Origin of the sequence: Streptomyces sp. ACA25, assembly GCF_028200735.1 — a bacterium.
Lineage (GTDB): Bacteria > Actinomycetota > Actinomycetes > Streptomycetales > Streptomycetaceae > Streptomyces.
This window is the reverse complement of the sequence record NZ_JAQKPV010000002.1, coordinates 403,700-459,663: the sequence shown is the minus strand read 5'-3', so window position 1 is coordinate 459,663 and position 55,964 is coordinate 403,700. Positions and strand designations below refer to the sequence as shown.

At 71.9% G+C, this 55,964-nt stretch carries 54 protein-coding genes (2 of these 54 running past the window's edge); 24 read left to right on the top strand and 30 right to left on the bottom strand.

Annotation, left to right across the window (positions count from 1 at the left end; translation table 11 throughout):
- The 5 genes from PJ985_RS05645 to PJ985_RS05625 all read right to left on the bottom strand — a co-directional run.
- A protein-coding gene (locus tag PJ985_RS05645; RefSeq protein ID WP_271682415.1) for a PspC domain-containing protein crosses the window boundary here: on the bottom strand, positions 1–104 show its 5' portion. The gene continues 94 nt to the left of window position 1, outside the view; the window shows 104 of its 198 coding nt (coding positions 1–104); the start codon lies at positions 102–104; the stop codon falls past the left edge of the window.
- Positions 105–205: 101 nt separating this feature from the next.
- A complete protein-coding gene (locus tag PJ985_RS05640; protein ID WP_271682414.1) occupies positions 206–766 on the bottom strand; it encodes a VanZ family protein in 561 nt (186 codons plus the stop codon).
- 152 nt (positions 767–918) lie between these two features.
- Positions 919–1,521 (bottom strand): hypothetical protein, encoded by a 603-nt coding sequence (locus PJ985_RS05635; RefSeq protein ID WP_271682413.1) that lies wholly within the window; start codon positions 1,519–1,521, stop codon positions 919–921.
- 146 nt (positions 1,522–1,667) lie between these two features.
- A complete protein-coding gene (locus tag PJ985_RS05630; RefSeq protein ID WP_271682412.1) occupies positions 1,668–3,266 on the bottom strand; it encodes a sensor histidine kinase in 1,599 nt (532 codons plus the stop codon).
- A gap of 52 nt (positions 3,267–3,318) precedes the next feature.
- The gene (locus PJ985_RS05625; protein WP_271682411.1) at positions 3,319–3,996 is read right to left on the bottom strand and encodes a response regulator transcription factor; all 678 of its coding nucleotides are present in this window, start codon (positions 3,994–3,996) and stop codon (positions 3,319–3,321) included.
- 177 nt (positions 3,997–4,173) lie between these two features.
- Between PJ985_RS05625 and PJ985_RS05620 the strand changes: the two genes are divergently transcribed.
- Complete coding sequence (locus tag PJ985_RS05620) at positions 4,174–4,908, top strand: SigE family RNA polymerase sigma factor (protein WP_271682410.1); 735 nt, start codon at positions 4,174–4,176, stop codon at positions 4,906–4,908.
- 177 nt (positions 4,909–5,085) lie between these two features.
- On the opposite strand, the gene PJ985_RS05615 is transcribed toward PJ985_RS05620, so the two are convergent.
- From PJ985_RS05615 to deoC, 4 genes are all read right to left on the bottom strand, one after another.
- Positions 5,086–5,688: a uridine kinase family protein gene (locus tag PJ985_RS05615; protein ID WP_271682409.1), complete on the bottom strand. Its 603-nt coding sequence runs from the start codon at positions 5,686–5,688 to the stop codon at positions 5,086–5,088.
- Between the two features lie 98 nt (positions 5,689–5,786).
- Complete coding sequence (locus PJ985_RS05610; RefSeq protein WP_271682408.1) at positions 5,787–6,743, bottom strand: aldehyde dehydrogenase family protein; 957 nt, start codon at positions 6,741–6,743, stop codon at positions 5,787–5,789.
- Positions 6,733–8,166: an aldehyde dehydrogenase family protein gene (locus PJ985_RS05605; protein ID WP_271682407.1), complete on the bottom strand. Its 1,434-nt coding sequence runs from the start codon at positions 8,164–8,166 to the stop codon at positions 6,733–6,735. Before PJ985_RS05605 ends, PJ985_RS05610 begins: the two co-directional genes overlap by 11 nt.
- 4 nt (positions 8,167–8,170) lie before the next feature.
- Positions 8,171–9,133 carry a deoxyribose-phosphate aldolase gene (gene deoC / locus PJ985_RS05600; protein ID WP_271682539.1) on the bottom strand — a complete coding sequence of 321 codons (963 nt, stop codon included), beginning with the start codon at positions 9,131–9,133 and terminating at the stop codon, positions 8,171–8,173.
- 97 nt (positions 9,134–9,230) lie between these two features.
- Here deoC and PJ985_RS05595 point away from each other — a divergent pair, with 97 nt between their 5' ends.
- The gene (locus PJ985_RS05595; protein WP_271682406.1) at positions 9,231–9,860 is read left to right on the top strand and encodes a PH domain-containing protein; all 630 of its coding nucleotides are present in this window, start codon (positions 9,231–9,233) and stop codon (positions 9,858–9,860) included.
- Positions 9,861–9,939: 79 nt separating this feature from the next.
- Here the strand turns inward: PJ985_RS05595 and PJ985_RS05590 are convergent, their stop codons facing one another.
- From PJ985_RS05590 to PJ985_RS05580, 3 genes are all read right to left on the bottom strand, one after another.
- Positions 9,940–11,619 carry a phospho-sugar mutase gene (locus PJ985_RS05590; RefSeq protein ID WP_271682405.1) on the bottom strand — a complete coding sequence of 560 codons (1,680 nt, stop codon included), beginning with the start codon at positions 11,617–11,619 and terminating at the stop codon, positions 9,940–9,942.
- Positions 11,619–12,422: a purine-nucleoside phosphorylase gene (locus PJ985_RS05585; RefSeq protein ID WP_271682404.1), complete on the bottom strand. Its 804-nt coding sequence runs from the start codon at positions 12,420–12,422 to the stop codon at positions 11,619–11,621. The genes PJ985_RS05590 and PJ985_RS05585 overlap by 1 nt, the downstream gene beginning before the upstream one ends.
- A gap of 121 nt (positions 12,423–12,543) precedes the next feature.
- The gene (locus PJ985_RS05580) at positions 12,544–12,981 is read right to left on the bottom strand and encodes a gamma-glutamylcyclotransferase (RefSeq protein WP_271682403.1); all 438 of its coding nucleotides are present in this window, start codon (positions 12,979–12,981) and stop codon (positions 12,544–12,546) included.
- Positions 12,982–13,079: 98 nt separating this feature from the next.
- Between PJ985_RS05580 and PJ985_RS05575 the strand changes: the two genes are divergently transcribed.
- Positions 13,080–14,531, top strand: a complete 1,452-nt coding sequence (locus tag PJ985_RS05575) for an NAD(P)H-quinone dehydrogenase (protein WP_271682538.1) — start codon at positions 13,080–13,082, stop codon at positions 14,529–14,531.
- A 166-nt stretch (positions 14,532–14,697) separates the two neighbouring features.
- Positions 14,698–15,537, top strand: a complete 840-nt coding sequence (locus PJ985_RS05570; RefSeq protein WP_443033421.1) for a DeoR/GlpR family DNA-binding transcription regulator — start codon at positions 14,698–14,700, stop codon at positions 15,535–15,537.
- Between the two features lie 91 nt (positions 15,538–15,628).
- Here the strand turns inward: PJ985_RS05570 and PJ985_RS05565 are convergent, their stop codons facing one another.
- The 6 genes from PJ985_RS05565 to PJ985_RS05540 form a co-directional block, all read right to left on the bottom strand.
- Positions 15,629–17,413: an acetyl/propionyl/methylcrotonyl-CoA carboxylase subunit alpha gene (locus tag PJ985_RS05565; protein WP_271682401.1), complete on the bottom strand. Its 1,785-nt coding sequence runs from the start codon at positions 17,411–17,413 to the stop codon at positions 15,629–15,631.
- Between the two features lie 298 nt (positions 17,414–17,711).
- Complete coding sequence (locus tag PJ985_RS05560) at positions 17,712–18,332, bottom strand: Maf family protein (protein ID WP_271682400.1); 621 nt, start codon at positions 18,330–18,332, stop codon at positions 17,712–17,714.
- A 154-nt stretch (positions 18,333–18,486) separates the two neighbouring features.
- Positions 18,487–21,777: a S8 family serine peptidase gene (locus tag PJ985_RS05555; RefSeq protein ID WP_271682399.1), complete on the bottom strand. Its 3,291-nt coding sequence runs from the start codon at positions 21,775–21,777 to the stop codon at positions 18,487–18,489.
- A 192-nt stretch (positions 21,778–21,969) separates the two neighbouring features.
- Positions 21,970–22,101, bottom strand: coding sequence for a morphogenic membrane protein MmpB (gene mmpB, locus PJ985_RS05550; protein ID WP_271682398.1), 132 nt, complete (start codon positions 22,099–22,101; stop codon positions 21,970–21,972).
- 223 nt (positions 22,102–22,324) lie between these two features.
- Complete coding sequence (locus tag PJ985_RS05545) at positions 22,325–22,534, bottom strand: acyl-CoA carboxylase subunit epsilon (protein ID WP_271682397.1); 210 nt, start codon at positions 22,532–22,534, stop codon at positions 22,325–22,327.
- A 16-nt stretch (positions 22,535–22,550) separates the two neighbouring features.
- Positions 22,551–24,119, bottom strand: coding sequence for an acyl-CoA carboxylase subunit beta (locus tag PJ985_RS05540; protein WP_271682537.1), 1,569 nt, complete (start codon positions 24,117–24,119; stop codon positions 22,551–22,553).
- 145 nt (positions 24,120–24,264) lie between these two features.
- Here PJ985_RS05540 and PJ985_RS05535 point away from each other — a divergent pair, with 145 nt between their 5' ends.
- The 10 genes from PJ985_RS05535 (at position 24,265) to PJ985_RS05490 (ending at position 33,485) form a co-directional block, all read left to right on the top strand.
- Positions 24,265–25,140, top strand: a complete 876-nt coding sequence (locus PJ985_RS05535) for a biotin--[acetyl-CoA-carboxylase] ligase (RefSeq protein WP_271682396.1) — start codon at positions 24,265–24,267, stop codon at positions 25,138–25,140.
- Between the two features lie 111 nt (positions 25,141–25,251).
- On the top strand, positions 25,252–26,337 hold the full coding sequence (locus PJ985_RS05530; RefSeq protein WP_443033413.1) for an adenylate/guanylate cyclase domain-containing protein: 1,086 nt from the start codon (positions 25,252–25,254) through the stop codon (positions 26,335–26,337).
- Between the two features lie 96 nt (positions 26,338–26,433).
- Positions 26,434–27,243 carry an enoyl-CoA hydratase/isomerase family protein gene (locus PJ985_RS05525; protein WP_271682394.1) on the top strand — a complete coding sequence of 270 codons (810 nt, stop codon included), beginning with the start codon at positions 26,434–26,436 and terminating at the stop codon, positions 27,241–27,243.
- Between the two features lie 90 nt (positions 27,244–27,333).
- On the top strand, positions 27,334–28,548 hold the full coding sequence (locus PJ985_RS05520; RefSeq protein ID WP_271682393.1) for a GGDEF domain-containing protein: 1,215 nt from the start codon (positions 27,334–27,336) through the stop codon (positions 28,546–28,548).
- Positions 28,549–28,570: 22 nt separating this feature from the next.
- Positions 28,571–30,142: a histidine ammonia-lyase gene (gene hutH, locus PJ985_RS05515; protein ID WP_271682392.1), complete on the top strand. Its 1,572-nt coding sequence runs from the start codon at positions 28,571–28,573 to the stop codon at positions 30,140–30,142.
- A gap of 382 nt (positions 30,143–30,524) precedes the next feature.
- The gene (locus PJ985_RS05510; RefSeq protein ID WP_271682391.1) at positions 30,525–30,962 is read left to right on the top strand and encodes a hypothetical protein; all 438 of its coding nucleotides are present in this window, start codon (positions 30,525–30,527) and stop codon (positions 30,960–30,962) included.
- 134 nt (positions 30,963–31,096) lie between these two features.
- Positions 31,097–31,438: an ArsR/SmtB family transcription factor gene (locus tag PJ985_RS05505; protein WP_271682390.1), complete on the top strand. Its 342-nt coding sequence runs from the start codon at positions 31,097–31,099 to the stop codon at positions 31,436–31,438.
- Positions 31,431–31,934, top strand: a complete 504-nt coding sequence (locus PJ985_RS05500) for an SRPBCC family protein (RefSeq protein WP_271682389.1) — start codon at positions 31,431–31,433, stop codon at positions 31,932–31,934. Before PJ985_RS05505 ends, PJ985_RS05500 begins: the two co-directional genes overlap by 8 nt.
- Complete coding sequence (locus PJ985_RS05495; protein WP_333909832.1) at positions 31,931–32,743, top strand: alpha/beta fold hydrolase; 813 nt, start codon at positions 31,931–31,933, stop codon at positions 32,741–32,743. The genes PJ985_RS05500 and PJ985_RS05495 overlap by 4 nt, the downstream gene beginning before the upstream one ends.
- 199 nt (positions 32,744–32,942) lie before the next feature.
- Positions 32,943–33,485, top strand: a complete 543-nt coding sequence (locus PJ985_RS05490; protein ID WP_271682388.1) for a GntR family transcriptional regulator — start codon at positions 32,943–32,945, stop codon at positions 33,483–33,485.
- Between the two features lie 260 nt (positions 33,486–33,745).
- Here the strand turns inward: PJ985_RS05490 and msrA are convergent, their stop codons facing one another.
- Both msrA and PJ985_RS05480 read right to left on the bottom strand, forming a co-directional pair.
- On the bottom strand, positions 33,746–34,408 hold the full coding sequence (gene msrA / locus PJ985_RS05485) for a peptide-methionine (S)-S-oxide reductase MsrA (RefSeq protein WP_271682387.1): 663 nt from the start codon (positions 34,406–34,408) through the stop codon (positions 33,746–33,748).
- A 15-nt stretch (positions 34,409–34,423) separates the two neighbouring features.
- Positions 34,424–35,656 (bottom strand): hypothetical protein, encoded by a 1,233-nt coding sequence (locus PJ985_RS05480; protein WP_271682386.1) that lies wholly within the window; start codon positions 35,654–35,656, stop codon positions 34,424–34,426.
- A gap of 110 nt (positions 35,657–35,766) precedes the next feature.
- On the opposite strand from PJ985_RS05480, the gene PJ985_RS05475 reads away from it, so the two are divergent.
- Positions 35,767–36,909: a cystathionine gamma-synthase gene (locus tag PJ985_RS05475; RefSeq protein ID WP_271682385.1), complete on the top strand. Its 1,143-nt coding sequence runs from the start codon at positions 35,767–35,769 to the stop codon at positions 36,907–36,909.
- Positions 36,910–36,937: 28 nt separating this feature from the next.
- On the opposite strand, the gene PJ985_RS05470 is transcribed toward PJ985_RS05475, so the two are convergent.
- The gene (locus PJ985_RS05470; protein ID WP_271682384.1) at positions 36,938–37,420 is read right to left on the bottom strand and encodes a MarR family winged helix-turn-helix transcriptional regulator; all 483 of its coding nucleotides are present in this window, start codon (positions 37,418–37,420) and stop codon (positions 36,938–36,940) included.
- 255 nt (positions 37,421–37,675) lie between these two features.
- Here PJ985_RS05470 and ilvA point away from each other — a divergent pair, with 255 nt between their 5' ends.
- From ilvA to PJ985_RS05450, 4 genes are all read left to right on the top strand, one after another.
- The gene (gene ilvA, locus PJ985_RS05465) at positions 37,676–38,920 is read left to right on the top strand and encodes a threonine ammonia-lyase (protein WP_271682383.1); all 1,245 of its coding nucleotides are present in this window, start codon (positions 37,676–37,678) and stop codon (positions 38,918–38,920) included.
- Positions 38,921–39,106: 186 nt separating this feature from the next.
- Complete coding sequence (locus tag PJ985_RS05460) at positions 39,107–40,126, top strand: ATP-binding cassette domain-containing protein (protein ID WP_271682382.1); 1,020 nt, start codon at positions 39,107–39,109, stop codon at positions 40,124–40,126.
- A gap of 8 nt (positions 40,127–40,134) precedes the next feature.
- The gene (locus PJ985_RS05455) at positions 40,135–40,989 is read left to right on the top strand and encodes an ABC transporter permease (protein ID WP_271682535.1); all 855 of its coding nucleotides are present in this window, start codon (positions 40,135–40,137) and stop codon (positions 40,987–40,989) included.
- 156 nt (positions 40,990–41,145) lie between these two features.
- Positions 41,146–44,424 (top strand): tetratricopeptide repeat protein, encoded by a 3,279-nt coding sequence (locus PJ985_RS05450; protein ID WP_271682381.1) that lies wholly within the window; start codon positions 41,146–41,148, stop codon positions 44,422–44,424.
- A 110-nt stretch (positions 44,425–44,534) separates the two neighbouring features.
- On the opposite strand, the gene PJ985_RS05445 is transcribed toward PJ985_RS05450, so the two are convergent.
- Together PJ985_RS05445 and mca are read right to left on the bottom strand one after the other, a co-directional pair.
- Complete coding sequence (locus tag PJ985_RS05445; protein ID WP_271682380.1) at positions 44,535–44,738, bottom strand: hypothetical protein; 204 nt, start codon at positions 44,736–44,738, stop codon at positions 44,535–44,537.
- Positions 44,739–44,742: 4 nt separating this feature from the next.
- Positions 44,743–45,615 carry a mycothiol conjugate amidase Mca gene (mca, locus tag PJ985_RS05440; RefSeq protein ID WP_271682379.1) on the bottom strand — a complete coding sequence of 291 codons (873 nt, stop codon included), beginning with the start codon at positions 45,613–45,615 and terminating at the stop codon, positions 44,743–44,745.
- 121 nt (positions 45,616–45,736) lie between these two features.
- Here mca and PJ985_RS05435 point away from each other — a divergent pair, with 121 nt between their 5' ends.
- From PJ985_RS05435 to PJ985_RS05425, 3 genes are all read left to right on the top strand, one after another.
- Positions 45,737–46,162 carry a DUF4307 domain-containing protein gene (locus tag PJ985_RS05435; protein ID WP_271682378.1) on the top strand — a complete coding sequence of 142 codons (426 nt, stop codon included), beginning with the start codon at positions 45,737–45,739 and terminating at the stop codon, positions 46,160–46,162.
- A 157-nt stretch (positions 46,163–46,319) separates the two neighbouring features.
- Positions 46,320–46,817, top strand: coding sequence for a transcription elongation factor GreA (gene greA, locus PJ985_RS05430; RefSeq protein ID WP_271682377.1), 498 nt, complete (start codon positions 46,320–46,322; stop codon positions 46,815–46,817).
- A gap of 303 nt (positions 46,818–47,120) precedes the next feature.
- Positions 47,121–48,623: an FAD-dependent monooxygenase gene (locus PJ985_RS05425; protein ID WP_271682376.1), complete on the top strand. Its 1,503-nt coding sequence runs from the start codon at positions 47,121–47,123 to the stop codon at positions 48,621–48,623.
- A 120-nt stretch (positions 48,624–48,743) separates the two neighbouring features.
- Here the strand turns inward: PJ985_RS05425 and PJ985_RS05420 are convergent, their stop codons facing one another.
- The 7 genes from PJ985_RS05420 to PJ985_RS05390 all read right to left on the bottom strand — a co-directional run bounded on the left by PJ985_RS05420 (position 48,744) and on the right by PJ985_RS05390 (position 54,681).
- A complete protein-coding gene (locus tag PJ985_RS05420) occupies positions 48,744–49,904 on the bottom strand; it encodes an acyl-CoA dehydrogenase family protein (RefSeq protein ID WP_271682375.1) in 1,161 nt (386 codons plus the stop codon).
- Positions 49,905–50,099: 195 nt separating this feature from the next.
- Positions 50,100–51,146: a zinc-binding dehydrogenase gene (locus PJ985_RS05415; protein WP_271682374.1), complete on the bottom strand. Its 1,047-nt coding sequence runs from the start codon at positions 51,144–51,146 to the stop codon at positions 50,100–50,102.
- A 167-nt stretch (positions 51,147–51,313) separates the two neighbouring features.
- On the bottom strand, positions 51,314–52,252 hold the full coding sequence (locus PJ985_RS05410; protein WP_271682373.1) for a ketoacyl-ACP synthase III: 939 nt from the start codon (positions 52,250–52,252) through the stop codon (positions 51,314–51,316).
- On the bottom strand, positions 52,249–52,497 hold the full coding sequence (locus PJ985_RS05405; protein WP_271682372.1) for a phosphopantetheine-binding protein: 249 nt from the start codon (positions 52,495–52,497) through the stop codon (positions 52,249–52,251). The genes PJ985_RS05410 and PJ985_RS05405 overlap by 4 nt, the downstream gene beginning before the upstream one ends.
- A complete protein-coding gene (locus PJ985_RS05400) occupies positions 52,494–52,799 on the bottom strand; it encodes a lipoyl domain-containing protein (RefSeq protein WP_271682371.1) in 306 nt (101 codons plus the stop codon). The genes PJ985_RS05405 and PJ985_RS05400 overlap by 4 nt, the downstream gene beginning before the upstream one ends.
- Positions 52,796–53,779 (bottom strand): alpha-ketoacid dehydrogenase subunit beta, encoded by a 984-nt coding sequence (locus PJ985_RS05395; protein WP_271682370.1) that lies wholly within the window; start codon positions 53,777–53,779, stop codon positions 52,796–52,798. The genes PJ985_RS05400 and PJ985_RS05395 overlap by 4 nt, the downstream gene beginning before the upstream one ends.
- On the bottom strand, positions 53,776–54,681 hold the full coding sequence (locus PJ985_RS05390) for a thiamine pyrophosphate-dependent dehydrogenase E1 component subunit alpha (RefSeq protein ID WP_271682369.1): 906 nt from the start codon (positions 54,679–54,681) through the stop codon (positions 53,776–53,778). Before PJ985_RS05390 ends, PJ985_RS05395 begins: the two co-directional genes overlap by 4 nt.
- Positions 54,682–55,396: 715 nt before the next feature.
- On the opposite strand from PJ985_RS05390, the gene PJ985_RS05385 reads away from it, so the two are divergent.
- Both PJ985_RS05385 and PJ985_RS05380 read left to right on the top strand, forming a co-directional pair.
- Positions 55,397–55,612, top strand: a complete 216-nt coding sequence (locus PJ985_RS05385) for an MbtH family protein (RefSeq protein ID WP_271682368.1) — start codon at positions 55,397–55,399, stop codon at positions 55,610–55,612.
- Between the two features lie 35 nt (positions 55,613–55,647).
- A protein-coding gene (locus PJ985_RS05380) for an FMN-binding negative transcriptional regulator (protein ID WP_271682367.1) crosses the window boundary here: on the top strand, positions 55,648–55,964 show its 5' end (the start). The gene runs 343 nt beyond the window's last position; only the first 317 of its 660 coding nucleotides appear in the window; it begins with the start codon at positions 55,648–55,650; its stop codon lies off the right edge, out of view.

Sequence of the window (55,964 nt, the reverse complement as noted above, 5' to 3'; positions counted from 1 at the left end):
GCGATCACTCGCACGGTGCCTGCCGAGACGCCGAAGCGGCGGCCCAGACCGGCGCACACTCCGCCGATCCAGCGGCCCTCACGGGGACGGGACAAGGTGGCCATCGTGGGGCTCTCCTCAGGTCGTCGGCTCGGCCGTCGGCCGGATGCCGTGGTGCGGCAAGGGCGGCCGGGCGTGATCTGCACCTGTGTGCCTGGCCGTCCTCTCACCGTACGGAAAGTCTGCCGGCCCGCGCATCGGCCCGAGGTGCGAGGCTCACCCCGGAAGCTCTCGGGGTCGGACCCGGAGAGATGGCTTGCGGACGGGGGACCGGGCGGGGCACGGACGGCCGCCGCGGCCGCAGGAGCAGGGACCGCAACGGCGCATAGGCGAGCAGGTGCACCAGCCCGACCCCGAGAGTGCTGAGCAGAAGCGCGTCGATGTTCGCGACCCGGCCCGGTACCGAGGACTGCAGCAGTTCGATGACCAGTGAGATCATCGCGCCGGCGAAGACCGTCCGGGCGGCGGAGGCGAACCGGGAGCCGCCCAGGCGCTTGCCCAGCACCGGCAGCAGCACCCCGAGCGGCGCGAGCAGCGCGAGGCCGGCTCCGAGGGAGCGGGCGGCCTCTCCCGGTCCGCGGGCGAGATCCGACCGGATGGTGGCGAACAGTTCGACATTGGGAGGGGACACCCACACGGCGGTCACCGGACGCAGGGTCAGCCAGGCGACGAATCCCAGATAGACGGTAACGGTGACGAAGGCCGCCAGCCGCACGCGCGGTGCCACCCCACCGCCGCGGGATCCGTCCCGGGAAGTCTTCTCATGACCGTGCACGGACTTCAGGACGCCTGCCGCTGCCGTTGCGGTTCCCCGCAGTGGGTGCCCGTGCGCTGGACGAGCTCTCCGGAACCGGGAGCGCGCAGGAGCTCGGGGCCCTTCTAAGGGGACTCGGCTGCTGTGCGGGCGGTGTCGGGTCGATTGCGCAGGGTCGCTCCGCAGGTGTAGCCGCGCGCGTCCTGGTCGGCGGCGGTCTCGGCCGGTCCCGCGAGCAGCACCGAATGGCCGTCCCCGACGGGCTGGGTGTGCGCGAAGGTGCAGATGATCTGGACGAGCGCGAACGCCGGGAGATCATCCGGCCGGCTGCTCAGCCGCAGCAGCCGGTCGGGATCGTCCCCGGCCGGCCCGCTGACCCGCAGGTCGGCGGGCACCGTGCTGGTGAACCCGGCCGCCTGCTCCTCGTGCTCCGGATCGGACTGCAGCTCGGAGAGCAGTGCTGCTGCGAGAGCGACCCGGTCCCGGGCGCCCTCCCGCTCCGCCCTCGGGGTGTCCTCGGGCTCCTCCTGCCCGGAACCTGCGGCGCTGCTCTGCATACCGGGCAGTTCGATGGAGCGGGCCACGGGTTCCACCCGTGAGCCGCACACCAGGTACACCTCGGTGCCGTCCTCGGCTGCCGGCGGGGTGCAGGAGGCACGGGACGGCGCGGGCCCGGCGTCGACCGGCACCTCCACCGACCGGACCCCGCACGCCGCGCTCGCCGCCACGAGAAGCACCGCCACGGCCGGCCGGGCGGTCCGCCGCAGCACCCGTCGTGCGGCCCCGGATATCCGGGACGGGCGGCGCCGGCCCGGCGTGACGGAGGAACGGCCTCTGCTTCGCGGTCCTCCCCGCCGGCCGGTCATACGCATACTCACCCGTTCCTCCCCTCGTCCTGGTCCTGGTCCTGGTCCTGGTCCGTGTCCGGGCCGGTTCCCGCGGCCCGGTCCCGGTCCCGGTCCCGGTCCCCGTCCGCTCCGCCGTCCCGGGGCAGTCTCAGGGTGAAGACCGCACCCCCCTCCGGCGCGTTCCGGGCACTGATCTCACCGCCGTGCAGGTGCGCGTTCTCCAGCGCGATCGAGAGGCCGAGCCCACTCCCCTCCGAACGCGGCCGGGAAGCGCTCGCCTTGTAGAACCGGTCGAAGACGTGCGGCAGGACCTCCTCCGGAATGCCGGGCCCCCGGTCGGCGACCTCGATGACCAGGGCCCCGGGGCCGTCGGCCGCCGGTCTCGCGGGGACACGCTCCTGACGCACCGACACCCGCACCGGTGAGCCGCCGTGTTTGAGGGCGTTGCCGATGAGGTTCGCCAGGATGACGTCGAGCCGCCGGGGGTCGAGCCGGACCATGATGCCCCGGTCGGCGTCCAGCTCCACGGCGTCCAGCCAGGCCCGCGCGTCGATGCAGGCGGTGACCTGGTCGGCGACGTCCACATCGTCGAGCACCATCCGGGCGGTTCCGGCGTCGAAGCGGGTGACCTCCATCAGGTTCTCCACCAGGTCGTTCAGCCGTCTGGTCTCGCTGACCACGAGGGACACGGCCGGCGCTATCATCGGGTCCAGATTGTCGACCTCCTCCTCCAGCACCTCGGTGACCGCGGTGATCGCGGTCATCGGGGTCCGGAGCTCGTGCGACATGTCGGCGACGAACCGGCGGCTGGACTCCTCCCTTGCCCGCAGATCCGCGACCCGTTCCTCCAGAGCCTCGGCCGTGCGGTTGAACGTCCGTGACAGCTCCGCGAGTTCGTCGGCACCCTGCACCTCGAGCCGGGTGCTCAGCTTCCCCTCGCCCAGCCGCTGGGCCGCGTCACTGAGCCGCTGCACCGGGCGCAGCACCGTGCTCGCGGCGGCCTGGGCCAGGAGCACCGAGCCGACGAGCGCCAGTGCGGTGGCGATGCCGAGGGACCAGGTAAGCGACTGCAGGTCGTCCCGCTCCGGCGCGAGGGACGCCAGCATGTACCCGGTCGGGCCGCCGTCCCCCATGACCCGCGCGCCGCCGATCAGGTACGGGTCGTCGTCCCGCACGATCCGCTGCCAGTACAGGTGGTATGGCGCCGCGTCGTCCTCGCCCGTGCGGACGGTGTGCACCGCTTCCACCAGCGAGGGCGGGATCATTTCTGCGGTGAAGACACCGGGGTCGGACTCCGCGGTGCACTCGCCGTCCTCGGAGACCAGCACGACCTGATAGTTCTGGGTGCTGCCGGTCATCTCGCCCGCGGCGCCGCGCAGCAGGGCGCAGGTCGGTGCGGCGGGCAGGGCGCCGGTGCTGTCCCCCAGCGATTTGTGGAAGTCGTCGAGGGCGGCGTTCTGCGCCCGGGTGAGGACGGCGTCCCGGTTGAGCCAGTAGGCGATCCCGGAGACCGAGACCGCGGCGGTGAGCGCGACCAGCGCGAACACGGTGACCAGCCGCAGCCGCAGGCTGGTCACGCGCAGCGCGCCCCGCACCCGGCCGATCAGGCGTCTTCCGCCGCTCACCGCGGACTTTCCGGCCGACGGCTCCGGCCCGCGGCAGTTCCGCAGCGACCGGTCACGAGGGGGCGTCCAGGCGGTAGCCCACCCCGCGGACCGTCCGGATCAGCTTCGGGGAGGACGGCACGTCCTCGACCTTCGCGCGCAACCGCTGCACACAGGCGTCCACCAGCCGGGAGTCCCCCAGGTAGTCGTGCTCCCACACCAGCCGGAGCAGCTGCTGACGGGAGAGCGCCTGCCCGGGGCGGCGGCTCAGCTCGAGCAGCAGCCGCAGTTCGGTCGGCGTGAGCTGAAGGTCCTCGCCGTTCCGGGTGACGGTCATCGCGGCCCGGTCGATGACGATCGAGCCGAATGTGGCCGCGTCGTGGGACTCCCGCTCACCGCGCCGCATCACCGCACGGATCCGCGCGTCCAGCACGCGGCCCTGCACGGGCTTGACCACGTAGTCGTCGGCCCCCGACTCCAGACCCACCACCACGTCGATGTCGTCGCTGCGGGCGGTGAGCAGGATGATCGGCAGCTGGTCGGTGCGCCGGATACGGCGGCACACCTCGAAGCCGTCGATGCCGGGCAGCATGACGTCCAGAACGATGAGGTCGGGCCGCTGCTCACGCAGCAGCTTGAGTCCGTCCTCACCGGTCGCGGCGGTGACCACACGGTGCCCCTGGCGGGTCAGTCCCATCTCCAGGGCCGTGCGGACTGCCTCGTCGTCCTCGATCAGCAACAGGAAAGCCACGGGGTCATTCTGGCCCATGGGCCCGCCTGCTTCGCCAGTGCGTTCCGGGAAGGATGCCGGATCCGGGCCCGGGGCCCTGTGACACCGCTGTGACAGTCGGCGGACCGGGTCATGAAACTGGCCGTGCAGTGTGTTGCCCGTCGGACAGGAACGACTGACTCCATGAGGGGGAGCGGGATGAGCGCACTGCAGAGCATCAGCACCACGGCAGTCGGCACGACGCTCCCGCACGCCTCCGTGGTTCCCGTCCGGCGCGAGGAAAGGTCCGGTGCCGTGAACCGGTGTGGGGGCCATCGCGCCACCGGGCGTGCGCGTCCGCCGCGGCTCACCGCGGTGGACCCGAAGGGGGGACCGTACAGAGAGGCCGGGGGACCCCGGCGCGAGGGGGCCACGGAGGCGGAGTTCACCGCCTACGTGCGGGAGCGCCGGGCCTCTCTGTACGCCACCGCCTACCACCTGACCGGCGACCGGCACGAGGCGGAGGACCTGCTGCAGAGCGCGCTGCTGTCCACCTACCGGTCCTGGGACCGGATAGCCGACAAGGCCGCGGTCGGCGGTTACCTCCGCCGCACGATGACGAACCTGCACATCAGTGCCTGGCGGCGCCGGAAGCTCAGCGAGTACCCCACGGAGGACCTGCCCGAGGCGCCCGCCGAGCAGGACACGATGCGGGGCACCGAGCTGCGGGCCGTGCTGTGGCAGGCACTGGCCCGGCTGCCCGAGCAGCAGCGCACCATGCTGGTGCTCCGCTACTACGAGGGTCGTACCGACCCGGAGATAGCCGACACTCTGAACATCAGTGTCGGCACGGTGAAGAGCAGTATCTGGCGCACTCTGCGCCGGCTGCGTGAGGACCGGGTACTCAGTTTCGGCGGGGACCGGGGGGAGTCCTTCGGCGAGCTGGTGGCCTGACGGGGGAGGAGCGCGGGACCCGGGGGAGGGGGACCGGGGACCGGCGGGGGAACGGGGGGAACGGGGGCGGTATCCGGCCGGTGGGGGGGGCGGCCGGATACCGCAAGCCGTGGTGCGCGCCCGCGGGGGAGGCGCGCACCACGGCTTGCGCGTTGTGCAGGCCACACGACCGCTAAGTCAGGCCGGCAGGCCGTCGATCCGGCGCAGGGCCTCCGCGCCGCCGCACGGATGAGCCCCGAGAGCCACATGCCGTTCGACCAGAGCGCGCTCGGTGCGCAGCAGCGTCCAGCCGCGCCGGAGCAGGACGGGCAGTGGTTTCCGGGCCTCCCGCACGTCCCGGATCAGTCTCCGGCGGAAGGTCGTGAGGGGGCGGCCCCGCAGGCACAGGGTGTCGGCCATCAGCCCGGACGCCGTGCAGCGTCCGGCGATCTCCGCGGCGAAAATTCCCTCCGCGACGAACAGCCGCCCCCCGTCGAGGTCGAGCTTCCGCTCCCCGGTGCGGGCGCTGGCGGAGATGTCGTAGAGCGGTGTCACCGCCCGCCCTTCCGTGCACAGCGTCCGTACGACTGCCAGCGCGGCCTCCGCGTCCCAGGACTCCGGGGCGTCCCAGTCGACGCCGCTGCCGTCCGGGAGCGGGGGCAGCGTCGGGTCCCCGGCCTCCTTGTAGAAGTCGTCCAGGTGCAGTACGGGCAGCCCGGTGCGGGCGGCCAGGGACGACTTGCCGGAGCCGGAGGGCCCGGTCAGCAGGATCACCCGGGCGGCGGGGGAGGCGTCGGTCATGGGACACCATCCTTGCGTATCCCGCTCCGCGGCCCGATGGAGGGACACCGCCGGGCCCGCCCGGGCGCGCGCGACGGGCGGGACCGGGGGACGGGGCGTCAGGTGCCGACGGGGTGCCAGACGGTCTTGAGCTCCAGGAAGGCCAGCATCCGGCCGGTGCCGGGGTCGGCGGTCCAGTCCTCGGATGCGGGGCGCCGGACCCGCTTGAGGTTCTCCGCCGCGGCCGTCTCCAGCTCCTTCGCGAGTTCGCTGCCGGCTCCGGTGAGGTCGATGGCGTTGACGTCGCTGTGGTCGGCGAGCGGCTTCCCCAGCTCGTCCGTCCGGCCGGACAGGATGTTGACGACTCCGCCGGGCACATCGGAGGTGGCCAGCACCTCGGCCAGGGTCAGCGCGGGAAGCGGTGAGCGCTGGGAGGTCACCACCACCGTGGTGTTGCCGGTCACCAGGGCAGGGGCAAGCACCGACACCAGCCCGAGCAGCGAGGAGTCCTGCGGGGCGAGCAGCGCCACCACGCCGGTCGGCTCCGGGCTGGAGAGGTTGAGGAAGGGGCCGGCGACCGGGTTGGTCGAGCCGGCGATCTGGCTCACCTTGTCGGACCAGCCCGCGTACCAGACCCACCGGTCGATCGCCGCGTCCACGGTGGCCGCCGCCTTCGTCCGCGACAGCCCTTCGGCGGCCGCGACCTCGGTGAGGAACTGCTCGCGGCGGCCCTCCAGCAGCTCCGCGACCCGGTAGAGGACCTGACCGCGGTTGTAGGCGGTCGCCCCCGACCAGCCGCCGAACGCCTTGCGGGCGGCGGCCACCGCGTCCCGTGCGTCCTTGCGCGAGGCCAGCGGTGCGTTGGCCGCCCACCGCCCCTGCGTGTCGGTCACCTCGTGCACCCGCCCGCTCTCGGACCGGGGGAACTTGCCCCCGATGAACAGCTTGTACGTCTTGAGCACATTGAGCCGGGCGCCGGCCCGCCCGGACGCCGCGTCCGGTGCACCGCCCGCCGCGCCGGCGGAGTTCTTGCCGCTCTTGCGCGCCGCGCCGGACGTGGATGACTTATCGGACATCGAGGTACGCCTCCAGACCCTGCCGGCCGCCCTCGCGGCCGAAGCCCGACTCCTTGTAGCCGCCGAACGGCGAGGCCGGGTCGAACTTGTTGAACGTGTTCGCCCAGACGACTCCGGCCCGGAGCCGGTCGGCCATCCACAGGATGCGCGACCCCTTCTCCGTCCAGATGCCTGCCGAGAGCCCGTAGGGCGTGTTGTTGGCCTTGGCCACGGCCTCGTCCGGGGTGCGGAAGGTCAGCACCGACAGCACCGGGCCGAAGACCTCCTGCTGGGCGATCCGGTGTGCCTGGGTGACCCCGGTGAACAGGGTCGGCGCGAACCAGTAGCCCTGGGACGGCAGCTCGCAGGGCGGGGACCAGCGCTGCGCGCCCTCCGTGTCGCCCTCGTCGGCCAGGGCACGGATCCGGGCCAGCTGTTCGGCGGAGTTGATCGCCCCGATATCGGTGTTCTTGTCCAGCGGGTCGCCGACCCGCAGGGACCGCATCCGGCGCTTGAGCGCGTCGATCACCTCGTCCTGCACCGACTCCTGCACCAGCAGCCGGGAGCCCGCGCAGCAGACGTGCCCCTGGTTGAAGAAGATGCCGTTGACGATGCCCTCGACGGCCTGGTCCACGGGGGCGTCGTCGAAGACGATGTTCGCCGCCTTGCCGCCCAGCTCCAGGGTGAGTCGCTTGTCCGTTCCGGCGACGCTGCGGGCGATGGCCTTGCCGACGCCCGTGGAGCCGGTGAACGCCACCTTGTCCACGCCGGGGTGCGCCACCAGCTCGGCACCGGTCGTGCCGTCCCCGGTGACAATGTTCACGACGCCGCGCGGCAGCCCGGCCCGGTGGCAGATGTCGGCGAAGAACAGCGCGCTCAGCGGGGTCGTCTCCGCGGGCTTCAGCACCACGGTGTTGCCGGTGGCCAGCGCCGGCGCGATCTTCCACGCCAGCATCATCAGCGGGAAGTTCCACGGGATGACCTGGCCCGCCACCCCCAGCGGCTTCGGTGCCGGTCCGAAGCCGGCGTGGCCGAGCTTGTCCGCCCAGCCCGCGTAGTAGAAGAAGTGCGCGGCGACCAGCGGCAGGTCGGCGTCGCGCGACTCCCGGATGGGCTTGCCGTTGTCCAGCGATTCCAGGACGGCCAGTTCGCGTGCGCGCTCCTGGATGATCCGGGCGATCCGGAAGAGGTACTTGGCGCGCTCCGCGCCGGGCAGTGCCGCCCAGCCGGGGAACGCCGTGCGGGCGGCCCGCACCGCCCGGTCGACGTCGGTGGCGTCGGCCTGCGTGTACTCGGCCAGCACCTCCTCGGTGGCCGGGGAGACGGTCTTGCGGAGCTCCCCGGCCGCCCCCTCGGTGAACTCGCCGTCGATGAACAGGCCGTAGCTGGGGGCAAGATCGACGACGGCCCGGGACTCCGGCGCCGGGGCGTACTCGAATGTCATCAGGTCAGTCCACCGTTACGTAGTCGGGTCCGGAGTAGCGCCCGCTGCTCAGCTTCTGGCGCTGCATCAGCAGGTCGTTGAGCAGGCTGGAGGCGCCGAACCGGAACCACGTGGGGCTCAGCCAGTCGTCCCCGAGTGTCTCGTTGACCATGACGAGGTACTTGATGGCGTCCTTGGAGGTACGGATGCCGCCCGCGGGCTTGACCCCGACCTGCCGGCCGGTGGCCGCCCGGAAGTCCCGCACCGCCTCCAGCATCAGCAGGGTGTTCGGGAGCGTGGCGTTCACCGCGACCTTGCCGGTGGAGGTCTTGATGAAGTCGGCGCCGGCCAGCATCGCCAGCCAGGAGGCCCGGCGGATGTTGTCGTAGGTGGCCAGCTCGCCGTTCTCGAAGATCACCTTCAGGTGGGCCGAGGAACCGTCGGGGCGGGCACATGCCTCCCGCACGGCGCGGATCTCCTCGAAGACGTCCGCGTAGCGCCCGCAGAGGAACGCCCCGCGGTCGATCACCATGTCGATCTCGTCCGCGCCGGCGGCGACCGCGTCCCGGGTGTCCGTCAGCTTCACCTGGCGGGAGGACCGGCCCGACGGGAAGGCGGTGGCGACCGAGGCGACGGCGATGCCGCTGCCCGTCAGGGCCTCCTTGGCGGTGGACACCATGTCCGGATAGACGCAGATCGCGGCGACCTGCGGAACGTCCCGGTCGCCGGGGTCCGGGGCCCTGCCCTTGGCGCACAGCGCCCGGACCTTGCCCGGGGTGTCGGCACCCTCCAGGGTCGTCAGGTCGATCATCGACAGGGCCAGGTCGATCGCGTACCGCTTGGCCGTGGTCTTGACCGAACGGGTACCGAGGACCGCCGCGCGGGCTTCGAGCCCCACCGCGTCGACCCCGGGCAGACCGTGCAGGAAGCGGCGCAGCGCCGCGGGGGAGGCGGTCACGTCCGGCAGCGCGGAGGCAGAGGGTGGCATGGTCACCAGGGGAGCATATCTACGCGCGTAGCCACTTGTCATCCCCACCGTGGCCCCGCCCGCACCGGGGCCGGGAGCGGTCCGGCACAATCAGGCCATGACCAGTGACCCGCAGGAGTTCGCCGACCGCAGTTACCGATCCGGCTCCGCCGTGGCGGGAGGGGTGCTGATCCTCGGGATCGCGGCCTGGCTGGGCGGCGACGCGATGCTGCGCGGTGAGGGGCGCACGCCGCTCGTCGCCGTGGCCGCGCTGCTCTTCGCGGTGCCCCTCATCGTGGCGTTCTCCGTTCGTCCCGCGGTCTTCGCGGGGGGCGGGCGGATGCGGGTGCGGAACCCGTTCCGGACCATCGAGGCTCCCTGGGCCACGGTGGAGAGCATCCGGGCCGGGTATTCCTGCGAGCTGGTGGCGGACGGCAGGAAATACCAGCTGTGGGCCATCCCCGTCTCGTTGCGCGCCCGCAACAAGGTCAACCGGCACAACCGGCGGATCGCGGGCGGGGAGTCACCGCGCAGTGGCCCGTTCGGGATGGGCGGAGCAGCTCCGGAGGACGCGCACGAGCGCACGGCCCCCTCCGACGCGGCCGTGCACGAGCTGCGGGAGCTGTCCGCGCGGCACCGTGACGAGGAGGCCGCGCAGGGACCCGTGACGATCAGGTGGGCCTACGAGATCCTGGCCCCGGCCGCGCTCGGGGCGGTGGCGCTGTTCCTCCTCTGGCTGACCGCCTGACCGCCCGACCGCCTGGCCGCCCGACCGCCGCCGCGTCCCGCCGCGTTGTGGCCGGGGCCCGGCGGCAGGCCGGGAGTGCTCAGATGCCGGCGGCGGCAGCCAGGTCCTTCTTCAGCCCGCCGAGGATCCGGGCCGCCGCTTCCCTCGCCGCCGGGAGGTCCGCCCGGCCGGCGACCGGCCGCACCACTTCGAGGTAGCACTTGAGCTTCGGCTCGGTGCCGCTCGGGCGCACGATCACCCGGGCCGCGGTGCCCCCGGGCCCGGTGGCACCGCCCGCCAGGGTGTAGCGCAGTCCGTCCGTCGGAGGCAGCAGGGCGGTGCCCTCGCTCAGGTCCTCGGCCGAGGTGATCGGCAGGCCCGCGAGCTCGCGGGGCGGGGCCGTGCGCAGGGTCCGCATCGCGGTCGCGATCAGGGACAGGTCCGCCACCCGCACCGACAGCTGGTCCGTGGCGTGCAGCCCGTGGGTCAGTGCCAGGTCGTCCAGCAGGTCGGTGAGTGTGCGCCCCTGCTCGGCCAGCCCGGCCGCCAGCTCCGCCACCAGCAGGGCGGCGGTGACGCCGTCCTTGTCGCGGACGCCGGCGGGGTCCACGCAGTACCCCAGAGCCTCCTCGTAGCCGAAGGCCAGACCGTCGACGCGGGCCAGCCACTTGAAGCCGGTGAGGGTCTCCTCGTAGGGCAGCCCGGCCGCCGCGGCGATCCGGCCGACCAGCGAGGAGGAGACGATCGAGGCCGCGAAGGTGCCGCGCACGCCCTTGGCCGCGAGGTGCGCGGCCAGCAGCGCCCCGACCTCGTCCCCGCGCAGCATCCGCCAGCCCTCGGGCCGGTCCGGCGCGGGGACGGCGACGGCGCAGCGGTCCGCGTCGGGGTCGTGGGCCAGGACCAGGTCGGGCCGCACCGTCCGGGCGGTGGCGAACGCCAGGTCCATCGCCCCGGGCTCCTCCGGGTTCGGGAACGCGACGGTGGGGAAAACCGGGTCGGGTTCGGCCTGCTGCGGCACGTCGGCGGGGGGAGGGAAGCCGGCGCGGGCGAAGGCGTCCAGGAGAACGGGCCGGCCGACGCCGTGCAGCGGTGTGTAGACGGTGGTGGTGGTGCGTGGGGAGCCCGGGGTGAGGGGCGCGTCGGTGCGCGCGAGGTAGGCGGTGACGATCTCCTCCCCCAGTACCTCCCACCCGCTCTCCGCGCGGGGAACACCGGTGACGGGGCCGACCGCGTCGATCTCGGCGGCGATCAGGGCGTCGTCCGGCGGCACGATCTGGGTGCCGTCCCCGAGGTAGACCTTGTACCCGTTGTCCTGCGGGGGATTGTGGCTCGCGGTGACCATGACTCCCGCGACCGCACCGAGCTCCCGGACGGCGAAGGCCAGCACGGGGGTCGGGAGCGGGCGCGGCAGCAGTGCGGCGCGCAGCCCGGCGCCGGTCACGACGGCCGCGGTGTCGCGGGCGAAGTCGGCGCTGCGGTACCGGGCGTCCCAGCCGATGACCACGAGCCCGGGCGCTCCGTCGCCGGGCTCGTGGCGGCGCAGGTGGGCGGCCAGCCCGGCGGCTGCCCGGATCACGACGGCGCGGTTCATCCGCATCGGCCCCGCGCCGAGCTCACCGCGCAGCCCGGCGGTGCCGAAGCGCAGGGTGCCGGCGAAGCGTTCGGCCAGAACGGAGGTGTCGCCCGCCTCGATCAGTGCCCGCAGCTCTGCACGGGTGGCGGGGTCGGGGTCGTCGGCCAGCCAGGCGCGGGCCCGTGCGTACAGCTCCCCGGCCGCCATCAGACGCGCCTCAGGAGCTGGGAGAGCAGGGCCCCCATCCGGACGGCTGAGTCCCGGCCCGCCCGGAGCACTTCTTCGTGGTTCAGCGGCTCTCCGGTGATGCCCGCGGCCAGGTTCGTCACCAAGGACAGCCCGAGCACCTCGGCGCCGGCCTCCCGGGCCGCGATGGCCTCCAGCACGGTGGACATGCCGACCAGGTCCCCGCCGATGGCCCGGACCATGGTGATCTCGGCCGGAGTCTCGTAGTGCGGCCCCGGGACCTGGACGTAAACCCCCTCCTCCAGGCTGGGGTCGATCTCCTTGCACAGGGCGCGCAGCCGGGGGGAGTAGAGATCGGTGAGGTCGATGAAGTTGGCGCCCAGGACGGGCGAGGCCGCCGTCAGGTTGATGTGGTCGCTGATCAGCACCGGCTGCCCCGGGCGCATTCCCTCGCGCAGGCCGCCGCAGCCGTTGGTGAGGACGAGGGTCTTGCAGCCCGCGGCGACGGCGGTCCGCACCCCGTGCGCGACAGCGTTGACGTCACGGTTCTCGTAGAAGTGGGTGCGGCCCAGGAAGACCAGCGCGCGCTTGTCGCCGACGCGGTAGGAGCGGACGTTGCCGACATGCCCCGCGACGGCGGGCGGCGGGAAGCCGGGAAGCTCGGTGACGGGGAACTCGTGGTCCGGGCGCTCCCCGAGGGCGTCGGCGGCGGGTGCCCACCCCGAGCCCATCACGAGCGCGACGTCGTGAGTCGCCGCGCCGGTCAGCTCCCGCACCCGGGCGGCGGCGGCATCGGCCAGATCCACAATCTCAGAAGCGTTCACGGGGGCGAGCCTAACCGGTTTTCGCCTACGCGCGTAGACCGTCTCGCCCAGCGGTCCGGAACGGGCCGGGAGGAGGCAGCACGGCTCGTCGGTGGCCGGAGGACGGCCGGTGTGCAGGGCCTCAGCAGGGGCGCTTGCGCAGCTCCGTGATGTAGTCGTGCGGGGCACCCGCGGATTCGGCGGCCTCCGCGATCTCGCCCAGGTAGCGGGCGGACGGAAGACCGCCCTCGTAGCCGTTCAGCACGTAGAGCCAGGCGGGCTGATCGCCCTCCAGGGTGTGCACGCGGACCCGCATGCGGCGGTAGATGTCCAGGCCGACGCCTTCCCAGCGGTCCAGGGAGTCCTCGTCCATGGGGGCGATGTCGTAGAGGGCCACGAACACCTCGGACCGCGGGGCTTCCACGACCGTGGCGAGCGCGCCCTCCCAGCCCATGTGCTCCCCGCCGAAGGTCAGCCGCCAGCCGCTGATCCAGCCGGTCTCCCGGAGGGGCGAGTGCGGCGCGCGGCGGGACATCAGCCGGGCGTCGAGGTTACCGGCGTACGCGGCGTAGAGCGACATGGCATTGAGGGTACGGGAGCGCCGCCCGTGCGCGGCTGAGCGGAACGGCTTGCCGGGAACAGGGGGCGAGCGGAAGATCCCCTGTGCCATGCGGGACACTGGGGTACGTGACTCGCATCGTGATCATCGGCGGCGGACCTGGCGGATACGAGGCGGCGCTGGTGGCAGCGCAGCTGGGAGCGGAGGTGACCGTCATCGACCGCGACGGTCTCGGTGGCGCGTCCGTGCTCACCGACTGCGTGCCCTCCAAGACCCTGATCGCCACCGCGGAGGTGATGACCGGGTTCGATGCCTCCCACGAGGAGCTGGGCATCGCCATCGACGGGGCGGATCACCCGGGGGAGCGGGGACGGCTGATCGGTGTGGATCTGGGAAAGGTCAACCGGCGCGTGAAGCGGCTCGCGCTCGCGCAGTCGCACGACATCACCGCCTCCGTCACCCGGGCGGGCGTCCGGGTGCTGCGCGCACACGGGAAGCTGGAGCGGGATCAGGCGCCGGACGGTTCGCGCCGGGTCACCGTCACCGATGCCGAGGGGACCGCGAGGGAGCTGGTCGCGGACGGTGTGCTCATCTGCACCGGCGGTCATCCGCGGGAGATCCCGGACGCGCTGCCGGACGGTGAGCGGATCCTGAACTGGACGCAGGTCTACGACCTGAAGGAGCTCCCCGAGGAGCTCATCGTGGTGGGCTCCGGTGTCACCGGCGCGGAGTTCGCCGGGGCCTACCAGGCGCTGGGCTCGCGCGTCACCCTGGTCTCCTCCCGGGACCGGGTGCTGCCCGGCGAGGACCCGGACGCCGCTGCCGTGCTGGAGGACGTCTTCCGGCGCCGCGGGATGAACGTGATGGCCCGCTCCCGGGCGGCGGCGGTCCGGCGGACCGAGGCCGGGGACCGGGTCGAGGTCACGCTCACCGACGGCCGCACCATCTCGGGCACCCACTGCCTGATGGCGGTCGGCGCGGTGCCGAACACCGAGGACATGGGTCTGGAGGAGGCCGGCGTCACCCTGCGGGACTCCGGGCACATCTGGACGGACCGGGTCTCGCGGACGAGCGCACCCGCGGTCTACGCGGCCGGTGACTGCACCGGAGTGCTGGCGCTGGCGTCGGTGGCCGCGATGCAGGGCCGGATCGCGATGTACCACTTCCTGGGGCACGCGGTCGCGCCGCTGGACCTCAAGACGGTCTCGGCGAACATCTTCACCGACCCGGAGATCGCCACCGTCGGCTACACCCAGGCCGATGTGGACGAGGGCCGGATCGATGCCCGGGTGGTGAAGCTGCCACTGCTGCGGAACGCGCGCGCCAAGATGCAGGGTATCCGGGACGGCTTCGTGAAGCTCTTCGCCCGCCCCGGCACCGGCATCGTGGTCGGCGGAGTGGTGGTCGCGCCGCGGGCGAGCGAGCTGATCCACCCCATCGCGCTCGCGGTGGACAACAATCTGACGGTGGAGCAGGTCGCAAAAGCGTTCACCGTGTACCCGTCCCTGTCGGGCTCGATCGCCGAGGCCGCCCGTCAGCTGCAGGCACGCAAGCACGATGAGGGCTCGTAGCCGCTGGTCGGAGTCCCGGCCGAGGGACGGGCGGGTGGTATATAGCACGAACCAGGCATCTTTGAGGCATGTTCGGGAAATTTCCGCAAGCCGCTGAAAACAGCCGGACTTTGGCGTTACTGTCGGTTCCGTGTTCGCTGCAGAACGTCGCCAGTTGATTCTTGAAATGGTGCGCGCCAACGGAGCCGTGTCTCTCCGGGAGCTCGCCCGCGTCGTCCAGACCTCGGAAGTGACCGTGCGTCGCGACGTCCGCGCCCTGGAGGAAGAAGGGCTGCTGGACCGCAGGCACGGCGGTGCCGTCCTGCCGGGCGGCCTGGGGGGTGAGTCCGGCTTCCCGCAACGGTCGCCCGTGGCGACCCGGGAGCAGGTGGCCCTCGCGGAGCTCGCGGCCGGTCTGGTCCGGGAGGGGGAGGCCCTCGTGGTCGGCGCCGGGACCACCACCCAGGAGCTGGCACGCCGGCTCGCGCGGGTGCCGGGGCTGACCGTGGTCACGAACTCGCTGCTCGTGGCCCAGGCCCTCGCGCACGCCAACCGGGTGGAGGTGGTCATGACGGGCGGTACCCTGCGCGGCACCGATCACGCGCTCGTGGGCAGTGGTGCCGAGGAGTCCCTCCAGGGCCTGCGGGTCAGCCGGGCGTTTCTCTCCGGCTCAGGGCTGACCGCTGAGCGTGGCCTGTCCACCTCCAACATGCTGTCGGCGAGCGTGGACCGTGCCATGGCACAGGCCGCGGCCGAAGTGGTGGTCCTCGCCGACCATCGCAAGCTGGGCGCGGACACCATGTTCCAGACGGTGCCGACCGAGATGATCACTCAGGTGGTGGCCGACCAGCCGCCGCCGGACAACGGCCGCGCGGTGCTGGAGCTGGAGGCCCTGGCCGACCAGGGGGTCCGGATCTCCCTCGCCTCCTGCGCGGAGGACTCCCCGGAGCCGCGCACCGCCCGCCGCCTCCCGCTCCCCGCTCCACGCGGCGCCGCCCCCGGATCCCCGGCTCTGCGCCGAGGCTGACCGGCGGCAGCCCGGCCGGAGGCCGATCCGCCCGCACGCCGGAGGGCCGGGTCCCGTCACACGACGGAGGCCCGGCCCTCTGACGACGCGGTCAGTCCTTGATCTCGCAGATCACCGCGCCGGCCGACAGGGAGGCGCCGATCTCGGCAGTGAGATCCTTGACGGTGCCCGCGCGGTGGGCGTTGAGGGGCTGCTCCATCTTCATCGCCTCCAGGACGACCACCAGGTCACCCTCAGCGACCGTCTGGCCCTCCTCCACGGCGACCTTGACGATGGTCCCCTGCATCGGGGAGGCGAGCGCGTCCCCCGAGACGGCGGAGGCCGTCTTCCGGCCCGCCTTCCGGCGTGCGGGCTTGGCGCCGCCCGCCACCGCCGCGCGGGCCAGGGGCATGCTCAGCGCGGCCGGGAGGGAGACCTCCAGCCGCTTTCCGCCGACCTCGACGACCACTGTTTCGCGCGGGACGCTGTCGTCGTCCTCGGTGCTCTCGGTGCCCGCGCCCACGAAGGGCTCGATCGTGTTGGCGAACTCCGTCTCGATCCACCGGGTGTGGACGGTGAACCGCTCACCGGCCCGGCCGTGCAGCTCGGGTGCGAAGGCCGGGTCGGCGACCACCGCCCGGTGGAACGGGATGGCCGTGGCCATGCCGTCCAGGCGGAACTCGTTCAGCGCCCGTGCCGCGCGCCGCAGCGCCTGCTCCCGGTCGGCTCCGGTGATGATCAGCTTGGCCAGCAGGGAATCCCAGGCAGGTCCGATGACGGAACCGGCTTCGACGCCCGCGTCGAGCCGCACACCCGGGCCCGCGGGAGGGTCGAAGCGGGTGACGGTTCCGGGCGCCGGGAGGAAGTTGCGGCCCGGGTCCTCTCCGTTGATCCGGAACTCGATCGAGTGACCGCGCAGGGGCGGGTCGTCGTAACCCAGCACCTCGCCGTCGGCGATCCGGAACATCTCCCGCACCAGGTCGATGCCGGTGACTTCCTCGGTCACCGGGTGCTCGACCTGCAGGCGGGTGTTGACCTCCAGGAAGGAGATCGTGCCGTCCTGGCCGACCAGGAACTCCACGGTGCCCGCACCGACGTAACCGGCCTCCTTCAGGATGGCCTTGGAGGCGCGGTACAGCTCGGCGTTCTGCTCCTCCGTCAGGAAGGGTGCGGGGGCCTCCTCCACCAGCTTCTGGTGGCGGCGCTGGAGCGAGCAGTCCCGGGTGGAGACGACCACCACGTTGCCGTGCGTGTCGGCCAGGCACTGCGTCTCCACGTGCCGGGGCCGGTCCAGGTAGCGCTCCACGAAGCACTCCCCGCGGCCGAAGGCGGAGACCGCCTCGCGGACCGCCGAGTCGTACAGCTCGGGGACCTCCTCCAGCGTGCGGGCGACCTTCAGACCCCGGCCGCCACCACCGAAGGCGGCTTTGATGGCGATCGGCAGGCCGTGCTCCTCCGCGAAGGTCACCACCTCGTCCGAGCCACTGACCGGGTCCTTGGTGCCGGCCACCAGCGGTGCGCCGGCGCGCTGCGCGATGTGCCGCGCCGCGACCTTGTCACCGAGGTCGCGGATCGCCTGCGGGGGCGGGCCGATCCAGATGAGCCCGGCGTCCATGACGGCCTGGGCGAACTCGGCGTTCTCCGACAGAAAGCCGTACCCCGGGTGGATGGCGTCCGCTCCTGAGTCGGCGGCGGCCCGCAGGACCTTGCCGACGTCCAGGTAACTGGCCGCCGGGGTGTCACCGCCCAGGGCGAAGGCCTCGTCGGCGGTCCGGACGTGCAGCGCGTCCCGGTCCGGCTCGGCGTAGACGGCGACGCTCGCGATGCCGGCATCCCGGCAGGCCCGGGCGACGCGAACGGCGATTTCGCCGCGATTGGCGATGAGCACCTTGCGCACGATGGCTCCCTCCTTGGAACAAGGTGAGTTTAGGTACAGCCGACACCCCGGGGTGAGGCGGACTCCGGGGTGAGCTTGCCCACACGGAAAGTGAGCCGGTGGTTGCTTCTGTCCGCACAAGCTGGTGTTCCCAAGGTACGCGCCCTTCTCGGGTTTGCCTCAAGGGCCGGGCTGTGGTCAACATCTCGGCCGAACGGATGCAGGTCCGTGCAGCGGACCTTGTGGGAACCCCATAATTCGGGGCGCGAATCTTTTTCCCGAGGCACCGCGAGGCGGGGCGGTGGGCCCCGCTCTGCCGTCAGCGGGATGCCCAGAGGCCGGTGATCGGCACGCCGAGCTCCGCCAGCATCCGCCGCAGCAGGGGAAGCGAAAGCCCGATCACGTTGCCCGGGTCGCCGTCGATGCCGTCGATGAACGGTGCGGCGAGCCCGTCCAGGGTGAACGCGCCCGCCACGTGCAGGGGTTCGCCGGTGGCCACGTAGGCGGCGATCTCCGCGTCGCTCGGCTCCCCGAAGCGCACGGTCGTCACCGCGACGGCGGAGGTGCGCCGGCCGTTCACGGTGTCGATCACACAGTGGCCCGTCTCCAGCAGGCCGGACCGGCCGCGCATCACCGTCCACCGGGCGGTGGCCTCCTGCGCCCCGGCCGGCTTGCCCAGCCGCCGCCCGTCCATCTCCAGCACCGAGTCGCAGCCGACGACCAGCGCCCCGGCGGCCTCCGGCCGGCCCGCGACCGCCTCCGCCTTGGCCTCGGCCAGTACCCGGGCCAGCTCCTGAGGAGACGTCACGGCCAGGGCGTCCTCGTCCACTCCGCTGACCATCACCTCGGGGGCGAAACCGGCCTGCCGCAGCAGCCCGAGCCGGGCGGGGGACTTGGAGGCGAGCACCAGGCGGCGGGCAGGCGGGGATGCAGTGTTCATGGCCGTCACGGTAGCGGCTGCCGGGCCCGGCAGGGGCCGGGGGCGGAAAGCCCCGGAGGCGGGTGCTGTGCGCGCCCGGGGGGTGCCGCAGCGCGGCGGGCCCTGCCGGAGCGAGGTGCTCCGGCAGGGCCCGCGGGGAGTGGTGCTGCCGAGTTCAGCGGGTGCGGTACGCGTCGATGATGGTCTGGACGGTGAGGTTGCCCAGGCTGTCCTCGACCTCGGCGCGCAAGGAGACGCTGCCGCCCGCGGCGGGGTTGTCGACCACCAGTAGGCCGTCGGTGAGCTCGGCCGGCTGCCAGCTCGCCCCGCTGTCGTAGGAGACCTCCACCCTGAGCTCGGCCGGCTCGTCCTCCGTCGCCGGCTGCTCGACCGTGACCGGGATGTCGACCCGGGTCAGCGCGGGGGAGGTGCTGGCCAGGTCCAGCTCCGGGGCGTACCGGACGGCCGCAGCGGGCAGCGGTTCGGTGCCGGTGACGGACTCCGACCGGAAGGAGTAGGAGGCGGTCACCTCGCTGGTCACCGTTGCGGTGCCGGAGCCGGCCCGGCTGATCGTGGTCTCCAGCCGGTAGTCGGCGGCGTCCTCGGGCACCTCGAACTCGACGAAGTCGAGCACCTCGGCGGAGGTCGCGTGAACCTCACCGTTCCGGTACAGGACGGTTTCCGCACTGTCGTACACGCTGCCGCCGCGGTGCCCTGAGCCGTCCGCGAAGGGCGTGAGCCAGCCCTTGAGAGTGTCGCCGGCCCGGACGAGGCCGCCACCTCCCTCGAACAGCGGACCGTACACACCGGTGTTGAGCATCAGGCTGTGGTGTTCCCCCGCGCTGTGGGCCCGGGCGGGAGTGCGGTAGGAGGCCTCGTCCCACCAGTCGTCCGCACCGAGCTGCCACAGCTCCTGGGACCACCGGGTGCCTTCGGCCCGGACGTACACCTCGGTGGTCCACGGCAGTTGCTGCCTGGTTGCGGTGGCGATCAGTACTGCGGGGGAGGACGTGAACAGCGCCCCCCGCTTGCCGGGGGCCGACGCGCCCTGGCCGGTGGTGATCCTGGCCAGTTCGGACGCGTCGATGTGATCGGTCAGACCGGTGTAGAAGCCGTCCTCCTGAATATGGTGTCCGTGGTACTCCCGCTCGCCTTCGGGGCTCACCCAGGAGCCGCCCGCACCGGCGGACAGCTGCCACCCCTGCGGGGCGGGCCCCGTCTGGGCGGTGCCGAAGCCCTCGGCCCCGGGGGCGGCGGACACGAACGCCGAACTCAGGTGGAATTCCTCACCCGTCAGGGTGTACCCGGCGGTCAGGGAGGCCTGCCGCACGTCGTCGTCCGGCACGCTCATCACCATCGGCCGGGCCCCGGCCGCGGCGAAGGAGACCGAGGTGTCCTCGGTGAGCCGCACCTGCGGGTGCAGCATCCAGTCGGCGACAGGAATTTCGGACTCCTCGTCCGCCGCGCCGAGGACCGTCGCCTCGACCAGATAGTCGCCCTCGGGGAGCCGCACGGTGGCGCTGCCCGAGGCCGACGGGCTCAGGAAGTGGGACGTGAAGGTCTGCGGGTCGATCACCACGGCCTCCCATCCCTCGGTGGCGGGAGCTCCGGAACGGTCGGTGGCGTCGAGGGTGAGGTGGAACATCTCGGGTTCGCGGTCGACGGCGCCCGCGGTGCGGACGGTGTGTTCCTCACCGGTGGCGGTGAGGAACATGCTGTAGCCGCCGTGAACATCACCGCCGTGGCGGGTGTGGGCGGTGGCCCGGACGGTGGCGGTGCTCCGGGCGGGGAGAGTGACCCGGTCGGCGTCGAGGGTGAACATGTCCTCGGGGCCGGGGGTGCCGTCCGGGGCCAGGACGGTCATCTCCAGGTCCAGGGCGAGGTCGGAGTCCCCGAGGTTCCGGTAGGTGAGCTCACGGGTGACGGGTTCGGCGGCGTCGTGGGGGTGAGCGACTGTGCCGAAACTGAGGGAGGCCGGTTCGGTGATGACGGTCTGCCGGACAGCCCGGGTGAGATCGATACGTCCGGATCCCTGCTGGTAGGCGGTGTGGCCGTCGGCTCCCCGGGCGGAGGCGAGGAGCGCGGCCTTGATGCGGTCGCCGGACCAGTCGGGGTGCTGCTGGGCGAGGAGCGCGGCGGCTCCGGCGGCGTGCGGGGCGGCCATGGAGGTGCCGGAGATCGCCACGTATCCGTCGGCGACGGCCTCGCCGTTCTCCCCGATCACGCTGCCCTCGGCCGCGGCGGCCGCGATGCCGACCCCGGGGGCGGTGGCGTCGGGCTTGAGTGCACCGTCCCGGGTCCGCGGGCCCACGGAGGAGAAGCCGGCCAGCACGTCGCTCCTGCTGACCGCGCCGAGGGTGAGTGCGGCGTCCGCGGTGCCCGGCGTGCCGAGGGAACCGGCGCCGGGTCCGGAGTTGCCGGCGGCGATGACGAACAGCGCCCCGCTCTCCTCGGAGAGCCGGTTGACGGCCTCCTCCATCGGCTCGATGGCGGAGCCGGTACTGCCGCCGAGGCTCATGTTGATGACCTGGGCACCCTGCTCGACGGCCCACTCCATGCCTTCGATGATCCCGGATTCGAAGCCGGAGCCCTCGTCGTCCAGCACCTTCGCGTTGAGCAGTTGTGCGCCCGGGGCGACGCCGCGGTACTTCCCGCCGGACAGGGCACCGGTGCCGGCCGCGGTGGACGCCACGTGCGTGCCGTGGCCCTGCCGGTCGTGGGTGTCCGGGGAGTCGGTGAAGTTCTCGGCGGCCACCACCTGGCCGGCCAGGTCCTGGTGGGTGTCGTCGATGCCGGTGTCCAGGACGGCGACGGTGACGCCCGTCCCGTCGAACCCGGCCTCCCAGGCATCCGGGGCACCGATCTGTCCCGCGCTGCCGTCGAGGGAAGCCTGGTGCACCGCGTCCAGCGAGACCCCGGCGATGCCGGGTGTCGTGACGAGTGTCTGCTCGCCGGCCTGTTCGGTGAGCGCAGCCCAGGCCGCCGGCGCGACCCCGGGAGCGAGGGTGAGGGCCTGGCCGTTGATGGTCTCCAGCTCGGCACGGACCTCCGGTTCGGCCGCCTGATGCAGGGTGTTCCGGGCCTCCGGCCCGGCCTCCTCGCCGTAGGTGACGATGACCGGGACGCCGTCGATCCCGTCGTACTGCTCCCGGCTGAGCTCGGTCACGTCGAACAGCCGCCGGTCCACGCTCCCGTCACGGACCGGACCGAACGCGTCCAGCGGCAGGACCAGCGTGGACTCCTCACCGGTGAAAACCTTGACGGGGATGTGCTCCCGGCCTTCGGCGGGTAACAGGCCGGTCGCCCGGCCCGCGGAGTCGACCGCGACCCGGTCCCCGGTGATCAGGGTGACCAGGCGGCTCTCCCCGTCCGCCGCGACGGGCTCGGCGGTGTGCGCCGGCGGGCCTCCCTGCGGAGCGGCCGATGCGGCCGCGAGCCCCGCGGTCAGTGTTACGGACAGGGCCACCGCTGCTGCGATGGTGCTGCTCTTCTTCCTCGGATGGGTGTGCAATCTGTCCCCTGGAGAGATGGATTCACTCGGACCGGAGGACTGGGCCGCCCTCCGGCTGCTCCGCAACATGCCGAGTATGGGCACATCCCTGGCGCTGGGTGACAGGACAGAACGTGGGGGTAGCGAGAGCGAGTTGTGCCCGCGCTGTCAGGCCGGCCGCAGAAGCAGCACAGCGGCGATCATCATGGCCACGGCGATGACCCACCCGGCCCGGCGCAGCATGGTGCTCGCCGCCCGGCTGTCGTCCGGGGACTCGCGGCGCAGATCGGTCCACAGCATGCCGTTGATCCTGTCCGCCCGGACCGGTGGCCCGCATGAGTACGGGTACTCAGATGCGCGGTCAGGAGGGCGGGACCCCGCGGGCCGGCCGATGAGCCGGCGTCAGCGCCGGTTTCGGCCGTGCAGAAGGAGGAGAAGGTGTGGCCCGGTGCGGCAGAAGGTGCGAACGGGAAGTGAGGGGCCGCTGCCCCCCGCAGTGACCACTCACCACCCGGGGAGCGGGTCAGCCGGGCCAGCTGCTGGTGAGCCAGGCGTGCGGGCCGGGCACCGGCACCCGCCGCGGGACGAGGCGGGCCGGGTCGGACCACTCCGACGCGGCCCGCGGGCCACCGGGGGACCCGGCGGACGCCGCCACCGCGACCCGGGCCTGGACCACGGCCACGGCCGCGGCGATCTCCTCGGGGGTCGGATTCCCCCGGACGACTCTGATCATGATGCGAACCTTCCCCTCACAGCGGGATGTTGCCGTGCTTCTTCGGGGGCAGCTGCTCCCGCTTGGACCGGAGCGTGCGCAGGCCGCGCACGATGTGCCGGCGGGTCTCGGCCGGCAGGATCACCGCGTCGACGTATCCGCGCTCGGCGGCGACGTACGGGTTGAGCAGTGCCTCCTCGTACTCCAGGGTGAGCTGTGCCCGCAGCGCCTCGCGCGCGTCCGGGTCCTCCTCCGCGACCAGCTTCCGGCGGTGCAGGATGTTCACCGCTCCCTGTGCGCCCATCACCGCCACCTGGGCGGTCGGCCAGGCCAGGTTCAGGTCGGCGCCCAGGTGCTTGGACCCCATCACGTCGTACGCGCCGCCGAACGCCTTACGGGTGATCACGGTGATCAGCGGCACTGTCGCCTCCGCGTACGCGTAGATCAGCTTCGCGCCGCGGCGGATGATGCCGTTGTACTCCTGGTCGGTGCCCGGCAGGAAGCCCGGCACGTCGACGAAGGTCAGCACCGGGACGTTGTAGGCGTCGCAGGTCCGCACGAAGCGTGCGGCCTTCTCCGAGGCGTCGATGTCCAGGCAGCCGGCGAACTGCATCGGCTGGTTGGCCACCACGCCCACCGAGCGTCCCTCGACCCGGCCGAATCCGGTGAGGATGTTGGGCGCGAACAGCGACTGCGTCTCCAGGAACTCGCCCTCGTCGACCACGTGCTCGATGACCTGGCGCATGTCGTAGGGCTGGTTCGCCGAGTCAGGGACCAGGGTGTCCAGCTCCCGGTCGACGTCGGAGGTCTCGAGATCCGCGTCCTCGGGGTACTCGGGCGGCTCGGACAGGTTGTTCGACGGCAGGTAGGACAGCAGCGCCTTGACGTAGTCGATGGCGTCCTTCTCGTCACCCGCCATGTGGTGGGCGACCCCGGAGGTGGCGTTGTGGGTGCGGGCACCGCCCAGCTCCTCGAAGCCGACGCTCTCCCCCGTCACCGTCTTGATGACGTCCGGTCCGGTGATGAACATGTGGGAGGTCTGATCCACCATCACGGTGAAGTCGGTGATCGCCGGGGAGTACACGGCGCCGCCCGCGCAGGGGCCCATGATCAGGGAGATCTGGGGGATGACCCCGGAGGCGTGCACGTTGCGCCGGAAAATCTCGGCGAACAGCCCGAGCGCCGCCACCCCCTCCTGGATCCGGGCGCCGCCGCCGTCGTTGATGCCGACGACGGGACAGCCGGTCTTCAGGGCGAAGTCCATCACCTTCACGATTTTCTCGCCGTACACCTCGCCCAGTGAGCCGCCGAAGATCGTGAAGTCCTGTGAGTAGACGCACACCGGGCGGCCGTCCACCGTGCCGTAACCGGTGACCACCCCGTCCCCGTAGGGGCGGTTCTTCTCGATGCCGAAGTTCGTCGACCGGTGCCGGGCGAACTCGTCCAGCTCGGTGAAGGAGCCCTCGTCGAGCAGCAGCTCGACCCGTTCGCGGGCGGTCAGCTTGCCCTTGGCGTGCTGCTTCTCCACCGCACGAGCCGAGCCCGCGTGCGTGGCCTCGTGGGCCCGCTGTCGGAAGTCCGCGATCTTGCCCGCGGTGGTGTGCATGTCGGGCCGGTTCTCCTGCTCGGACACGGGCTGCGGCTCCTACTCGTCCTCGGGTGGCTACCGATCCGTAGGTTAACGGCGCCGGAGCGTTCGCACACTGCGTCGTTGACCACACCCGCCCGCCCGGCGGCCCTACTCTGGCGGCATGACACCTGCCGACCGGCCGCCCGGCCGATGGTCCGACCTCGAGCGCCCGCCGCTCAACGCCACCGCACTGCGTGGCGCCCTCGTCACGCCGGAAGCACTCTGGACCTCGCTGGAGGTGACCGAGGTCACCGGCTCCACCAACGCCGATCTGGCCGAGCGGGCGCGTCGCGGCACCGCCGCACCGGGGACCGTGCTGATCGCCGAGGAGCAGACGCACGGCCGCGGCCGGCTGGACCGGCAGTGGAGCGCGCCGGCCCGCTCGGGGCTGTTCGTCTCCGTACTGCTGCGACCGGAGGTCCCCCGGGAACGCTGGGGCTGGCTGCCGCTGCTCGCGGGGGTGGCCACCGTCGCCGGGCTGACTCGCGTCGCGGGGGTGGGGGTCACCCTGAAGTGGCCCAACGACCTGCTGCTGGAGGTCGGAGGTGAGGAACGCAAGTGCGGCGGCATCCTCTCCGAGAGCACCGGGGAGCAGGGCGGCCCTCCGGCCGTGGTGCTCGGCATCGGCATCAACGTGTCGCTGCGTGCCGACGAACTGCCGGTGGAGACGGCGGGCTCGCTGCTGCTGGCCGAGGCGGAGAACACCGACCGGGACCCGCTCCTCCGGGCCGTCCTGCGCTCCCTGGACACCTGGTACACCCGCTGGACGGCCGCCTCCGGCGCCCCGGACGCCTCCGGGCTGCGTGAAGCCTGCTCCGCCGTGTGCGCGACCCTGGGCCGCACCGTCCGTGCCCAGCTTCCGGACGGCACCGAGCTGCGCGGCGAGGCCGTCGCGCTGGACGACGACGGCCGCCTGGTGATCGCGACCGGGGAAGGTGTGCAGCTCCCGGTCTCCGCGGCGGACATTGTGCACGTACGCTCCGCTGAGCAGGGGTGACTTACTCCACACCTGCCGTAAGGTGGGGCGGTGTCACCGCGGGACGGACGCGGCGGAAGCGGAACGGTAGGGCAGTGCGCAGCAGAGGGATCTTCACTCTGAGGGCGGGCAGTGGCCGTGGATGACACCGGTGCGCCCGGCGGGAGGAGCGGTGCCCCGCCCCCCGAGGACGGGGACGACACCATCGCGCTGCGGCTCGAGCAGCTCATCATCGGGGCCGACCGGCAGTACACCCCGTTCCAGGCCGCCCGGGCCGCGGGTGTCCCCATGGAGCTGGCGTCCCGTTTCTGGCGGGCCATGGGTTTTCCCGACATCGGCCAGGCCAAGGCGCTGACGGAGGCGGATGTGCTGGCGCTTCGCCGGCTGGCCGGTCTGGTCGAGGCCGGGCTGCTGAGCGAGCCGATGGCGATCCAGGTGGCCCGTTCCACCGGACAGACCACGGCCCGGCTGGCGGACTGGCAGATCGACTCCTTCCTGGAAGGTCTGACCGAGCCGCCGGAGCCCGGCATGACGCGGTCCGAGGTCACGTATCCGCTGGTCGAGCTGTTGCTGCCGGAGCTGGAGGAGTTCCTCATCTATGTGTGGCGCCGGCAGTTGGCCGCCGCCACCGGCCGGGTGGTCCAGGCTCAGGACGACGCGGAGATGGTCGACCGCCGGCTGGCCGTCGGCTTCGCCGACCTGGTGGGCTTCACCCGGCTCACCCGCCGCCTGGAGGAGGAGGAGCTGGGCGAGCTGGTGGAGGCGTTCGAGACCACTGCCGCCGATCAGGTGGCCGCGCACGGGGGCCGGCTCATCAAGACGCTCGGCGACGAGGTGCTCTTCGCCGCGGACGACGCGGGGACGGCCGCCGACATCGGTCTGCGGCTGGTGGAGACGCTCGGGGAGAACCCGACGATGCCCGAGCTGCGGGTCGGTATCGCTTTCGGCACGGTGACCACCCGGATGGGTGATGTGTTCGGCAACACGGTCAACCTGGCGAGCCGGCTCACCTCCATAGCGCCGAAGGACATGGTGCTGGTGGACGGCGCGCTCCGGGAGGAGCTGACGGCCGGGGGCGACGCTCCGCGCTCCGAGAAGGAGGTCGACGCCGCGGACGCCGCGCACGCGGGCTTCCGCTTCGCGCTCCAGCCTCTCTACCAGCGCCCGGTCCGTGGCCTGGGCATCATCGAGCCCTGGCTCCTCACCCGCCGCTCCTGAGGCCTCGTCGGCCCGGCCACCCCGGGGCCCGTCGCCCCCCGGCCCTGCGTGCGATGATGCTCCGACCGAGTGAGCGAGCGTTAACAAGGAGCGGGCATGACGCAGGACGTGCGCGGCGAGGAGCGGTACGGCGAGTGGGTGGCGGTCCGCCGGGACGGCCCCGTGGCGGAGCTGGTCCTGGACCGGCCCAAGGCCATGAACGCCGTCTCCACCGAGTTGGCCCGGTCCCTCGGAGCCGCCTGTGAGGCCCTCGCCGGGGACCGCGCGGTGAGTGCGGTGGTGCTCAGCTCCACCCATCCCCGGGCCTTCTGTGTGGGTGCGGACCTCAAGGAACGCAACTCCTTCACCGACGCCGAGCTCGGCCGGCAGCGCCCGCACGCCCGGGCCGCCTACGGCGGAGTGCTGCGGCTGCCGATGCCCACCATCGCCGCCGTGCACGGCTACGCCCTGGGCGGGGGCTTCGAGCTGGCGCTGAGCTGCGATCTGATCGTCGCCGACCCCACGGCGGTCGTCGGCCTGCCGGAGGTGTCGGTCGGCGTCATTCCCGGCGGCGGCGGCACCCAGCTGCTGCCCCGCCGGGTGGGGGCGGCCCGTGCGGCGGAGCTGATCTTCACCGCCCGCCGGGTGGAGGCCGCCGAGGCGGCCGGGCTGGGGCTCGTCGACCGGCTGGTGCCCGAGGGCGAGGACCGCACGGAGGCCCTGGCGCTGGCCGCGCGGATCGCCTCCCACTCGCCCGTCGGGCTGCGGGCGGCGAAGCGTGCGCTGCGCACCGGCTGGGGGATGGACCTCACGGCCGGTCTGGAGGTCGAGGACGCGGCCTGGCGGACCGTGGCCTTCTCCGGTGACCGGGCCGAAGGGGTGGCCGCGTTCAATGAGAAGCGCACCCCGCGCTGGCCGGGGGAGTGACCGGGCGCAGTCGCGGCGGCCGAGCAGAACGGACGTAGCAGAACGGACATACGAGCCGCGAACCGGCGTTCGGCACCATAGCCTTGGCGCATGGGCGACGACACTCGGCTGCGGGCTGTGGTGGAGCTGGCGCAGGCGATGGCCGCGGCGACCAGCCTGCCGGACGTGGCGCACGCGGCGGCGGAGAGATCCCGGGCCGCCATGGCGGGCTCGTTCGCCGCGGTGTCGGCGTGGGAACGGGAGCGCGGCCGGCTGCGCGTCCTGGTCAACACCGGTGAGCTGGCCCCCGGGGAGGTGCGGTTCCCCGCCGACGAGTCCTACCCCATCCATGACTTCCCCGAAGTCACGGAGTTCCTGCACGAGCGCTGGAGCCGGGGAGGGGAGCCGCAGGCCTGGCTGGAGACCGCGGACGGCCGTCGTACCGGGCCCTCCGGCCGGGGCGGGCCCGGCCCGGCGCAGATCTTCGGCGGCCGCGCCGCCGCGCTGCGCCGCCGGGGCCGCGGCTGCTGCGTGGTCGCACCGATCGTGCTGCACGGCAGGGCCTGGGGAGAGCTGTACGTGGCACGCGGCCCACGCGCCCCGGTGTTCGACCGGGACGACACCGGCTTCGCCGCGGTGCTGGCGGCCGTCACGGCCGCCGGGGTGGTGCAGCACGAGCGGCTGGAGGAGGTGCGCCGGCTGGCCTTCACCGACCCGCTGACCGGGCTGGCGAACCGGAGGGCCGTCGACGCCAGGCTGGACCACGCGGTGGAGGAGCATCGCCGCAGCGGAACCGTGATCAGCCTGGTCGTCTGCGACCTCAACGGCCTCAAGCGGGTCAATGACACGCACGGTCACACCATGGGCGACCGCTTGCTGGAACGGTTCGGCTCGGCGCTGTCCCTCTGTGGCGCCGCGCTCCCGGGCACGCTGGCCGCCCGGCTCGGCGGCGACGAGTTCTGCCTGATAGCGGTCGGTCCCACGGCCGAGGAGGTCCTCGGGGCCGCACGCGAGGTGTGCCGGCGGGCGGCCGAGCTGGAGCTCGGGGACGGCGTCGCCTGCGGGGTGGCGTCCACGGGGGAGGCAATCGGCCCGGTCAGGTCCGCCCGCAGGCTGTTCCGGCTCGCGGACGCGGCGCAGTACCGTGCCAAAGCGGCCCGTTCCGCGGAGCCGGTCGTCGCCGGCCGGGCCGGTCCCGAGGACGTGGTCGTCCGGCTGGCCGACACGGTGCCCGAAGGAAGCGACCGCCGCACCTTCCGGGGCCGTCCGGGCCCCGCGCCGGTGTCCGCGCGAGGAGCACCGGGACCCCGTCGTGACGATCGTTGATTCACGCCGTACTCTCCTGAATATGGCTATGCACACCCTGGTGCTGGGAACCTCCGGCACGTCACTCGAAGACGTCATCGCCGTCGCCCGTGGGGCGGCCCGGGTCGAGCTGGCGGAGGAAACCCGCCACGCCCTCGCCGTCTCCCGGCGGATCATCGACGATCTGGCAGCCGGGTCCGACCCGGTCTACGGGGTGTCCACGGGCTTCGGCGCCCTGGCCGTCCGCCACATCAGCCCGGACCTGCGGGCCCGGCTGCAGCGCAACATCGTCCGCTCGCACGCCGCCGGCATGGGCCCGCCCGTCGAACGTGAGGTGGTCCGTGCGCTGCTGTTCCTCCGCCTGAAGACCGTAGCCTCCGGCCACACCGGCGTGCGCCCCGAGGTGGCGCAGACGATGGCCGACGTGCTCAACGCCGGCATCACCCCCGTCGTCCACGAGTACGGTTCGCTCGGCTGCTCCGGAGACCTCGCCCCGCTCTCGCACTGCGCGCTGACCCTGATGGGCGAAGGTGACGCCGAGGGCCCGGACGGCACCGTGCGCCCCGCCGCGGAGCTGCTCACCGAGCACGGCATCACCCCCGTCGAACTGCGCGAGAAGGAGGGTCTGGCCCTCCTCAACGGCACCGACGGCATGCTCGGCATGCTCGCGATGGCCTGCGCTGACCTCTCCCTGCTGCTCACCTCCGCCGACATCACCGCCGCGCTGACCCTGGAGGCGCTGCTCGGCACCGACCGGGTGCTCGCCCCCGAACTCCACGCCCTGCGCCCGCACCCCGGCCAGGCGGCCAGTGCCGCCAACATGCTCCGGGTGCTCGCCGGCTCCGGCCTCACCGGCCACCATCAGGACGACGCCCCGCGAGTCCAGGACGCCTACTCCGTGCGCTGCGCCCCGCAGGTCGCCGGAGCCGGCCGCGACACCCTGGCGCACGCCCGCACCGTCGCCGAGCGGGAGCTGGCCGCAGCCGTCGACAACCCGGTCGTGCTCGCCGGTCCCGACGGCACCGGCCGAGTGGAGTCCAACGGCAACTTCCACGGCGCCCCCGTCGCCTACGTCCTGGACTTCCTCGCCATCGTCGCCGCCGACCTGGCCTCGATCGCCGAGCGCCGCACCGACCGGATGCTCGACCGGAACCGTTCCCACGGCCTGCCGCCGTTCCTGGCCGCGGACGCCGGCGTCGACTCGGGTCTGATGATCGCCCAGTACACCCAGGCCGCACTGGTCAGCGAGATGAAGCGGCTGGCGGTGCCCGCCTCCACCGACTCGATCCCGTCCTCGGCCATGCAGGAGGACCACGTCTCCATGGGCTGGTCGGCGGCGCGCAAGCTGCGCACCTCCGTCGACCACCTCACCCGGGTGCTCGCCGTCGAGCTCTACGCCGCCACCAGGGCCCTGGAACTGCGGGACGGGCTGCTTGCCGAAGGCCGCGAGCCCGGCCCGGCGGCCCGGGCGGTGACCGCGGCGCTGCGCGCGGCAGGCGTGCCGGGGCCCGGCGAGGACCGGTTCCTGGCCCCGGACCTGGCCGCGGCGGCGGAGTTCGTCCGGGACGGCGCGCTGGTGCGGGCCGCGGAGACGGCCACCGGACCGCTGGCCTGACCCCGGCCGTCCCGGCCGCTTCCGGCAGTGCACCCCGCGCCGCTTGCCGCGGCCGGGGTGTGCGGCGCAACCGAAGGCGTGCCCCGGCGCGTCACTCCACCGGGGAGTCGTTCTCCGTGGCGGTGTCCTCGGTGGGTGACTGCTCACCCTGCGGAGTGCCGGGCCGGTCGTCCCCCGCATGAGCGGACGGCATCAGCCAGACTCCGCACAGAACGCCGGCGGCCACTACCCCCGTGATGAGTGGGCGTCGGTCGACCGTGCGACGGTGATCGGCCACAAGGGCTCCCGGGTGTTGCTGCGAACGGCGGTGTGCGCAGCGATGTTACGGCTCCGTGCGGGTCGCAGGGAAGTGCGGACGGGGAACGCGCTTACTCTCCCTGGCATGACATGGGACGAATACGGATATGTGCGACTCCAGGTTGACCTTGTGCTGGAGATTGCCGAGGCCGAAGGCCTGATCAGAGCCGCCCGGGTGCGCATCGCGAGCGATGAGCTCATGCCGGAGGAGCAGCGTGCGATCGCCGACCAGGCGGTTTCCCGCAGCCCGGCGGAGGCCGTGGCCTATCTGGTCGATCCGGTCGACCTGGTGACCGGCCTGCCGGGGGTCGAGCTGACCCAGGCTTCCTGGAGCAGTGAGCCCGCGGTGTACGACCCGGAGGCGGCCGACTGGGTCGACGAGGACTGGGCCGACGAGAGCTGGGACGACGCCGCCCCCGATGGCGCCGCCCCGGACGACTTCACCCCGGACGACTTCGCCCCGGACGACGCCGGACCCGAGGCCGGCCCGGGTGGCGAGCGGTCCGGAGGCGGGGCCCGGTGAGTCCTCTCCGATTGCCGGTCGGCCTCGCTCCCGCAGCTGCCCCGCCTCCTCCCGGGTGCCCTTGACTCCTTCCCTGCCTCGGCCTATATTCAACCTATCGGTTAATTAACCGATTGGTTGAGCAAGGAGAGGCGGTGACCGCGGTGGACCGGCTGAGCAGCACGTTCGCGGCCCTGGCCGATCCGACGCGGCGCGCGATACTCGCCCGCCTCGCACTGGGCGAGGCGACGGTGAACGAGCTGGCGGAGCCGTTCGAAATGAGCCTTCCCGCGGTCTCCAAGCACCTGAAGGTGCTGGAGCGCGCCGGGCTGATCACCCGGGGCCGTAACGCCCAGTGGCGGCCCTGCCGCCTGGAGGCGGCCCCGCTGGGAGACGCCACGGCCTGGCTCGAGTCCTACCGGGCGTTCTGGGAGGACCGGTTCGACCGCCTGGAAAAGCACCTGGAACAGATCAAGAAGGGGCAGCAAAATGACTGACAGAACACCCGAAGAAGTAGGCGGGCCGCCGGAGCCGGAGCGCGGCGTAAGCGCCGAGTTCACCCTCACGCGGGTCTTCGACGCGCCGCGGGAGCTGGTGTTCCGGGCCTGGACGGATCCTGATCAGCTCGCCGGGTGGTGGGGTCCGCAGGGCTTCCGTACGCCGCCGGCCACCATCACCTCGGACGCCCGGGAAGGCGGGGAGTTCGCGCTCACCATGGTCCACGAGGCCGATGGCGCGGAGTACCCGGTGTTCGGTGTCTTCCGGGAGGTGCGCGCCCCCGAGCGGCTGGTGGTCACCACCTGGAGCAAGCCGGAGCGGGGAGTCGGCGAGTGGGTGGCGACCGTCACCTTCGCGGACCTCGGTGACGGCCGGACCGAGATGACCTTCCACACCGTGGGCGTCACCACGGAGGGGGTCGCCGATCAGGCAAGGACCGGCTGGAGCCAGTCCTTCGACAAGCTGGCCGGCCACCTGGCCGGGAACGGGGAGTGAGTACCGTGCACACCGTCACCTCCGCGGACGGCACCCGCATCGCCGTCGACCGGTCCGGCGCCGGACCGGCACTGGTCCTGGTCTCCGGCGCGCTGGGCAGCCGGCTCTTTCCGGAGCCGCTGGTGCCCGCCCTGGAACCGCACTTCACCGTGTACTCCTACGACCGCCGGGGCCGCAACGACAGCGGCGACAACCCGCCCTACGCGGTCGGCCGCGAGATCGAGGACCTCGCGGCGGTCATCGAGGACGCGGGCGGCTCCGCCTTCCTCCACGGCATGTCGTCGGGCGCGGTCCTCGCTCTCCGGGCAGCGGCAGCCGGCCTCCCCGTCACGCAGCTGACGCTCTACGAGCCGCCCTTCCTCACCGATGACAGCCGCCCCCCGCTGCCCGACGACTACGTCCAGCGGCTCGACGAGCTCATCGCGGCCGGGCAACGCGGAGAGGCCGTCACCTACTTCATGACGATGGCCGTCGGCGTCCCCGAGGAATTTCTCGGCCCGCTCCGGGAGAGCCCCATGTGGCCCGGAATGGAGGCGGTGGCGCACACCCTCGCCTACGACGGCCGGGTCATGGGGGACACCATGTCCGGCAAGCCGCTGCCCGCGGAATGGTCCTCCGTCACGGTCCCCACCACGGTGATCGCCGGGGAGCGCAGTGAGCCCTTCATGCACCGGGGCACCCAGGCCCTCGCCGACCTCCTGCCGAACGCCGTCCACCGTGTCCTTCCCGGCCAGGACCACAACGTCGACCCCGCCGCCCTCGCCCCCGTCCTGCGCCAGGAGCTCCTGGCCCCGCAGAAGCGCTCCTGACCCGTCGCCCGGCAGGCCGGGGGAGGCGCAGAGGCGGGCGCGGGGGCGCGGGGGAGCACTGCACGGTGCCCGGCCGCCCCCCTTCCCCCATGTGCTTGTGTCCCTGCCCCATCCACCAGTTGGGTGAGGAGTCCGCGCATACGCTCGACCCCGGGGGACGAACAACCGCTCAGGGCGCCGGCGCAAGGGGAGGACACGTATGAGCACAGGCGAGTGGGTCAGCACGTCAATGCCCTACCTCCGACCACCGGGTGAGGGGGAATCCGACGCCTGGAGCGCGGAGACGGCGAACCGGGGAAGGCGGGGGACTCAGCGGGTCGTGCAGGCGGGGGAGGCCCCCGCACCGGCTGTGGTGGCGCATCTGCTGGGCGTGCCGGAAGGAGTCCCGGTGATCGTGCGCCGCCGTGTGATGCTGCTGGACGGCCGTCCCACCGAGCTGGTCGACACGTACTACCCGGCCGATATCGCGGGGGGTACCGCGCTCGCCGAGACGCGGAAGATCCCCGGCGGAGCGGTCGCCCTGCTCGCCCGGCTCGGTCATACCGGTCGAACCGTGCGCGAGGACGTGAGCGCACGCATGCCCAGCGAGGAGGAGGCCGACGTGCTGGAGATGGAATCGGGAGAGCCGGTTCTCCACCTGATCCGGGTCACTCTGGACGCCGACAGCCGGTCCCTTCAGGTGGATGCCATGACGATGCCCGCGTCCCGTCAGCGGCTGCGCTACGAGCTGAAGGTTGACTGACCGTGTCCAACGAGGAAGCAGGCGCGATCGACCGGGGATCGCTCCACGAGCGGCTCGAGGTCACCGCCATGGCCCATGCCGGCCACCTGTACGAACTCGAGTACGAGTTCACCCCCGGGTGACCACGTTGCCCCTCCAGGCGGGCCGCCGTGCCCGGTGGTCGGGGGCGCGTTTCCGCGTCGGGGACGGCCGATTCGACGGGGAAACGCGCCCTGCGGCGAGCCCTGCCGCGCATGAGCGGGGCGAGCGGTGCGGGCAGGTCAGCCGTCGGTGCGTGCGACGCCCACGGGGCAGGAGACGCCCGTGCCGCCGATGCCGCAGTAGCCGCCGGGGTTCTTGTCCAGGTACTGCTGGTGGTACGGCTCGGCGGGGTGGAAGGGGCGGTTCTTCGCCGGGAGCAGTTCGGTGGTGATCTCGCCGTGGCCGGCGGCGCGCAGGACCTGCTGGTAGGCCGTGCGGGAGGACTCGGCGGCGCGCTGCTGCTCCACCGAGTGGGTGTGGACGGCGGACCGGTACTGGGTGCCGCGGTCGTTGCCCTGGCGGAAGCCCTGGGTGGGGTCGTGGGACTCCCAGAAGACGCTGAGCAGCTTCTCGTAGCTGACCTGCCGGGGGTCGAAGACGACGCGCACTGCCTCGGTGTGCCCGGTCATGCCGCTGCACACCTCCTCGTACGAGGGGTGGGGGGTGGTGCCGCCCTGGTAGCCGACGAGGGTGGTCCACACCCCGGGAATCTGCCAGAAGACGCGTTCCGCGCCCCAGAAGCAGCCCATGGCGAAATCCGCGATCTCCAGGTGCTCCGGATACGGGCCGAGGAGCGGGTTGCTGAGGACGGTGTGGCGCTCCGGCACCTCGAAGGCCGGCGCGTCGCGGCCCGGCAGGGCCTCCTCGGCGGTGGGCAGCCGGTTCTTGAAGCCGAACAACATCGCGTTCTCCTGTCCCTACTGGCGGCCGATGGCCATGGCGCGGTACCCGGCGTACTCGCTGCGGGGGTTCTCGCTGTTGACCCAGGGCACCGCCCCTACATAACCGTCGATGGCCCGCACCTGTTCCGCGGCCTCGGCGTAGCGCTCGGCACGTACCAGGAAGTACAGCAGCAGGTGCCGCACGTGGGCTTCCATGGAGTGCTCGGGGCGTACCTGGCCGAGCGCGTACTGGGCCGCCTCGATGGCGTCCGCGATCACCGCACCCTGGTACATCCTGGGGGAGAGCTGGACGTCGGGCAGGTGGTCGTAGACGGCGAACAGCGGGAGGGCGGGCAGCAGGCTGTGCGGCGGGGCGCTGCCGGCGGCGCTCTGCGCGAAGCCGTACGCCTCGTCCTTCGAGCCGCTCCACTTCTCCGACCAGTAGGTCAGTGCCGCGAGGTGCGCGCCCATGTGGTCCCGGCTGCGGCGGGTGACCTCCGCCCAGACGGCCTCGAAGTCCGGCTTGCGGTAGTCCAGGCCGCGGGCGACGAACAGCTCGGTGATGTGCGGGACGGGGTCCTGCGGTGCGAGGCGGGCGGCTTCGGCGGCCACCGAGCGGGCCTCTTCGAGGATGATGCGGTGGTCGGCGGAGCCGGTGTCCGACATCGCCTGCCACACCAGGAACTGGGCGTAGACCTCGGCGCCGCCCGGGTCGTTCGGCTCGTCCATGCGCCAGGTGCGCAGCCAGCGCGCGTCCCGCTGCTGCTCGTCCTTGGCGAGGGAGACGGAGTCGAGGGGGCCGGCGTCGCCGGCCGGCGTGTCCTCGGGCGGGCCGGTGGCGGTCTGCCACTGCGCCAGCTCCATGGCTGCGGCACCCGCGAGGGACTGCACACGCTGCCAGCGCAGCTCGTGGTCGTCGGTCAGGGCGAGGAGCTGGCCGGCGGGGCGCCAGTTCTGGGTGCGCTGGACTTCCTCCAGGGTGGCGACCAGTGCGTCGTCCGGGCCGGGCAGCCGCAGGTCCAGCTCCTCGACCGGGACGAGTCCCTGGGGTGTCACCGAGCCGGGGGAGGTGGCCTGCGGCTCGCCCTCCTTGCGCAGGGAGATGCCCTGCTGATCGTCGGGTCCGGCGTCCCATGGCCGCCGGGTCCGGCTCTCGGCGTTCTCCGCGGCCTGCTGGAACTCCATCCGTTCCTTGCGCCGGCGCAGCGCGGGCATCACGAGGACCCCGAAGATGACGGTCAGGGCGATCATCAACAGCAGGGCTTCCATGCGGTGCGGCTCCGTTGACAGGCGGTGCGGACGGTGACATCGGCGTGCTGACACCCTATGACCGGGCGGTCCTGGGATGCTTCCACGGTACGGCCCATTACGGTGGAGCCATGAGCGAGCAGCACTTCGAGACCCTGGCCATCCATGCCGGGCAGGAGCCCGATGAGGTCACGGGCGCCGTTGTCCCCCCGATCCACCAAGTCTCCACCTACAAGCAGGACGGGGTGGGCGGGCTGCGCGGCGGCTATGAGTACAGCCGTTCGGCCAATCCGACCCGCACCGCGCTGGAGGAGAACCTCGCCGCACTGGAGGGCGGCCGGCGCGGGCTGGCGTTCGCCTCCGGCCTGGCGGCCGAGGACTGCCTGCTGCGTACGGTGCTGAAACCGGGTGACCATCTGGTGATCCCGGATGACGCCTACGGTGGCACCTTCCGGCTGATCGCGAAGGTCGTGGAGCGGTGGGGGGTGACGTGGTCGGTGGTCCACAGCTCCGACCCGGAGGCGGTCAGGGCCGCGCTGCGGCCCGAGACCAAGGCCGTGTGGGTGGAGACGCCGTCCAATCCGTTGCTCGGCATCACGGACATCGCGCAGATCGCGGACATCACCCGGTCCGCCGGCGTCCTGCTGGTCGTGGACAACACCTTCGCCAGCCCGTACCTCCAGCAGCCGCTGGCTCTGGGGGCGGACGTGGTGGTGCACTCGACCACCAAGTACATGGGCGGGCATTCCGATGTGGTCGGCGGGGCGCTGGTCGCCCGGGACGCCGGGCTGGGGGAGGAGCTGGCCTATCACCAGAACGCCATGGGGGCGATCGCCGGGCCGTTCGACGCCTGGCTGGTGCTGAGGGGCGCGAAGACGCTGGCCGTGCGGATGGACCGGCACAGTGCGAACGCCGCCCGGATCGTCGAGATGCTGGTGTCGCACCCCCGGGTGTCGCAGGTGTACTACCCGGGCCTGGAGTCGCACCCCGGCCACGAGGTCGCCGCCAAGCAGATGCGGGACTTCGGCGGAATGGTGTCCTTCCGCGTCACGGAGGGCGAGGAGGCGGCGGTCCAGGTGTGCAACCGCGCCCAGCTCTTCACGCTCGGTGAGTCGCTGGGCGGGGTGGAGTCGCTCATTGAGCACCCGGGGCGGATGACGCATGCCTCGGTGGCGGGATCCGCGCTGGAGGTGCCGGCGGACCTGGTGCGCCTGTCGGTCGGGATCGAGTCGGTGGATGATCTGCTGGCGGACCTGGCCCAGGCGCTGGGCTGACCGTTCCGGGAGACGCCCGGCGGGCGGCTCACTCCGGTAGTGAGCCGTTCAGCCAGTCGGCGACGGAGGTGTTGAAGCGGGTGAGGAGCGTGCGGAAAGACTCGCGCTCCTCCTCGCTCCAGTCCTCCGTCAACAGAGCCATGAGGGTGCACCGTGAGGCGCGCACCTCTTCGAGGCGGGCGGTGCCGCGCGGGGAGAGCTGCAGGACCACGGCCCGGCCGTCGTCGGGGTCGGCAGTCCGGTGGACGAGTCCGGATTCGACGAGCGGAGCGACCTGCCGGGTCACGGTGGAGGAGTCGATGCCCATCCCGGCCGCGAGGGCTTTGACGCCGGCCGGGCCGTCCTGGTCGAGCCGGCTGAGCAGCAGGTAGGCGGCCCGGTCCATGGAGTTGCGGGCAGGGCCGACCCCGGCGAGGCGGGTCTGTTCGGCTCGGCGGGCGAACGTGGCCACCTCGTGCTGGAGCGCGTCGAGTTGCTGGTCGGTGTGGTGCGCGGTGGATTCAGGGCTCATGTCCGATTATCTGAAATAGAGTGGGTGGCGGATACAGGGGGTTGCGTGAAGCGTTCGCACAGGGTACGCGCCCCGTGCCCTCCCGGCGTCCGCTCCGTGCGAAGCTGTGACGCCGCTGCATGAACCTGTGACGCCGCTGCATGAACCTGTGACGCCGCTGCATGAACCTGTGACGCGGCCCGGCCGGTCCGGGCCGGCCGACGGGGCGGGCATGCTGCCCGGGCCGGGGACGCGGGCGGCTGCGAGACTGGCGTCATGGTTGTCAACCGGTCCGAGGGCACCACCCCCGCCCTCCCCCACAGGCCCAGTATCGACGATGTTCTCGGCGCCCAGAAGGTGCTGGCGGGTGTCTCCCGGGTGACCGCGATGGAGGGCAGCCGGTATCTGTCCCAGCTCGTGGGTGCTCCGGTACTGCTGAAGTGCGAAAACCTCCAGCGCACCGGTTCGTTCAAGGTGCGCGGCGCGTACACCCGGATCGCCGCGCTGTCCGCTGAGGAGCGGGCGAGCGGAGTGGTGGCCGCGAGCGCGGGAAACCACGCGCAGGGGGTGGCCCTCGCGGCCTCGCTGCTGGGAGTGCGGTCGACGGTGTTCATGCCGGCGGGGGCTCCGCTGCCCAAGGTGGCGGCGACCCGGGACTACGGGGCGCTGGTGCGCACCCATGGCCAGGTGGTGGACGAGACCCTGCACGCGGCGCAGAGCTACGCGCGCGAGACCGGAGCGGTGTTCATCCACCCCTTTGACCACCCCGACGTGGTGGCCGGACAGGGCACGGTGGGCCTGGAGATCCTTGAGCAGTGCCCGGAGGTCGGCACGATCGTCGTCGGAATCGGAGGCGGTGGTCTGGCAGCCGGGGTGGCGCTGGCGGTGAAGTCGCTGCGGCCCGATGTGCGGATCATCGGAGTGCAGGCGGAGGGTGCGGCGGCCTACCCGCCCTCGCTGGCGGCCGGGCATCCGGTGGCGCTGGACTCGGTGGCGACCATGGCGGACGGCATGAAGGTGGGCCGGCCGGGGGACGTGCCGTTCAAAATCATTGGCGAATACATCGACGAGGTGCGTACCGTCAGTGAGGACGCTCTCTCCCGGGCGCTGCTGCTGTGTCTGGAGCGGGCGAAGCTGGTGGTGGAGCCGGCGGGCGCGAGCCCGGTGGCCGCGCTGCTCTCCGAGCCCGAGTCCTTCACCGGTCCGGTGGTGGCGGTGCTCTCCGGAGGGAACGTCGACCCGCTGGTCATGCAGCGGACGCTGCGGCACGGCATGGCGGCCGCCGGGCGTTACCTGTCCCTGCGGCTGCGGCTGCCCGACCGGCCGGGGGTGCTGGCCGGACTGCTCGGGGAGTTGTCAGTGGCCGACGCTAACGTGCTGACGGTGAACCACGTCCGGACCGATCCGAGACTGGGGGTGGACGAGGCGGAGGTGGAGCTGCAACTGGAGACGCAGGGGCCGCAGCACTGCATCGAGGTGGCCGCCGCGCTGCGGGAGACGGGCTACACCGTGCTGAGCTGAGCCGGAAGGCTCCGGAGCGGGCTCCCGGAGGAGTTGTGTTCCGTCCCATGGACGCGATGTATCGCGATATGCTGAGCCCGGTCGCCGCACCGCGTTCCCCGGGCGCGGTCGGCGGCGTGACCCCTGCGCGCGCACGGACCGGGGCCGTACCTGAACAGCGATCACTCACAGATTTCGGAGAACACCATGCCAGGCGCCATCTACGCCGAAGGTCTGGTCAAGACCTTCGGCGATGTCAGGGCACTGGACGGCGTGGACATCGACGTACCGGAAGGCACCGTCTTCGGTCTGCTCGGACCGAACGGCGCGGGCAAGACCACCGCGGTACGCGTCCTCACCACGCTCCTCACCCCCGACAGCGGCCGAGCCGAAGTCGCGGGTATCGACGTCCTGAAAGACCCCAACGCGGTCCGCCGGTCCATCGGGCTCTCCGGTCAGTTCGCCGCCGTCGACGAATACCTGACCGGCCGGGAGAACCTCCAGATGGTCGGACAGCTCTACCAGCTGTCCGCGAAGGCCGCCCGGAAGCGGGCCGGCGAACTGCTGGAGCGGTTCAACCTGGCGGAGGCCGGGAACCGCACCGCGAAAACCTACTCCGGTGGCATGCGCCGCCGCCTCGACCTGGCCGCGGCCCTGGTCGTCAGCCCGCCCGTGATGTTCATGGACGAGCCCACCACCGGCCTGGACCCCCGCAACCGGCAGGGGCTCTGGGAGATCATCCAGGAGCTCGTCGCCGGTGGTACCACGCTGCTGCTGACCACGCAGTACCTGGAGGAGGCCGACCACCTCGCCGACGGCATCGCGGTGGTGGACCACGGCCGGATCATCGCCCGCGGCACCTCCGACGAGCTCAAGACCCGGGCCGGCGGCGATGTCGTCGAGGTCGTGGTGCACGAGCGCGACCGGATCCCGGTCGCCACGGAGGTGCTCCAGCGCCTCGGCGACGGCGAGGCCAAGCTCCAGGGCCACAGCCGCAAGCTCACCGTTCCCGTGGCCGGCGGCGCCAAGCTGCTGGCCGAGGTCATCCGCGAGCTGGATGCCGAGGGTGTCGAGATCGACGACATCGGCCTGCGCCGGCCGACCCTGGACGACGTGTTCCTCTCCCTGACCGGCCACGCCGCCGAGGAGGAAGAGGAGACCTCCGCGCGCAGCCGGAAGGCTGCCACCACCGACAAGACCGCCGCGGCCACCGAGGAAGCATCGTGACCACCGCCATGGAGAAACCCTCCCGCGCACCCGTACCCGCGACCAACGGCAGGCCCGCCTTCGTCCAGGGCTTCCGGGACTCCCTGGTCGTGGCCAAACGCAACCTGCTGCGCATGCTGCGCATCCCCGAGGTCGTCGTCTTCGGCCTGATCCAGCCCATCATGTTCGTGGTGCTGTTCTCCTACGTCTTCGGCGGAGCGATCAACGTCCCCGGGGCAGGTCTGGACGCCGCGGCATACCGCGAGTTCCTCATGGGCGGCATCTTCGCCCAGACCGTCACCTTCGCCACCGCCGGAGCGAGCGCCGGCATCGCGGAGGACATGCAGAAGGGCATCATCGACCGGTTCCGGTCGCTGCCGATGTCCCGTGGCGCGGTACTCACCGGCCGCACCTTCGCGGACCTGGTGCAGACCGCCCTGATCCTGGTCGTGCTGTCCGTCGTGGCCTTCATGGTCGGCTGGCGGTTCCACGAAGGCATCCCCAAGGCGCTCGGCGCCTTCGCCCTGCTCCTGCTGCTCGGCTACTCGTTCACCTGGATCGGCGCGCTCATCGGCCTGTCGGTCCGCACCCCGGAAGCGGCCACTTCGGGAGGGCTGGTCTGGCTCTTCCCGCTGACCTTCGTCTCGGTGGCCTTCGTCTCCTCGGAGAACATGCCGGGCTGGCTCCAGCCGATCGCCGAATGGAACCCGTTCAGTGCCACCGTGTTCGCCGTGCGCGAGCTTTTCGGCAACCCCGCGGGTGAGCCCGCGACCAATGCCCTGACCCTGCAGTACCCGGTGCTGGCGGCCGTGCTGTGGCCGCTGGCCATCATCGCGGTCTTCCGCACGCTCGCGGTGCGCAAGTACAAGCGCGTCACGCGCTGAGGGCCGGTTCCGGCGTCGGAGGCCGACGTGGGCCCGGGACCGGCCGGCCGGAGCACAGGTGAGCCCCCGCTCACCGGGTATACCTCGGCCAGGGGCTGTCGCAGGGCCGACAGCCCCTGGCCGGCCGCGCGGCCGGCGTCACGGGAGGGGGAGCGGATGCCGGGACAGCCAGGACTCACGCAGCAGCACCGGGGGGAGGTCGAGCGGCTGCTGTCGCGGGCCGTGGAGGAAGAGGTGCGCCGGTCGGCGGGCGCTGTCGACGGCCGGCAGCTGCTGGAGCGGGCCCGCGGTGCGCTGGCCGACATCGTCCACCCGGCCCGCGACGAGTACGAGGACTTCCGGCAGGCCGAGGCGGCCGGGGCTCCCCGGCGGCTCCTCGACCGGTTCGCCCCCGCGCTGCTCGGCGGCCCGGCCGTCGCCACCGCGGCGGCCTCCCTGGCGGCCCTGCTCCTGCTCGCCAGGGACGGCGAGACCACCGCGGCGTTACTGGGCGCCACCGCCGTCGCCCTGGCCGCCGTTCTCGGCTTCACCGTGCACGCGGCCGTCGCGCACCTGTGGAGCACCGAATCGGACGCCGGCAGCCGGAACCAGCCGGGCGGCGTGGAGCAGCTGCGGCTCGCCTGGCTGACCGCCGTCGAAGTGCGGGGCATCCGTCCCTACCTCGACCAGCAGCGGGCCGTGACCGCCCGACGGCAGAACCGGGCCACCACCGGCCGGCCGGCGGCCCCCCGCTCCCGGCCCCGCCCCACGGACCGCAGCGCCGCCGCCCGCACGCGCAGCGTCCTGGCGAAGTCCTTCGACCAGCTCCCGGACCGCGGGCACCCGTTCATCGGCCGCAGCAGCCAGCTCACGCAGGTCACCCAGTGGGTCAACCGGGACCGGGCCCGGACCGACACCCGCCCCACCGTGGTCGTCCTGCACGGCCCGTCCGGCTCCGGACGGACGACGCTGGCCCGCTGGGCCGCCCACGAGATGCGCGAGCTGTTCCGCGGCGCCTGCCTGGTGGACCTGCGGGGCCAGAGCCAGGACCCGCTGCCCACCCGGGACGCCGTCCTCCATCTGATGAACCGGCTCGGCGCCCCCCGCGACCAGCTGCTCTTCCGGGATGCCGCCGGGCGGGACCCGAGCGGCGACGTCACCCAGCTGCGCCGCCTCATCGAGCGCTACCACCAGCACCTCACTGGCACTCCCGTGGTGATCATCCTGGACGACGCGACCGACGCCGCCCAGGTGCAGGCCCTCGTCCCGCACGGCTCGGATTCCCTGGTCCTGGTCACCGCCGCCGAGCCGCTGACCCTCGACGCGGACCTGCCGGCCTCCGTGCACCAGCTGCCGCTCGAAGCGCTGGACCGCGACAGCGCGCAGGAGCTGCTGCGCGCCTCCGTGGAGCGGCCGGAGACACTGGCGGTGCCCTCCGGCGAGGAGGACTGGAGCCGCCTCATCGAGCTGTGCGACGGCCGCCCGCTGCTGCTGCGGCTGGCCGGCTCCGCCCTGGAGGAGCGCACGCCCGCGGCACTCGCCGACCAGCTGGAGGCCCACCGGCCGACGGGCGGAATCCCGGATCCCGCCGAGCGGGTGCTGCGGCTGCGCTACGCGGACCAGCCCGAGGAGTGCCGCACGCTGCTGCGCCGGCTGGCGCTCGCCGGCCGGGCCAGCCTCGGTGCCGGTGCCGCCGCGGCCCTGCTCGACGTCGGCCGGCCGGTCGCCGGGCGGCGGCTGCAGGAGCTGGCCCGGGCCGGCCTGATCCGGCACGTGCGGGGGGACCGGTACCGGCTGCACGACCTGGTCCGCCGCTTCGCCCGCGCCCAGCTCTGGCAGGAGGAAACGGCCGCGGACCGGGCTGCCGCCCAGGAGCGGCTCATCCGCAGCTACGCCGAACTGGCCGACACCGTGATCCGGCTGCTGGACGGAAACACCTCCACCCGCGCCGACCTGCTTCCCGGGGCGGCGGGCGGCCACGGCTTCCCGTCCCTGGAGGCCGCCCTGCGCTGGTTCGACGACGAGACGAGCTTCATCACGTCCACTCTGCGGCACGCCGACGAGGGGGTGGACCCCAGCGTCGCCCAGCACCTGCTGGGGGCGCTGTGCGACTACTGCCTGCTGCGCGGTGACCTGTACCGCCTGGGTGAGCTGAACGAACTCACCCAGGCGGTCGACCAGGGGTTGCTCACCCGGTCCGTGAAGTGGCGCACGGGCGTGGCCGCCAGGCAGGTCGGCGACCTCGACCGGGCACGCAGCACCCTGTCCTCGGTGGTCAGCCTGTACGAGGAGGCCCAGCACCCGGCCGGCGCGGCCCGGGCGCTGCGCGATCTCGGTATCACGCTCCAGCACCAGGGCCGGCTGCCGGAGGCCGGGGAGAAGCTGCGTGAGGCGCTGGCGATGCAGACCGGCGAGGAGTTCGCCGGCGACCGGGCCTGGACCCTGCACGCCCTGGCCACGGTGGAGCGGGAGTGCGGCCGCGTGGTGACCGCCGCCGAGCTGCTGGCCGAGGCGCTGCGGCTGCATCAGGGCAGCGGCAGCGTGCACGGCGAGGCGTGGACCCGGTTCCAGCTGGGACAGACCCTGCTGCGGCGCGGGGCGGTACCGGCGGCCGAGAGCGAGCTGCGGTCCGCGATGGCGCTCTACGAACGCTCGCGTGACCCGCGGGGTCAGGCCTGGGCGCTGACCGAGCTGGGGCGGGCCCGGGTCTGCGTCTCGGATCCGACTGCGGGTACCGAGCAGCTGACCGCGGCCCTGGCCCGGCACCGGGAGAACGAGGACGCCCGGGGTGAGGCGTGGACGCTGTACCACCTGGGCCAGGCGCTGGAGGACGCCGGGGACGCCTCGGGTGCGGTGCGCACCCTGGAGCAGTCCCGCACCATGTTCAGCCGGATGCGGGACATCTACGGGCTGGCCTGCGCCCGGCACCACTCGGCCAGGGTGACCCGGGACATGCGGGCGGCCAGCACCGGTTCGCTGCGGAACAGCGGCTTCGCACGGCAGCTGCTGACCGACGCCCGGCGGGACTTCCAGCGGGCCGGAGTGGTGCACGGCGAGGCGTGGTCCTGCCTGGAGCTGGCGGTCATCGACGCGGGCAACGAGCGGCCCGCACAGGCCCTGGAGCTGGCGGACGAGGCGCTGCGGCTGTTCACCGAAGGATACGGCGAGGGACGCCCGGACGCCCGGGGAGCGGACTGGGCGCAGTTCCTGCGCTGCACGCTGCTGCCGCTGGCCTCACCGGGCGGCTCGGAGGTGGGGCAGGCGGTGGCCCAGGAGGAGCTGGCCGGGCTGGTGCGGGCGGACCACCCGCTGCGGGATCCGCGGCTGGCGGATGTCGCGGACACCTACACCCTGCTGCTCGAGCGCGGACAGGGCCCGGACTCGGGCTGGCCGGGCTGGCGGATGGGCATGGTGCCGCGCCGGGGGGCCCGCGACCTGGTGGGCGTGGCGACCTGAGGGGCGCGTCCGCTGCCGCCTCGCGGGCCGGACGGGGCAGCGGGCGCGCCGGGGCGGGCAGGCCGGAGGGGGCGCGCACCGGGAGACGGGCGCGGTGCCGGAAGGGTGCGTCAGGCGTCGGAGCGCGGCTGCTCCTGGAAGTTCACCTTGTGTAGCCGCGTGTTCATCGATTTCAGCAGGATCCACACGGCGACGCCCAGCACCGCGAACACGACGAAGCCGAGCACGCCCGGGGTGACGGCGAACTCATCCAGCTCCCGTTCCCGCTGGACATCCGCGAGAAAGAGGAGCTCTGGGCCGAGGAGAGGAGTCATGGCGTCAATCCTGCCGGATGCCGGCGAAGAGGTCGGACTCGGGGAGGGTGGTGGCGACGTGCGACTTCGCCAGCTCGTACTCCTCGGTCGGCCAGACCTCCTGCTGGATCTCCATCGGCACCTTGAACCAGCCGCCGTCCGGGTCGATCTGGGTGGCGTGGGCGATCAGTGCCTTGTCCCGCACGGGGAAGAACTCGGCGCAGGGCACGTACGTCGTGAGGTCCCGGTCCTTGCGCTGGAATTCCGCCCAGCGCTTGAGCCACTCGCCGTACGGGGACTCCATGCCGCGCTCCAGCAGAGCCTCGTGCAGAGCCAGGGTCCGGGGGCGGTTGAAGCCCTGGTTGTAGTAGAGCTTCAGCGGCTGCCACGGCTCGCCGGCCTCCGGATAGCGGTCCGGGTCGCCGGCGGCGTCGAACGCCACCACGGAGATCTTGTAGGTCATGATGTGGTCCGGGTGCGGGTAGCCGCCGTTCTCGTCGTAGGTGGTGATCACCTGCGGCCGGAACGACCGGATCAGCCGCACCAGCGGCTCCGCTGCCTCCTCGACGTCCTGGAGCGCGAAGCAGCCGTCCGGCAGCGGCGGGAGCGGGTTGCCCTCCGGCAGCCCGGAGTCCACGAAGCCCAGCCACTCCTGCCGGACCCCCAGGATCTCCCGCGCCTCGTCCATCTCCCTGGCCCGCACCGCGTGGATGTTCTTCTCGATGTACGCGTCGCCCTGCAGCTTGGGGTTGAGGATCGAGCCGCGCTCGCCCCCCGTGCAGGTCGCGACGAGTACATCGACCCCTTCGGACACGTACTTCGCCATGGTGGCCGCGCCTTTGCTCGACTCGTCGTCGGGGTGCGCGTGCACAGCCATGAGCCGCAGCTGCTCAGTCAAGGCTCGATCCTCGTCGTCTAGGTCCGGGAAACGCCTCCTATAGTGACTGATGAACCGGCGCCCGGTATTCCCGTCCGAGGGCGTCGTGGAGCGGGCGGGAGCGCGAGGGGAAAGTGGCGAAGTGACGGAGCCGACCGCCCGGGCAGGGCTGCCCCGGGGGCGTTACGGCCGATCGGCCGGGGACGACGCCCGTACCGACCGGCGTCTGAAGATCATCGGCGGGGTGCTGGGCGCCGTCCTGGTGGGTGCCCTGGGCTGGGCCGGCGCCGTGTACATCGCGGGGCAGCCGGTCTCCGGCGAGCTGACCGGCTTCCAGGTGCTGTCGGACACCGAGGTGGAGGCACGCATCGCGGTGCGCAAGCCGGCGGACGTCGCGGGGGTGTGCACCGTGCGGTCCCAGGCGCCCGACGGCCTCGAGGTGGGGCGGGCCGACTTCCGCTTCGACGACGACACGGACCGCATCCACCGTGCAGTCGTCCTGCGGACCACGCAGCGGGCCACGTCGGCGGAGCTCATCGGCTGCGCGGCGGACCCCGAACCTCGGTGACCTCAGGTTTATGACCTGCGGCTAGGGGTAATTTTCCGGGCAACTCGACCCCGCCTTGTTATGCTCGACGTTTAGCCCACCCCCAGGTAGGCACGACCAACCCAGGGGCGGGCTCTGTTTTTATGTGTTCATTTCTACGCGCACTCGAGGAGCACCTGTGACCCAGACCAGCGGCACTGTCACCTGGCTGACCCAGGAGGCGTACGATCAGCTCAAGGCCGAGTATGATCACCTGTCGGGTCCCGCGCGCGTCGACATCGCCAAGAAGATCGAGGCGGCCCGCGAAGAGGGTGACCTGAAGGAGAACGCCGGTTATCACGCGGCCAAGGAGGAGCAGGGCAAGCAGGAGGCGCGCGTGCGCCAGCTGGCTCAGCTCCTGGAGACCGCGAAGGTCGGCGAAGCCCCCGCGGACGACGGCATCGTGGAGCCGGGCATGGTGGTCACGGTCGCCTTCGACGGCGACGAGGACGACACGATGACCTTCCTGATGGCCTCCCGCGAGTTCGCGACCTCGGACATCGAGACCTACTCACCGCAGTCCCCCCTGGGCGTCGGATTGAACGGCAAGAAGGTCGGGGAGGAAGCGGAGTACGAGCTTCCGAACGGAAACACCGCCCGGGTGAAGGTGCTGAAGGCCAAGCCCTACCAGGCCTGAGCCCTGCCTCCCCGCGAGCCGCGCCCCGGCTCCGGAGCGCAAGTGGTTCCCCCGGGCCGTCCGGCCCGGGGGAACCACGGTGTTCGGCAGCCGCAGCACCGAGAACCCCCGGCTCCCTGGTGTGCATAGGGCCGTTGCGATGGTTCCGCAACGCCGTCCCGCCGGCGGGACAGGGGCTCCTGCATCACCCGCCCACCCCGGGCACTGTCTTGACCGGCTGATCCACTTCCGTGAACGTGGAGGTGATCCGGCGAGGTCGGACGCGTAGCGGGACGAGAGGGAATCGGCGTGGGAGACGGCGGCATGGACACGGATGTGGTGATCACGGGCGCTGGGCCGACCGGCTTGATGCTCGCCTGCGAGCTGCGGCTGGCGGGTGTCGATGTCGTGGTGGTCGAGCGGCTCGCGGAGCGGACGGGCGAGTCGCGAGCCGGCGGGATGCACTCCCGCACCCTGGAGGTGCTGGACCAGCGCGGAGTCCTGGACCGTTTCCTCGCGGAGGGCGAACTGCAGCCGGTGGGCCACTTCTCCGGCCTCTACCTGGACTTCGACGAGTACGAGTCCAGGCACCCTTACCCACTGATGATCCTGCAGTCCGCCATCGAGCGGCTGCTGGAGGAGTGGGGCGCCGAGCTCGGGGTGCGGGTGCGCAGGTCGGCAGAGCTGAGCGGGATCCGCCAGGACGAGGCCGGTGTGACGGTCGAGCTGACGACGGGGGAGGCGGCACCTGCGACGCTGCGCGCCAGATACCTCGTGGGCTGCGACGGCGGGCGCAGCACGGTGCGCAAGCTGACGGGCATCGACTTCCCCGGCACTGAGGCGACGATGACCGCGCTGATCGGCGACGTCGAACTTCCCGACCTGCCTGAGGACTACGTCTGGGCGCGGCGCTGTCCGGGCGGCGACTACTCGGCGATCGCCTTCGAGCCGGGCTGGTACCGGGTGATCACCTCCGATTACGATCATGTCGCGGACCGTGACGACCCCGTGACGTTCGAGCAGCTCCGGGACTCGCTGATCAAGCTCGCGGGCACGGACTTCGGTATGCACAGCCCCAGGTGGGTCTCCCGGTTCAACGACGCCGCACGGCAGGCCGTCCAGTACCGGTCGGGCCGGGTGCTGCTCGCGGGCGACGCGGCGCACACCCACTTTCCGGCCGGCGGGCAAGGGCTGAACATGGGGGTGCAGGACGCGGTCAACCTCGGCTGGAAGCTTGCCTCGGTGGTGCGCGGCCAGGCGCCGGTGTGCCTGCTGGACAGCTACCACGCTGAGCGCCACCCGGTCGCCGAGCGCGTTCTGCACAACACCCGGGCGCAGTCCGCGCTGGCCCGCCCCGGTGCTCAGACGGACGCGCTGCGCGACGTGTTCGGCTCGCTCATCGTGTTTGACGACGTCAACCGGCATCTGCGCGGCATGCTCACGGCACTGGACATCCGGTACGCGGTGGACGGTGACCATGTGCTGGCGGGCCGCCGGGTCCCCGACGCCGACCTCAAGACACCTGACGGCGCCACCCGCGTCCACGAGCTGCTGCATGCCGCCCGTCCTGTCCTGCTGGACCTGCGCGGCAGCGCGGAAGTGGCGGTGGCCGCCAAGGGGTGGGCCGATCGCGTCGACCTCGTCGAGGCGCGGAGCGAGGACGATCACTGGCCTGTCCCGGTCCTCGGCGATGTCCCCGCTCCGGCCGCGCTCCTCATCCGCCCCGACGGCCATGTCGCCTGGGCAGCCGACGTCGGCGGCGGGCCGGGCACCTCCGCGCTCCGCACTGCCCTCGCCACCTGGTTCGGCCCGGCCCGGCAGGGGTGACACACCGCCGGAGACAGCCGCTTCACGAGTGCGGAGGCAGGTAAGGGGTCTTCCCGCAGGTATGCACCTTCGGCGCGGAGGGAGGTCCGGCCACTGGGGACGAACCTCCCTGCGCGGTCCTCACCGCCGTTTACGGGCGGACAGCACGTAGCGGGCGTAGAGCATGTCGCGCATGATGTCCTCGCCCCCTTCGATGATCGCGACAAAACGCATGTCGCGTACCAATTTTCCGATCGGGTGGTCCTGTGTGTAACCGAGGCCGCCGAACAGTTCGGAGCCGGCCGATGCCACGTGCCAGCCTGTCTGGCCGCAGAAGAGCTTGGCGGCCAGTGCGGAGCGCAGCGTGCCGACCCGGAGGAGACCGGGTCCGCCATTGGCGGCCGCGGCCAGGTGGCCGTCGAATTCGGCCGCGGCCGCCCGGCACTGGTTGCGCATGACGTCGATCTGCATTTCCATCTGCCCGAGCTTCCCGGCGAACACCGCGTTCTCGGTGAGCGGGGCGCTCCTGATCCTTTTCGCCGCCGCGTAGTCCATCGACAGGTCCCTGATCCGGCGGGAGATGCCCACCGCGCAGGCCGCGATCAGGATGCGGCTTGCGTTCAGGCTCGCCTCGAGTATGCGCAGTCCGCTGCCGCGCAGGCGGTTGGCGGCAGGAACGGCACAATCGTTGAGCCGCACCCGGTACGTGCCGGTGCCCCGGACCCCGAGCAGATCCCAGCGCTTGACGATCTCGACCCCAGGCGTATCGCGGGGGACCGCGATGACGGCGAAGTCCGTGTCGTCGTCGGACGACCGGGCGAGCACCAGCAGCATGTCGGCTGCGTCCGTGTTGGTGGCGAAGTACTTCTCGCCCGTCAGGACCAGCCCGTCGCCTTCCGCACGGAAGGTCGTGGCGGTCCTGACCAGCTCACTGCCGGCCTCTTCCTCGCTGGCGAGCAGGGCGATCCGGCTGCCCTCGGCCGCCAGCGATTCGAGTGCTGGGCGCGCCAGTTCCTCGTCGCCGAAGTGCTGGAGCATGAGGGAGCCCAGGACGGGCAGGAAAGCGCCGAATGCGAAACCCGCGTCACCGTAGGCAAGTTCGGACACCACGTCGACGCTGTCCTGCAAAGACAGGCCCATGCCTCCGTAATGCTGCGGTACCCACCAGTTGGCAAGGCCGGCGGCAACCAGCCGGGACGCCTCAGCGGTGGGTTGTTCCGGCGGGCCGTCGAAGTGATCTTCCTTCCCGATCAGTTCGACCGCGGTGAAATCGCGTACTCGCTTGAGCAGTTCTGCTGACATGGCGGCCCTTCGCAATGGTGGACATCCCGGCCGACGAAGAACGTCGGAACAGTGATGTCTTCCGGAGTGTGACGCTTCAAGGGAGGTGTCCGGTCGGCAGGGCAGACGGGACAGACAGGACAGGCGGGCGTGGGCCGGCCGGCCCCGATGGCCCGCTCGGGCCATCGGGGCGATCCTCTTCCCGGTTCGGGTGAGTCAGAGCGGGTTCACCTGGTACATCGGGAAGTACGACCCGATAAGGCCGTTCGCGTAGTCGTCCGCGAGCTCGGGCACCTGGTCGAAGTCGTAGATCACGTCCGACCCCTTCGGTGCCATCCAGCCCTCGGCCTCCTGGAAGTCCCGGATGCCCGGTGAGTCCTGGAGTCGCCACACATGGGTGTTCACATGGATGTGCCGGCTGATGGACTCAGCCCCCCGCAGATGCGACAGGCGCATGCCCGCCTTCCAGCCGCAGGTGGTGACGACCCCTTGGCGGGCCAGGGCCGTCAGGGTGATGTCGTACAGGGGGGCGCCGATGTTGTCCACGAAGATCGCGACACCGTGGCCGTCGCTGAGTTCGTTGATGAGGCCCAGGAACTCCTTGACCGACGCCCGGCGCCGCTGGTGCCGGTCCCGGTCCGTCCGTTCCTCGCGCGTGGGCAACGAGAGGTCGGGGAACCGGCGGCGGTCCACCGCAGTGATGCCGTTCTCCCGCAGGAAGGCGACGCGCTCGTCCGAGCCCGCCGTCATCGCCACCCGGAACCCGGCCCGCTTGGCCAGCATCAACTCAGCGAAGGCCACGCCGCCGCCCCACCCGAACACCAGGTGGTTCTGCGGGTCGTCCTCGGCGATCTGTGTACGCCAGCACCCGTACGCCTTGTGCCAGTTGTCCCAGGCGGTGAAGTACCGCCCGTACGTGGCCCACTGGGGCAGCGAGTACGCCGTGCCGTCCGGGATGGGCAGAAGCACCTTTACGTCCATCTTCGCCTGCTTGGCGAGCAGGCCGATGGTGTTGGGGGCGTCGTAGGCGTAGGCGAGTTCGGCGTATCCGAAGCGGTCGAGCTTGCCGAACGGCATGAGCAGACACAGGTCACCTTCGCGGACCCGCACGTCCCGGCTCCCCGAGTTGACCTTGAGCACGCGCACCACGCCCATGTTGCCGACGACCACCGTGTCCTCGCCGCGGCTGCTGCACACGTCGATCGGTGAACGGGCGAGCGCGTGGTCGACGTTGGCCTCCCAGGAGCCGAGGATCGGCTCCACAAGCGCCTCACCCTCATCCAGCGGGCCGAAGGTGAACCGATCGCGTTGCAGCGCGCCGCCGCTGCTGTTGTGAGGGCCGGTCAGTGCACCGGAGCGCAGGACCCAGGCTTCTGGCGAGTAGATGACAACCTCCTGTGATCGAGTACGTTCCCGATTTCCCGGCCCGGTCAGGGAGCCGTGACGGTGGGCACTCGGTAGTCGACCGAGACACCGCCCCACGCCTCACCGGCGCCGTAGGCCACGGCGCCGAGCCGTCCCACGGCGGGCAGAGAACCGGCGTCCAGCTCCTCGGCGAACGCCATCGGGATCGAGGCGGACGACGTGTTCCCGGAGTTCTCGATCCGGTTCACGAAAGGCACGCCGAGATGGGTGGAGAAGCTGCGGACCTGCTCCAGGATGCGGCCGTTCGCCTGGTGGCCGACCAGGACGGTCGGCGCGGGGCCGTGGTCGAAGAGGTACTGCGCCGACTCCGACATGCGGCGTACGGCGCGGTCGTACACCTGCGTCCCGTCGAGATGGATGCCGCCCGCGTCGGTCTCCCGCATGAGCGCTTCGCGGGAGCCGTCGCAGCCGGCGATCTGGCGGAAGTCCGCGAACTCCGCGCGCTCCTCGAGCAGGACGGCGGCGGAGCCGTCGGCGAAGATGCACGCCGTCTGCCGGTCCGTGCGGTCCACCAGCCGGGACATGGCCTCGACCGAGCACACCAGGACCGACCGTGCCTGTCCGGCGTCGCAGAGCGAGAGCCCGGTGATCAGCCCGTAGACGAATCCGCAGCAGGCCGCGTTCATGTCGAAGGCCAGCACGGAGGGGCCGAGACCGGCAAGCTGGGCCACCTTCTGCGCGACACCCGGGACGCGCTGCCGCACCGAGGTGCTGACGACGACCAGGGCGCCGATCGAGGAGGGATCGCCCGCCCTCGTCACGATCGGCGCGCAGGCCTCCGCCGCCACCTCCGTCAGCGGTGTCTCGTCCGGTAGCCAGGAGCGGGACGCGATGCCGCTGCGGCGCCGGATCCATTCGTCCGTGAGACCGATCGATGCGAAGTGGTCGTTGTGGATCGTCCGGCCGGGCTTCGCGGTGGCGATGTCGACGATGCCCGCACTCATTCCCCGCTCGCCAGTTTCACGAAATAGGTGCTGAAGTCGTCCAGAAAGGCGAAGCCCGCAGTTTCCTGCAGATCGCCTTTGACCTGGAGTTCGCGCTCCAGTTGTTGGTGCAGCTCGACCAGGTCGAGGGAGTCGAGGTCGAGGTCGGCGACCGGCCGGGTGAGGTCTTCGGGACCCAATGACGCGTCCCGCTCGCGCAGTTTGGCCAGCATGGTGTCCGCGATGCGGCTCTCAATGTCGCTCATGTTCCTTCTCCGTTCAGGTGACTGGACTCTGGGGTCTCGGGGCGTGGGGAGGGCTGGTCGGCCGCCAGCCGGTACAGCACCTGCCCGGACTCGATGATCGTGCCGGTCGACGTGGAGTGGGCGGTGACCTGCCCGCTCCGCTCCGCCACGATCTCCGTGCTGGCCTTGTCGGTCTCCACGACGGCGATGACATCACCCCGCTCGACCCGGTCGCCGACAGCGGCGATCCACTCGACCAGCAGGGCCTCGCCGAGGCCGTGCCCAAAGCTGGGAACGTGCATGTCCAGGGAGGAGTCGCTCACTTCGTCATCACCAGCACCTCGTCCTTGATCTCCTGCACACCGATCAGGTAGTCCTTCTCGAAATCCGCCGGGGGATAGGCCCGGCGGTCGGGCGCCAGCCGGCGGACCGGGCCCCGGAGGGTGTGGAAGCCGCGATCGGCCACTGACGCGGCGATTTCCGCACCGATGCCGAAGTCCTTCGACCCCTCGTGCACGATCAGCAGCCGCCCGGTGCGGGCAACGGACTCCATGACCGTGTCCAGGTCGAGCGGGGCCACCCAGCGCAGGTCCACCACCTCGACGTCCACATCCGGGCTGAGTGCGTGCACCGCTTCCAGGACCTCGTGGGTGACTGCGCCGAATGTCGCGATCGTCAGGTCCGTGCCACGCCTCACGACCCGGGCCGCGGTCGGCGTCCTCGCCGGCTCGGGGACCCGGGCGGGTGTGCTCCGCCGCCAGTACAGGCGGATCGGCTCGTACACCACCACGGGCGAACCGAGCGTCACCGCGTACCGCAGGATCTGGTCGGCGTCCTCGCCCGTGGAGGGACACGCCACCGAGATTCCCGGGACGCGGGCGAAGAGCGCCTCGTTGGACTCGCTGTGGTGCTCGACGCCCCGGACCCCGCCGCCGGTCGGGATCCGCACGACGAGGCTCGGGCTGACCTGTCCGTTCCACCGGTCCCCGATCCGGGCCGCCTGGGTCACCAGCTGATTCACCGCGGGATAGGTGAACCCGTCGAACTGGATCTCACAGACCGGCACGAGCCCGCTCATCGCCATGCCGATGGCCTGGCCGACGATGGTGGACTCGGCAAGGAGCGAGTCGCGCACCCGGTCGTTGCCGAACCGCTCCCTGAGGCCCCGGGTCACCCGGAAGACGCCCCCCAGGCGTCCGATGTCCTCGCCGAGCAGCAGCAGTTTCGGGTCCTGCTCGAGCAGGTCGGCGAGGGTTGTGTTGATCGACTCCGCCAGGCGGACGGACGAAACGGTGCTCCTCACGCGTACTCCTTCATCAACCGCTCGCGCAGCTCACGTACTTCCGCGTCGACAGAGTCGAGCCACGCGGTGTCCACCAGGCCCAGGCCGCTCAGCCGGGCCACGTACGCGGGCACCGGGTCCGCGGCCTTGGCCTCTGCGATGTCCTCGCCGCTGCGGTACTCCTCATGGGCGTCGGAGGTCGAGTGACCGTGGATGCGCCCCACCTGTAGCTCGACGAGGTAGGGCGCCCGCTCCCTTCGGACGTGGGCGGCGGCCGTGGAGCAAGCCGAGAAGACGGTCTCCGGGTCCTGACCCCGCACCCGTGCGGACTCGATCCCGAAACCCCGGGCTCGCTCGGCCAGTGAGGTGCGCATCTGCTCCCCGGCCGGTTTCGAGATGGCCCAGCCGTTGTTCTGGCAGACGAACAGCACGGATGCCGACTCGACGGCTGCGAGGTTCATGGCCTCCGACATGTCGCCCTCGCTGGTGGCGCCGTCGCCCACGTACACGACGGTGAAGTCCTCCCGCCCCTGCAACCGCTGTCCGATCGAGTAGCCGACGCCGTGCAGCGTCTGTGCGGCCAGAACCAGCGTGTAGGGGAAGAACCGCAGCCGGCGCGGGTCCCATCCACAGAACGTGCGGCCGGCCCACTGTGCGACCAGCTCGCCCGGTGTCACACCCCGCAGAAGGGCGACCGCGTGCTCGCGGTAACTGGGAAAGACCGTCGGGGACGGGCCGACGGCGAGCGCGGAGCCCACCTGCGCTGCTTCCTGCCCCTGGCAGGACAGCCAGAGGTCGAGCGCGCCCTGTCTCTGGAGCTGACGGGCCTCCTCATCGACGCCTCTGGCCACCAGCATGTGGCGCAACAGCAACCGTCGCGTGTCGTCGTCTGGATCTGTCGCGTACTCGGATTCTGACTTCAAGACCGATCACCAGTCGTAAGTTCGTCGATGAGCTTTCTGTCGTCGTGTCGCACGAAACACCCCGAGGCCCTGCCGTCGTAGGCAGGACTCACGTCGGCGCCCGGCCGGCCCGATGCGAGCGGTACGGCTTCGGCCCATGCGTCCATCAGAAATTCCTTTGCCCTCGTCGTGACGCAAAGTGCAGTCGCCGCTGCGCGACGGTGTTCGGCTGGGTGGGGCATTTTCCGGTCTTTCTCCACCCGGGAGACCGGGGTCCTGGAGGGCCGGCCGCGCGGGTCCGTGATTGACTGCGCGCTCTCGATCGCCTCGGCGGGGAGGAGGTCGGCTGAACCCGAATTCGAGCAGGCCCGCCCACGGGCCAATGCTCGGCCATCGTGGCACAGGACCCGGGAGGGGTACAGGTATACAGGTGCGGCCGGACGAGCGGGAGCCCGGTGCCCGTCGCCCTTGTGGCAAAGGCGGTCGGTTCCCTAGCGTGGCGTCAGCATTCCAGGGCGACCGAGGACGCCGGGTGTCCTGTCGACAGGACGACGCCGAACGGCGAACTCGTGCCCGGTCCGCGCTCATTGCAATCCCGAGTTGTTGCCCAGAGATGGTCAGGGGTCGACCGGACCCCGGCGAATTGCCATGCTGAGTTGCCCCGCGCTGACCCGGGTTGTTTGGTCCTGGGCTTTCTCATCCCGAGTTACATCGTGACGATTTAAGGACGGTGCCAGTGAGCACGAACCCCTTCGATGACGAGGACGGCCGTTTCTGCGTCGTGGTGAACGGCGAGGAGCAGCACTCCCTGTGGCCGGCTTTCGCCGAGGTGCCCGCAGGCTGGCGGGTGGTTTTCGGCGAGGCACCCAAGGCCGAGTGCCTGGCATATGTCGAGCGGAGCTGGACGGATATGCGCCCGAAGAGCCTGCGGGAGGCCATGGCAACGGACTGAACGCCGGTCGGATTCTCCGGAGGAGTGGAATACGAATGTTCGTACCTGGCATGTACCGTGAGCCCGATACGCAGTGGATCGTCGAATTGATGCGGCGGAACCCGTTGGCTCTGTTCATGACCAACGGCGACGACGCGGAAGGGCCGTACGGCACGCACCTGCCTGTCATCCCGGATCCGCAGCGACCCGTCGACGGGCTCGCGGACCTGACCGGGGCGACGCTGCTCGGCCACATGAACCGGGGCAATCCCCAGTGGTCGGCGCTGGGGCCCGCGATGCCCGCGGTGCTCAGCTTCACCGGCCCGCATGCCTACGTCTCGCCGGAGGTCTACGGGTTCACCCCCGCGGCACC

Coding starts and splice junctions, on each gene's coding strand:
- PJ985_RS05620 (WP_271682410.1), top strand. CDS start 4,174: ATGAGCGCACTGCAGAGCATCAGCACCACGGCAGTCGGCACGACGCTC.
- PJ985_RS05615 (WP_271682409.1), bottom strand. CDS start 5,688: ATGACCGACGCCTCCCCCGCCGCCCGGGTGATCCTGCTGACCGGGCCC.
- PJ985_RS05610 (WP_271682408.1), bottom strand. CDS start 6,743: ATGTCCGATAAGTCATCCACGTCCGGCGCGGCGCGCAAGAGCGGCAAG.
- PJ985_RS05605 (WP_271682407.1), bottom strand. CDS start 8,166: ATGACATTCGAGTACGCCCCGGCGCCGGAGTCCCGGGCCGTCGTCGAT.
- deoC (WP_271682539.1), bottom strand. CDS start 9,133: ATGCCACCCTCTGCCTCCGCGCTGCCGGACGTGACCGCCTCCCCCGCG.
- PJ985_RS05595 (WP_271682406.1), top strand. CDS start 9,231: ATGACCAGTGACCCGCAGGAGTTCGCCGACCGCAGTTACCGATCCGGC.
- PJ985_RS05590 (WP_271682405.1), bottom strand. CDS start 11,619: ATGGCGGCCGGGGAGCTGTACGCACGGGCCCGCGCCTGGCTGGCCGAC.
- PJ985_RS05580 (WP_271682403.1), bottom strand. CDS start 12,981: ATGTCGCTCTACGCCGCGTACGCCGGTAACCTCGACGCCCGGCTGATG.
- PJ985_RS05570 (WP_443033421.1), top strand. CDS start 14,698: ATGGTGCGCGCCAACGGAGCCGTGTCTCTCCGGGAGCTCGCCCGCGTC.
- PJ985_RS05560 (WP_271682400.1), bottom strand. CDS start 18,332: ATGAACACTGCATCCCCGCCTGCCCGCCGCCTGGTGCTCGCCTCCAAG.
- mmpB (WP_271682398.1), bottom strand. CDS start 22,101: ATGCTGTGGACCGATCTGCGCCGCGAGTCCCCGGACGACAGCCGGGCG.
- PJ985_RS05545 (WP_271682397.1), bottom strand. CDS start 22,534: ATGATCAGAGTCGTCCGGGGGAATCCGACCCCCGAGGAGATCGCCGCG.
- PJ985_RS05540 (WP_271682537.1), bottom strand. CDS start 24,119: ATGCACACCACCGCGGGCAAGATCGCGGACTTCCGACAGCGGGCCCAC.
- PJ985_RS05535 (WP_271682396.1), top strand. CDS start 24,265: ATGACACCTGCCGACCGGCCGCCCGGCCGATGGTCCGACCTCGAGCGC.
- PJ985_RS05525 (WP_271682394.1), top strand. CDS start 26,434: ATGACGCAGGACGTGCGCGGCGAGGAGCGGTACGGCGAGTGGGTGGCG.
- PJ985_RS05520 (WP_271682393.1), top strand. CDS start 27,334: ATGGGCGACGACACTCGGCTGCGGGCTGTGGTGGAGCTGGCGCAGGCG.
- hutH (WP_271682392.1), top strand. CDS start 28,571: ATGGCTATGCACACCCTGGTGCTGGGAACCTCCGGCACGTCACTCGAA.
- PJ985_RS05510 (WP_271682391.1), top strand. CDS start 30,525: ATGACATGGGACGAATACGGATATGTGCGACTCCAGGTTGACCTTGTG.
- PJ985_RS05500 (WP_271682389.1), top strand. CDS start 31,431: ATGACTGACAGAACACCCGAAGAAGTAGGCGGGCCGCCGGAGCCGGAG.
- PJ985_RS05490 (WP_271682388.1), top strand. CDS start 32,943: ATGAGCACAGGCGAGTGGGTCAGCACGTCAATGCCCTACCTCCGACCA.
- msrA (WP_271682387.1), bottom strand. CDS start 34,408: ATGTTGTTCGGCTTCAAGAACCGGCTGCCCACCGCCGAGGAGGCCCTG.
- PJ985_RS05480 (WP_271682386.1), bottom strand. CDS start 35,656: ATGGAAGCCCTGCTGTTGATGATCGCCCTGACCGTCATCTTCGGGGTC.
- PJ985_RS05475 (WP_271682385.1), top strand. CDS start 35,767: ATGAGCGAGCAGCACTTCGAGACCCTGGCCATCCATGCCGGGCAGGAG.
- PJ985_RS05470 (WP_271682384.1), bottom strand. CDS start 37,420: ATGAGCCCTGAATCCACCGCGCACCACACCGACCAGCAACTCGACGCG.
- ilvA (WP_271682383.1), top strand. CDS start 37,676: ATGGTTGTCAACCGGTCCGAGGGCACCACCCCCGCCCTCCCCCACAGG.
- PJ985_RS05460 (WP_271682382.1), top strand. CDS start 39,107: ATGCCAGGCGCCATCTACGCCGAAGGTCTGGTCAAGACCTTCGGCGAT.
- PJ985_RS05455 (WP_271682535.1), top strand. CDS start 40,135: ATGGAGAAACCCTCCCGCGCACCCGTACCCGCGACCAACGGCAGGCCC.
- PJ985_RS05450 (WP_271682381.1), top strand. CDS start 41,146: ATGCCGGGACAGCCAGGACTCACGCAGCAGCACCGGGGGGAGGTCGAG.
- PJ985_RS05445 (WP_271682380.1), bottom strand. CDS start 44,738: ATGACTCCTCTCCTCGGCCCAGAGCTCCTCTTTCTCGCGGATGTCCAG.
- PJ985_RS05425 (WP_271682376.1), top strand. CDS start 47,121: ATGGACACGGATGTGGTGATCACGGGCGCTGGGCCGACCGGCTTGATG.
- PJ985_RS05420 (WP_271682375.1), bottom strand. CDS start 49,904: ATGTCAGCAGAACTGCTCAAGCGAGTACGCGATTTCACCGCGGTCGAA.
- PJ985_RS05410 (WP_271682373.1), bottom strand. CDS start 52,252: ATGAGTGCGGGCATCGTCGACATCGCCACCGCGAAGCCCGGCCGGACG.
- PJ985_RS05405 (WP_271682372.1), bottom strand. CDS start 52,497: ATGAGCGACATTGAGAGCCGCATCGCGGACACCATGCTGGCCAAACTG.